Origin of the sequence: Aminobacter sp. Piv2-1, assembly GCF_037625995.1 — a bacterium.
Classification (GTDB): Bacteria; Pseudomonadota; Alphaproteobacteria; order Rhizobiales; family Rhizobiaceae; genus Aminobacter.
In genome coordinates, this window is the sequence record NZ_JARKMU010000007.1 from 1 (window position 1) to 57,671 (window position 57,671).

Below are 57,671 nucleotides of genomic sequence, written 5' to 3' on the forward strand. Positions count from 1 at the left end.
GACGTCGATCAGGCCGCTGTCGAGGATCAGGTCTGCATCGTTGGTGACGGCGACCTTGCCGGCCTCGATCGCCGCGTTCAGGTCGGAGCCGGTACCGACTTCCCGCGCATGGCCCTTTTCCTGGTAGGCGATGTCGACGGCGCGGTGCGCGTTGGGCAGGTTGAGCTCGGAGATCGCCCCGACCTCGATGCCGGGCATGTGCGCCACCCGCGCCACGATGTCGGTGCCCATCTCGCCCGAGCCGATCAGGCCGATGCGGATCGGCTTGCCCGACTTCTGCCGCTCGATCAGCTCGCGCGCCAGGCCCACCGGTGCAACGTTGATCGTCATTGCTCGATCCTTTCGAGGAAACGTCTGAAACCTGGGACGACGGGTATTGAATTATGGCGCACTGTCAACCCGAATGTCCGGTCTGGCGGCAGTTCCGCCGGCGGCCCGGCCGGCGATCCATATTGTCAGGAGACGACCGGCATCTGCTGTTCCGGCGCGGCCTTTGCCGCTAATCTACCTGCCTGCCCGCGCCCACCGAGGCGAGGACGCCGCCGGACGGAGCGACCGGACGTCCGAGACAGGCCGAAAAACGCGAGGCAATTGAAAAGGATAGCCGCCGATCCGGATTCGACGTCTGAGGATCGGACTCCTGGGGAGGAGAGACCAATGGCACGCAAGGTCCTTGTCCTGCTCGGCACCAAGAAAGGCGCCTTCATCGCCGAGAGCGACGCCGCGAGGCAGTCATGGAAGCTGCGCGGCCCGTTCTGCGAAACCTGGCCGATGAACCACGTCGTCGCCGACCAGCAGACGGGCACGATCTATGGCGCGGGCGGCAACGAGTGGTTCGGCCCGGCGGTGTGGAAGTCGACCGATCTCGGCGAGACCTGGACGCATTCGTCCGAGGGCCTCGCCTATGCCGAGGGCGAGGAGCCGATCAAGGCGGTGTGGAGCCTGGCCAAGGGCAATGGCAGCCTCTATGCCGGCGTGCAGCCGGCCGGCCTGTTCCGCAGCGACGACGCCGGCCAGAGCTGGAGCCACGTCGAGGGCCTGCAGAAGCACCCTTCCCGGCCGCACTGGAACCCCGGCGGCGCCGGCCTGATCCTGCATTCGCTGGTGGTCGATCCCAACGACCACGACCGCATCTGGGTCGGCATCTCGGCGGCGGGCGTGTTCCACACCGCCGACGGCGGCCGCACCTGGGAGCCGCGCAACCACGGCACCCGCGCCGACTTCCTGCCCGAAGGCGAGAACTATCCCGAATACGGCCAGTGCGTGCACAATCTGGTCATGGCGCCCGGCATGTCGAACCGGCTCTACCAGCAGAACCATTGCGGCATGTACCGCTCCGACGACGGCGGCAAACACTGGCAAAGCATCGAGAAGGGCCTGCCCTCCACCTTCGGCTTCCCGGCCGCAGCACACCCGCGCGATCCCGAAACGCTCTATCTCGTGCCGCTCAACGGCGACAGCGCCGGCCGCTTCGTGCCCGACGCCAAGGCCGCGGTGTGGCGCACGCGCAACGGCGGCCGCGAATGGCAGGCGCTGCGCAACGGCCTGCCGCAGGAAAACGCCTATATCGGCGTGCTGCGGCAGGCGATGTCGACCGACCGGCTGGAGCCTGCGGGCGTCTATTTCGGCACCAGCTCTGGCACGCTGTTCGCCAGCGCCGACGAGGGCGAAAGCTGGACCAGCGTGGCCCAGCACCTGCCCTCGATCCTGTCGGTAGAGACGCTAGTGGTCGACGGCTGAGCTTGGGATGGCGGACATGCTCGACCGGCAAGCCCCCGACCATCGACCGAAGGCAGGGACAGCGCCGGTCATGGTGCGCCTGCCGGGCGTCCTGGTCGACCTCTTCCCCGGCTCGTCGCGACGCGTTGAGATGCAGGCCGCGACCGTGCGCGAGATGGTCGACGAACTCGACCGGCGCTGGCCGGGCATGCGCGACCGCATTTGCGACAGCCGTCCCGCCATCCGCCGGCACATGAACGTCTTCGTCGACGGCGAACGCGCGACGCTGAAGACGAAGCTGCGGCCGGGCGTAGAGGTCTTCGTGCTGACGGCGATCAGCGGTGGCTGAGAGCCGATCCGAACCTGCGATTCCGCACCTCACAGGGCAAAAATCGTTTCCGAACAAGGCGCTGCCGGCATTTCAAGATTCCGGATGACAGCGGGCCGTCTCAGCGTCGTGCGATCGAACGAAGGCATCAAGGACGTCCTGGCCGCTGGCCCTGACGAGACCGACGGCAACTGGAGCCGCGCGGGCGAAAAACCGCCCGCACAGCGACGCCTCAATAGAAGGCGATGTCGTCGTCGCTGCCACGGCCGGCGACGAAGCTGTCGGTGTTCTCGTCGAACAGCAGCACGTCGAGGTCGAGATAGGGCGCGACTTCCTCTTCCTCGCCTACCCTGACCACGATGCTGCCGCTGCGGATGCCGGCGATGATATCGTTCGGCGACAGCGGCGAGAAGGCCAGCGCCTGGAGCGGCGAAAGCTCGGCAGGAACCGACAGGTTCGGGTTGTCCTGGTGAGCCAGCAGCTCGCTTCCGACGCTCGCCGCGAAGCGGCGATCGACCTGCGAATCCCAGACCTGAGCCTTCGTGACGAAGCCGACATTACGCGACGTGGTCGACATTCCGGCGCCCGGCGCTGCCGCACCGCCCACCCGGACGACGTTCATGCCGGCGGGATTGAGCGAGCCTACGGCATTGGCGACATGCGCGCCGATGCCGGCAGTCAGCGGGCTGATCCAGGACCGTCCGAGCACCAGGCTGCTCGACGAGGCGTCGAGCGTCTGGCGCACGATGTCCCGTCCCCCGCCGGCCACGGCCTTGTCGCGGCGCCGGTCGAAGCCGAGGATGTTGGTACCGACACCGCCATTGACCGTGTCGTAGCCCGCGCCGCCCGAAAGCTGGTCGTCGCCGGCCCCAGCGGCAAGGTTGTCGTCGCCGAGCAGGCCGTAGAGCACGTCGTTGCCGTCGCCGCCGACGATGGTGTCGGCATCGACCCTGTACAGCGAGACGCGGGTGACGTCGGTCAGCGGCGCCCCGTGCAGGTAGCCGTAGAGGCCGAAGTTGTAGATGTAGCGCAGCGTCGCCGTCAGCGTCGCGCCGGTCTCGCCGACCGGCAGCACCCGCATCTTCTCGATCATGCCCGGCTGGCCGGTCGTCTCGACGATCGGCAGGATGGCCGCCATGTCGCCGAACACGACGTCGTTGCCGGCGCCACCGTCGATCACATCGCTGTTGAGCACGATGAAATCGAAGCCGGGACGCCTGGACTGGCGCTTGTCGGCGGCCTCGAGCAGCCAGCTGTTGACCGAGCCGTTGATCGACCAATCCTTGGTCTTGCCCGCGGTGAGCTTGGATTGCACGCCCCAGGCTTCCGCCCTCGCCGTACCGCTGCTCATGTTGCCGAGATAGAGCCTGTCCAGCGTGCGGAAGAAGGCGTTCTGCAGCCCGCTTGCGATCACCCCCTGGGTGGTCCCGGTGTGGCCGATGCCCATCATCGGCTGCTCGATGAGCGCCACGTCGCCGATCAGCACGTCGCCGCCGTCATTGCCGTAGATGGTGTCGTTGCTGACATCGAGGCCGTAACCCAGGCCGTTGCCGAACAGCCAGTCGCCGGCCTTGTTGACCGTGGCGTCGATCGCGTGGTCTCGGCCGATGTGGGCAACGAGCGCTGCGGCGCGGCTCTGGTCCTGGGCCGCCAGCGCCGCATTGATCGCGGCAAGCTCCGTGGTCGTCAGGCTGGCCGGCCTGGCGGCCGTCGACGACGTCACCAGCGGGACGTTGACCAGACCATGATCGCCGACCACCAGGTCGGAACCGGCGCCGCCCGAAATCGTGTCCTTGCCGATGACGAGGCGATGGGTGGCCGCGCGCAGCGCCGTCTGGCCGGGCACGAAGACCGCTCCGCCCGGATTGGTCCTGGCACCGAAGTCCAGCACCACCTTCTCGCCGGCGGCGTGCGCGACATAGGAGGTGTCGGCCACGACCGTCTGGAAGTCCATCAGCCAGTTGTAGAGCTTGAGCGCGGCCGCCTTGGCGTCGGCGGCCTCGAGCACCAGCTGGCTCGCCGGCACGACAACGATGCCGCTGTCGCCGAAGATGGTGTCGTCGTCGCCGCCGCCGTTGATCGTGTCCGTTCCGATCACCACGTCGATCGCCGCGCCACCCGGCGTGGCGTCGAGGGCATTCTGGGCAAAGCCCAGCGACGAGAAGTCGGTCAAAAGGTCGCGCAAGGACACCGACAGGCCCGCGATCTCCTTGTCGATCACCGTCAGCGAGGTTTCGGCGATCGCCGTCACGCGGCCGTCATCGCCGAAGATGGTGTCCCTGCCAGCGCCGCCGTCGATGATGTCGTTGCCATAGGCCAGATCACCCACGCGGGTGACGTCGCCGATCAGCGAGGCAAACGCCTTGAAGCTCTGATTGCCCGCCACCGTGATGCTGTTCTTGCCGAAAAACTCGCCGAGGAAGCCTTCCGCCGTCGGGTAGAGCTCGATCTGCGGCATGGCGTTGGTCAGTTCAGCCGGCAGCAGATTGGCTGGCGGCACGACCAGCTCGCCGCCGAACGGCAGCGTGACGTTGATGCCCTGCGCCGCGCCGATGACGCGGAACGCGTTGACGATCTTGGGCAGGTCGGTGTTGAAACCACTGGTGTTGGAGGCGCGGTCGCCGAAGATGGTATCGTCGCCGCCGCCGCCGTTCAGCGTGTCGTTGCCGCGCTGGCCGAAGATTACGTCGTTGCCGTCGCCGCCGGTGATGACGTCGTCATAGGCCGCCTCGAGGTCGAGGCCAATCGCCTGGGTGTTCCAGGGGGTCGGCGCCGACGGGACGTTGGTGCCGATGCCGCCGAGCAGCAGGACATCGGGCGACAAAAGCTGCATCGACAGGCCGTTGCGCGAGATCGTCTTGTTCGAGCTCAGCGCGACCATGCCGGTGATGGTCGCCACCTCCTCGAGCACGACGTTGCGATGCCAGCTGCCGTCGCTGTTGAGCACGGCCGAACCGTCGGGATTGAACGCCCGCAGGATCTGGCCCGCATCACCGAGCACGATGTCGTTGCCGGCGCCGCCATCGATCGTATCGGCACCGAGGCCGCCGACGATCTCGTCGATGCCGTCATCGCCATAGAGCGTATCGTTGCCGCGCTGGCCGAAGATGCGGTCGTCGTCGGCCCCACCGCGGATGGTGTCGTTGCCGGCGACACCATCGGCGAGGTCGAACAGGACAACCTCGCGCAGAAGCGACGGCGCCTTGCCGGGAATGGCGGGATTGAGCCGCCAGACGGTGTTCTTCCAGCTCGTGCCGCCGACCACGCCGCGCGCGATGATGCCGTTGTCGCCGATCAGCACGTCTTCGCCGGCACCGCCGTCGATGGTGTCGTTGCCGTCGGCTCCGCCGACGACGTTGCTGCCGCCGGTGATGTCGTCGTCGCCGGCACCGCCATAGAGCATGTCGTCGCCCTGCTGGCCGATGACCATGTCGTTGCCGTCATCGCCATAGATGGTGTCGTTGCTGCCGCCGTCGCCGGCCCCGACATAGACCGAGATGACGCGCTGGCTATCGGCATAGTCGAGGCCGAACATCGCATGGTCGCCGAACAGGCGATCATTGCCTGCACCGCCATAGATCGTGTCACCACCGGTGCCGCCGATGACGATGTCGTTCGCGCCGCCCGCCCTGATGGTGTCGGCGCCGCCCAGCAGCGGATCGATGGTCAGGCCGCGCTGCAGGTCGGCCACATTCACGTCGTTGACCACCTCGATGGCGAATTCGAGACGGGCATTGTCGCCGAAGACGATGTCCGAGCCGCCGCCCGTGGTGATCGTGTCGCCCAGCGCGCCGCCGACCACGATCTGGTCGCCGTCGCCGGTCTCGATCGTGTCGGCGCCGCCCTTGTCGGTGTCGATCGAATAGGCGAGCTTCGGCAGCGTGCCTTGGAACTCGGCATAGCCGCTGTCGCCGAAGACGACGCTGCTGCCGGTGCCGATCTTGATGTCGTCGCCGGCCCCACCGCCGAAGACGACATGGCTGCCGTCGCCGGCCTCGATCTCGTCGGCGCCGTCATACTGGTCCCAGCCGCTGCGAACCGATGCCAGGCCGCCGGAGACATAGATCGCCTTGCCGTTGTCGCCGAGGATGACGTGGTCGCCGCCGCCAGCCTCGATCTTGTCGCCGCCCGATCCGCCCATCACCACGTGGTCGCCGGCCGCGACCGTGATCGTGTCCGCGCCGCCATAGGCGGTGTCCATCGTTTCGACGCGCACGCGCACGCCATTCTCGTCGAACAGCGCCATGCCGTTGTCGCCGAGGATGACGCTGTCGCCGTCGCGTGCGGTCAGCGCATCGTCGCCGGTGCCGCCGAAGATGATGTTCTTGCCGGAGCCGGCATCGATCCGGTCGTCGCCGCCGAGCGCCGGATTGCTGGTGCTGACCAGGATCACTGTGCGGTCGTTCATCATGTCGAGCGTACCGGGAACGACTTCCAGCGTCGAACCGGCGATCGTCGGCACCTGGGCGATGATGCCGTAGTCGCCGATTATCACGTCGTCGCTGTTCCCGCTGGTGATGATGTCGGCGCCTGCCGCCTCGGGTTGGCCCTGCGCGTCGACGCCGTCGTCGTCGATGATGACGGTTCGCGTCAGGTAGCCGACGTTGAAGGCGGCGTCGCCAATGATCCAGTTCCTGCCGGTGCCGCCTATGATCCGGTCGTCGCCGGTGCCGCCGGCGATGAAACTGGTGCCCTGGCCGCCGGTGAGCGTGTCGTTGCCGGCGCCGCCGTCGATGACCACCACCCCCTTGGCGCCCGAGGCGTCGATCGTGTCGGCGCCATAGTTGACGAACCTGTAGGCCGTGCCGTTGGGCGCCTCTGGCGTAGCGCTGTAGCGCTTGCCGTCAGCCGAAGTGTCGCCGAACAGGACCACCGGGCCGGTGCTGTCGACCACACTCAGCGTGTCGGCACCGCCGCCGCCATGGACCACCGTCAGCGTGTCTTCCGCGGTGCTTTTGATGACGAAGCTGTCGTTGGCGGTGCCGAGCAGCACTTCGACGACGCCTACACCGTTGTAGGTGATGCCGCGCGCCACCGGCACGGGCGGGTTGCCGTCATTGTAGTCGACCATCAGCGGCTCAGAGGGCATGCCGAGCCCGGTGATCGTGTTCTTTGTGAGCACGCCCGAGAGCGGCGCCTGCGCCGTGTCGCTGAACACCACGAGCTGGTCGACGTCGCCTTCGCCGTTCTCGCCGGAATCGACGGCGACCGGGTGGTTGGCTTCCGTCGGCAGCGCCACCGCCACCGTCAGCGAGCGGTCGGTGTCGCCGACGCCGCCGACGATGTTCAGCGGACCGTTGATGCGGCTGAGATCGTGCGGCTGCTGCGAGAAGGCGCGGATGCCGCTCGGCGGGGCCTGGACGGTGCCGTCGAACACCAGGTTGACGGTGACCGGGACACTCCAGTTTCCGGCATCGAACTCGACGTAGTAGCCGTCGGCGTCCTGCTGCACCAGGTTGCCGGGGGCGGCCATGTCGACCTTGGCCTGGCCGTCGATGTTTATGTAGACCTTGACCGGCGCGGTTGGCGCCGCCGTCAGCACGATCTGGTAGCTGTCGGTCTCGCCGGCCTGCGACACGCTGGTGCTGCCGTCGGTCTCGATGATCTCGACGCCCGCCGTGTCGGCATCCACCACGTCGACGCGCACTTCCTGGCTCTCGGCACCCGCATAGACGCCGCCCTGGGCGCTCGATTCCACCGAATGCCGGATGAGCTGGACCAGCCGGTTTTCGGCAACGCCGTCGTTGACCGAGGTTACGGTGACCGTCTGCGCCGCGTTCCAGGCGAAGATGCCGTTGGCCGGGTCGGCCAACAGGGCGAACTTGATCTCGGTGACCGAGAGGCCGAGCTGGCTGCCCGCGGTCAGCTTGACGGTGACGATCTCGCCCGCTGCCGGCGGCTTGGTGAGTTCCACCGTGTAGCTGTCGCCGGCTGCATCGCCCTCGCGCACGCCCGTCGAGCCGCTCGATTCGTTGATCAGCACGTCCGGCTTGTCGTCGTCGATGACCGTCACCAGCACGTTCGGTATCTGGTAGCCGTCGAACTGGCCTTGCGCGGGAGGCGTCAGCGCATTTCCGTTGCCGTCGACATGGATGACCGAATGGCTGATCGCCACGACCGCCTGCCCCTCGCGGGCGCCATCGTCCTCGGCCTTCACATAGATCGTGACGCCGCTGCTCCAGTTGCCGCTGTCGAACGCAACCGTCAGCGATTCCGAGAAATTGACGCCGTCGAGCGACACCAGCACGGTCTTGCCGTTCTTGTCGCGCAGCGCCGCGGACGCCTGCGCCGCCGAGACGGTGACATAGGCGATGGTTCCGGCGAGCGGCGCCGCCGGCAGGGTCAGCTCGTAGCTGTCGATCGAACTCTCGTCGCCCTCGCGGACCTTGAGCCCGTCTGCGGTGTCCACCGCAGCGCTGCTGTCGCCCTTGGCCTTGAAGTCGAGCCCGCGGACGAACAGGCCGTTGTAGCGCGGGTCGTCGCTCTTGACCGTGTGGCTGACCGTTCCGCTGCTGCCGTTGCCGTCATCCGACACGACGGTCTTAGTGACGTCGCCGGCGACGTTGAAGGTGTCGCTGCCGCGGCCGCCGATGAGGGTGGTGACGATGTCGCTCGCCGTCGACAGTACATAGAAGGTGTCGTCGCCCTCGAGACCGTCGACGTCGATCGCCTCGGCATTGGCGACGCGCACGGTGAGCCCGGCGCCATAGACGCCGTCCTTGGTGATGACGAACACGTCGTTCAGTTCGGTGCCGAGCACCACGACCTTGTCGAAGCCGGCGCCACCGTCGATGCTGACCGGCGCGTTGACGTTGTACTGGATGATGTCGTCGCCGGCGCCGCCGTTGAGCCTGACGTTGACGCCGTCGGCCAGCGCGAAGGCGCGAATGACGAATTCGTCGTTGCCGTCCTCGCCCTCCAGCCTGAGATCGGCGTAGTTCGAATAGACGCTGAACTTGTCGTTGCCGTCGCCGCCGTAGAGCACGGCCGGCAGCGTGATGCCCTTCGACAGGTAGCCGAGCGTGGTCTTGATCGTCGCGAAACGGTCTTCGACCGGGGTGATGGCGTAGTTGCCGTTCGGATCGAGACTGCCGTCGGGGCCGATCTTCTCGTTGCGAGAGCTGCCGAACACCTGGCCGACCTGGAAGAAGTCGTCGCCGAGCCCGCCATCGACGGTCAGGATCGACGCATTGTCGTCGAAGTAGAAGCTGTCGTTGCCGGCATTGCCGTTGACGACGACGCGGCCGTTGATGCTGGCGTTGTAGTTGATGCGCTCGAGCGCCGGCGCATAGCCGCCACCGGCCAGCGGCCGCATGTTGGCGATGAAGTTCTTGCGGAACAGGAAGCTGTCGGCCGCCGCCGTGCCTTCGATGGTCAGCGTGTCGACGCCGTCGTCGGAGGCGCCGCTGTCGTAGACGTTCATCACATAGTCGGAGGCGCCATCGATGTTGACGATCACGGCGTCCGTGCCGCCCTGCCCGTCGATGGTGAGTTCGTCGCGCAGGTCGCGGCCGTTGGCGTCCTTGGCGAAGGCGCCGGACACGGTGACGCCCTGATAGGTGTTCATCGTCGGCAACCCGTCGACGACGATCCTGTCCCCGCCCACGCCGCCGCGCACGAAGCTGTTGCCGCGCAGGGCTGCGACGTCGAGCAGGATGTCGTCGCCGTCGTCGCCGCCCGTCACCTCGATGGTCGGAGCCTGGAAGGTGCCGTAGAGCCGTATGGACGAGCCCGTGCCGGCATCCGGATCGCTGAGGCCGGCGTCCTGATAGTCACCGGCGATGACGATCCTGGTCTTGGCTTCGATCGTCGCCGTGGCGTCGACCAGCACGTCGTCGCCCGCGAGCAGGCGCACCTCGCCCACGGTCGCCACCAGCTTCACGTCGGCCTCAACGACGATGTCGTCGTCCCCGCCGGCCTTGTCGGTCGCCACGAACACGAGTTCGTCCTTCTGGACCGTGCTGTCCTCCGCGATCGTGATCGGGCTCGACGCCCTGATGAAGGCGCTGCCGCCGGCGCTGACGCCGGAAATGTCGCTGCGCACGCCGCCGACGATGAGCGCACCAAGGTTGTGGATCCAGGTGTTGTTGTCGCGCGACCAGGATTCGAGATTGCGGACCTGGGTCATCACGCTCTTGCTGCTCTGGCCGATGTCGCGGCTGGCGAACAGATAGGCCCGGCGGGAGACGACGTTTGCCTGCCCGTCGGTGCGGCCGTTGAGCATGCTGCCTTTGAGCACGGTGAGGAACGCCACCGCGTCCTCGAAGGCCGCGGCATTGAACAGCCCAGTCTTGACCTCGCCGAGGATCATGTCGCCAGCGGCCTCGACGAGATAGACGCTGCCCATCTGCGTATAGGCGTTCACCGTGCCGTCGGCGCCGACCGAACTGTCGATCTCCAGCTCGTCGCCGAACGCGCCGACGTCGAGCAGGGCGCGCAGCGTGACGCTGCGCCCGCTGACGTCGGCCCGGGTGCGGATGGGCGTGCCGTCGGGCTGGAAGCTCGCCGGAAGCTCGGCATCCAGGATGCGGCCCGCCGCAGCCGTGAGTTCGACATCACCGCCGGTCGAGGTGATGCCGCGCACGTTCATGTCGCCGCGGGTCTCGGTCAGGAAGATCGAGCCGGCCGCCGTGGCCATGATCGTGCCGTCGTTGACGCGCTCGGCGCCGGCATCGTTGTTGACCTCGCCGGTGACGTCGATTTCCAGCGCGTTGTCGGCGGTGCCGATCGTGCCTTTCGCCGTCAGCAGGATGAGGCGTGCCTCCACCTTGGTCGAGGTCGAGCCGTCGATGGCGTCGAGGATCGAGCCTTGCGTCGCCGTCAGGATGGCGTCGCCGCTGCGCGAATATACGGATTCCAGGCGCAGGTTCGAGGTCGGCGCGGTGATGCGCACGTCGTCCTTGGCGCGCGCGGTCAGCCCGCCCTCGCCGCGCATCGTCACCGTAACCGCATTGCCGGCGTCGCCGATGCGGCCCTGGCCGGCTTCGAGCAGGATGTCGCGGCCATCCAGGTTGACGCCGCCGCCGGCGCCGAGCCCGTTGGTGATGTTGCCGTCGACCTTGATGCGGATCGTATCGCCCGTCACCACGTCGGCGCCAGCCACGATGCTGCCGAGCCTGACGCTTTCCCTGGAGCCGAGATAGACCGCTTCGCCAGCCCGGACCGTCAACACGTCGGAGACGGTGACGTCGACATCCTCGCGGCGGTTGATCAGCACCTTGGTGAGGCGCGCCTGCGTATCCATCGGGTCGTCGAGCACCACGCCGATGTTGACGGTGCTGCCGAATTCGACCGTCAGCGTCTCTCCGTCCGCGAGCGTGATCGTGCCGCCGCTGACCGACTTGACGGTGAAGTAGGCGTTGTCCTGGGTCTCGTTCTTCGTCGTGCCACCGACGTAGATCAGGTCGCCGGGCTTGAACATGCCAGCCGGCCAGGCGCCGGTCGCGAGCTTGATCGTGCCGTTGCTGCCGGCATTGCCGAAGCTGACCTTGGCCTGGTCGATGAAGGCGCTGGCGAATTGCGCCACGCCGACCTTGAGCCCCGTCGCGCTTTCGGCAGTGACAGTCTGGCCCTCGACCAGGATGATCTTGTCGCCGACGATCTTGTCGATCTTGAAATAGGTGTTCCCGGTCGACGGGCCGTTCTGCAACGAGCCTTCGACATAGATGAGGTCGCCCGCCTTGAACATGCCGGACGGCCAGTTGCCGCCAGCAAGCGTCAGCGTGCCGCGTCCGCCTTCGTTGGCGAAGGTCACGCCGGCCCCCGACAGGAAGGTGGCGGCGTTGCTGCGGCCGGTCTCGTAGCCCTTGATGAAGATGACGTCCTGGCGTTCGGCCGCGGCCAGCGCCACGCGCTCCTCTTCGGTCAGCGGCTTCTGCTGGCTGCCGTCGCCGAGATCGATGACCGTTTCGCCCTGCACGTTGCCGACCGACTTGGCGGTTTCGATGGTGACGTTCTTGCCGATGACGTTGGGCTGCTCTTCCACCACTTCCGTATCGCTGACGGACTTGGTGAGGCCGGCGCCGAAAGCACGCAGGAGCTCGTCCTCTGTCCAGACCTTAATGGTCGAGGACAGGTCGCTCGCTTTGCTGCCGACCGCGAACAGGAACTTCTGGCCGTTGATGCGAACCGTGTCCTCGGCGGTTTCACCCAGGCGCCCGAACATCTCGTCGAGATCGCGGTAGTCGGCGGTCTTGGCTGCCGACAGGGCCGTCTCCTCGGCGCCTTGCCTTGCGTCGATATAGGCCTGCAGGTTGTCGAGGACATAGTCGCCGATGCGCGAGGAGACATACTCCTCGAGGCGCATCGCCACATAGTTGGAAAGATAGGCTTCGAGCTCGTCTCCGGTCAGCCCCGCGGCGCCCGCGGACGCCTCCCCATCGGTGCGCAGGCTTGCCGTGCCCTCGGTGGTGTACAGCGCCCTCGCCTCGACCTGCAGCGCCTCGATGCCGGCCACGCGCAGCCGTTCGGCGATCACCGCGCTTTCGGCCGCCGTTACCGGAACCGCATGCCCGGCATCATAGGCGGCCGGATTCGCCTGCGTCCGGCGATAGGTCCAATAGAGCGCGTAGGCGGCATCGATGTCGGTCCGCCAGACGTCGCCGTAGCTGTCGTATTTGTCCTTGAGGACGAGATATTGCGCGGTGCGGGTTGCCTCGAGCGTGGCGATGGCCGCCTCGGCGCCGGCGCCGTACTGCGCCTCCAGGACCGCCCGTTCGCTGGCCGTGAGCTTCACCGTCGATCCGTCGAACTGGCCGCGCAGGCGCCAATACGTGTCGTACTCCTGGCGCATGCCGGACTCGTAGCCCGACAGCAGGGCGTTGATCTTGTCCTGGACGCCGGTGCCCGTGGTGAGCTGCAGGTCGCTCCACACGCCGTTCTTCAGCTCGTCATAGGCGCGCTGGTCCTTGACCGTCACGTAGTCGGCGTCGATCAGCGATCCGGCATCCACCTTGATGTAGACATTGTTGGCCGTCTCGATCCGCTCGACGCGCATGTCGCCGGCGATTTCCGAAACGAAAACATTGCCTTGCGCCTTGATGTTGACTCGACCCTCGGCGCTCAGGCCGGAATCGAGCCGGAGCGTGCGGGCAGTGCTGTTGCCGATACCGCCGAGCGCGCCCGACGGCAGCGTGCCGGCCGCGCCGACATAATGGTCGGCGACCAGCGTGATGTTGTTGCCCTTGACCACGCCGTCCCAATAGGTGCCGTCGGCACGGTCCGCAACGACGATGCCGGCATGCGCGGAAAGGAACACGTCTCCCTTCGCCGCCTCCACCGAGTAGATCGACATGTCGCCCGACTTTTCGTTGATGCGGATGTCGCCGCCGGACGAATAGGCCTTGAGATAGGCATAGGCCGTGGTCGGCTGGTTCACGCCCTTGAAGCCGACGGGATACTGGTCGACGAGGTCGATCTGCATGGCGAAGACGCCGGTGCCGATGCCCTGGTCCGCATCGAGGTCGATGCGCACGCCCTGCACCACGGAGTTCTCGTTCGTGGCCTCGATGACTGTCTGCGACACGATCTGGGTCAGGCCGGTGTCGTTGAGGATGCCGCCTTCGATCAACACCTTGCCGGCGCCGGTCGAGTTGATCTTCACGGTCGCTTCCTCATAGCCGAGGAACTCGATGGCGACCGGCCGGTCGGCCTCGATCGAATGGGTGGCGACGGTGCGCGTGCTCGTTTCAGTGACGTATTGCTGCCAATAGGTCTTCTTGCCGTACCAGGTGCTGGTCGTCCACTTGTTGCCGGGCACCGGCCCGGTCGAATTCAGGACATAGGTCGCGCTGTCGAACTTGTACGGGTCGCTGATGTTGCTTTCGAAGAAGTAGTCGCTGCCGGGCACCAGCGTCGGCTGCTCAAGCACCTCGCGCACGGTGGTGTGCACCGCGTCCGGGTCCCTGGCCAGGGCATCGATGCCGATCCACGACGAAGTGCCGTAGGTGTCGGTGAAGCGATCCTTCTGGACGCTCGCCACCGACCAGCCGTAACGCCAGCCCTGCTTGATCTGGTAGTCCGCCTTGTACTTGAAGGCGCCGTCGGTATTGACGGCCGCGCCCAGCACGCCGCTTCCGAGCGCGGAGACCATCTTCTTGTTGGGCTGCGCCGAACCGCTGGTAGGCACGCCCGGCGTCGGCGCAACCGTCTGCGGCACGAACGGCGTGACCCGCACGTCGACGCTGCCGTCGGCGTTGGTCTGGTACCAGGTCTGGGTGTAGCTGCCTTCCACAGCCTGGCCGTTGCTGAGATACGGCTTGGCCTTGTCGTTGAAGATGATGGTGCCTGCGCCGCGCTGGGTGACGTCGATGCGTTGGATGACCACGTCATAGTCGGTCAAATTGTTGACCGTGACGTTGACGTAGCCGCCGAGCGCCTTGATCGCGCCCTTGCCGGTATTCATCAGCTTGCCGGTGATGGTGATCGATCCGCCCGGCGTGCGGAATTCCTGCAGGAACACGCGACCGTTGACCGAATCCCAGAACGCCTTGAATTCATTGAAGGTCACTGTCTTCAGCGCGATCAGGCCCGGCTGCAGCTTGCCCGAGGCGATGTCCTTCTTGATCTGCTCGATCTCAGCCTGGGTGTCCGCGTCGATGTCGAGGATATAGTCCTCGTAGCCGCTCTGGATGAGCCCGTTAAGATTGATGTACTCGGCATTGATCGAGATGCGACTGGCGTAGATGCCCTTTTCGGGCGCCCTGGCCAGTTCGGCATCGACCGCGCCGTCGGTCGCCTTCCCCATCCCGTCGGTGCCGGTGATCTGCTTCCATGCGGCATAGGGGTCGCCGCCGGTGTTCAGCACGCTGCCCGGCGGCAGGTCGATCACCACCATGCCGAAGGTGATCACGTCGAGCGACGCGCTGCGGATGTTGCCGTTGATGGTGATGTCGCCGGAACCGACCGAATTGTCGATCTTGACGTCGGCGGTAATGGCATTGATGTCGCCGGAAACGGTGATGCCCGGCCAGGGGCTCGGATCGTTGCCGCGCACCCAGCTGTTGGTGATGGTGACCTTGGCATCGACCTCGGTGCCCTCGGTCTTGGTGATCTGCAAATTCGTCCCCGAGGGCGAATAGACGAACCACGGATCGTTGCCGCGGTTGGCCTCGTTGTCCCCCGCGACATTGGCGAGGTTGAACTCGATCACCTTCTTGTTCGGACCGTCGGCGACGGCGTAGTCGGAAATCTTGTTCTGGAAGCCGTTGAGGAAGACGCCGCCATTGTTTTCGGGAATGTAGACGCCGGCGATGTTCAGGAACGCCTTGGTCTTGTTCTCGATGATGACCTTGACGTCGCCCGGCGCATCCAGCTTGCCGCTGCCGGTCAGCACGTCGGCGCGGATGTCGATGTAGCCGGCCGCCGCGTAGATCGGCGCCACCGTGATGGTCAGTACCTGCTTCTGGACCGGCACCAGCACCTGCGGCGGCGTACCCGAGCCCGTGTAGTTCGGGTCGTCCTTCCACTCGGCCAGGCCGAGGAACAGAAGCTCCCGCTCCAGCCGCTTGATCTCGCTCTCGTAGAACGCCACGAGGTCCGCGTTGCTTCGATATTCGGCCATCTTGGCGCGGGCGTTGACGATCTCGCCGAAGTAGTTCGACTGCAACGGTTGCTGGCCGATGCCGAGCGTCACGTTTTCTGCACCCGACCCGTCGGCCTCGCCGCCGCGATACTCGATCACTGGGTTTGCCGCGTCGCCCACGATCCTGTCGATGACGACATTGACGGTGCGGTTGATGCCGGTCTGCACCGTCCCGTCGACGGTAACCACCGCATGCGCTTCCGTGTTGGCGGTGCCGTCGAACTGCTCATGCGCCTTGCCGCCGAGCGCGCTGTCGATGGCACCCATCAGCGACGACGCCCAGTTGGTCGCCTTGCCCTGCGCGGTCATCTGCGCCAGGCCGAAGCGGTCGGCGAACAGGCGCACGTTGCCACCCGAACGCACGAGCGCCTGGGAGGCGATGGTGATGTTGTTCGACTGGAACAGGAAGACGTCGGCCGTGACCTTGTCGATCGGGATCACGCTGCCGGCGAAGGTATCGGCATAGACTCCGAGCTTGTAGTCGTCATGGTTGAAGTTGGCATCCATGCCGGCCAGCATGTTGACGTCGCGCAGCGCCTCGATCCTGGCGCCGCGGCCAACGAAGATATTGTTGTCGGGGCTGAGCAGGATCGTCGCGTTGGCCACCGAGACGGTGACGCCGCCATAGTTGTCGACGCTGGTGTCCACCCGCGCGTCGGCACTGGTGTTGGCCGCCAGTTCGATCTGCCCTGCGGTCTTGAGCACGACGCCGTTCGAAGTCGTCGCCGCCGGATTGCTGCCGAGCTGCACGGTGGCCGAGAGATTCTCGGCGTCGAGCTTGCTTTCGGCGCCGATGCCGGAGCCGAGGCCGCCGCCCTTGTAGGCGACGTTCTCGCGGTAGAAGATCTTGTTCAGCGCCTTGAGCGAGAACTCGCCCGCGTCGAGAGAACTGCCGGTGACCGTGAGCTTGGCGTTGTCGCTGACGGTGACCTTGGTGTTCAGCACAAGGTCCGTCTTGCTGCTGACGCCGGCTCCGGTGAACAGGCCGCCGGTGCTGCCGTCGACATTGCCGCCGCTGAGGCTCGGCTTGTCGAACCGGTTGATCGCGCTCACCGCGATGGCACCGGCGTTGACGATCGCGCCGGCGCCGACGATGGCGTCGACATTCGACGTGATCTTGTTGTAGGCTTCGGCGCCCGAACCGGCCAGCAGCCCATAGGCGCTGGTCTTGATGCCGATATTGGCTTCGGCCCGGTGATCGGCGCTTATCGAGAGGCGGCCGGCCTTGCTCTTGTAAAGCTCGAATTCGAGGTCGCTTTCGCCAAAACGCTGCGTCGCCGCCTTGCTGAGGTTGACCTTGGCGCCATCGCCGAGCACCGCCTGCGTATAGGCGCGCGTTTCGGTTTTGGCCACCGCCGCCGCTGCCGCGACGAGGCCCCCGGAGCCGGGGTTGGCGCTGGCATAGTTGTTGTCCGAGCCGAGCGCCGTGATGTTCAGGCTGCCGGCATTGATGACGGTCGAGGCACCCACCTGGGCCAGGGTGTTGGCGACATCCAAGCCGTTTTCCTGGCGCGGCAGCGACTTGGCCGACGCAATCGTGGCGCCGGCTGCGATCAGGCCGTAGGCGGCACTGTCCGATTCCGCTTTCTGGCGGCTGTCGTTCTGGGCGGCGATGCTGACCGCGCGCGCGGCCGTGATCGCGACGCCTGCACCGATGAGCGCCCGCACCGTGCTGGTGTTCAGCGCCTCGGTGATGGTGGAATCGACGCCGATCAGGGCACCGGCCAGGCCTTGCGCCCGCGCGGCGGCCGTATCGCCGGCCGCCGGCAAGGTCTGGGCCGCGGCGATACGCAGATTATCGACGATGTAGGTCGTGTTCGAGGTCGTCGCATTGACCCGGGTGCCGACCTTCGACCTGGCCTCGGATACGCCGACCGCCAGTGTGCCTGCGTTCACGCCCTGGGCGTCCGAGAAGGCCTTGGGCGTCGCCTTGGCTTCCACCACCACGTCGCGCGCCCTGACCGTAGAGCCGTCGATCTGCGCAGACACCTGGCTGTCGACCTGCGACACGGCGGAAGCACCGGAAGCGGCGACGCTGATCAGGCCCACCGCGAGCGCGGCGGCAGCGACGACGGATTCGACGGTGGTGACGTCCTCGGCCGAGACGGCGATGTCGCCGTTCACCTGCAGGGTGCTCGAAGCGATCCAGGCCGAAGTCTGCGACGTCACCGTGTTTTTGGTGACCGCCCCGCCCCCGGCGATCGCGCCGCCGATGCCGGCAGCGGCAGCGACCGAGGCCATGAAGGCCTGCGACTTCAGCGTGGCGTTCTCGCGCGCCGAAATGTTGAGCGAACCGCTGGCCGTGTCATAGGCCGGCAGGACACGGTCGTATATCGCCGGTACCATGACGCCGCCGACCTTGACGCCGGTGCCGGGGCGCAAGACGGTGTTGCGATAGATATAGCCGTTGGACTGAACCGGGATCTGGCCGGTGACGACCACATTGCCGGCATTCCGCAGATAGGCCGAAACCCTGTTGTCGATGAGGTTGACCGCTTCGGCAACGCCGATCGCCACCGAACCGGCACCGAGGCCGATGGCCAGCGAGACCGAGGCCGCGCCGGCAAATGCCGTGATCGACGACGTGTCAGCGGCGTCGATGTCGAGCGTCGCGACCTTGATCGCGTTGTTGGTGCCGTCGCCGTCGACATAGGCGTCGACCTGGGCGGCGATCCTGTTCTTCGTCGAGGCGCCCGCCCCGGACAGGCCGAAGGCGAACTTGCCGGCGGACACGGCCACCGCACCCGCCGCAACCGTCGCATCGACGATCTGGTTCGACCGTGCCTTGACGTCGACGTCGCCCCAGCTGTCGACGCTGGTCTCCGAAAGATAGGCTTGGACTTCGACCGGCATGCGGGTGCCGGCATGGTTGAAGCCGATATTGTTTAAGGCGATGCCGGCACCGATGGCGGCGGCAACGGCCACGCCGCCACCCGCCGCGCTGCCGGCCACGGCCGCCACCAGCGCTTTGATCGACGAGGTGTTCGTGGCGTCGAAGACGATGTCGCCGCCCGACTTCAGGAGGCTGTTCTCGGCAAAGGCCCGCGTGCCGCCGAGAATGACGTTGGAGGCTCCGGCGCCGCCGCCGGAGACCGCAACGCCGATGCCGCCGCCCGCGACCGCAATCGAGGCCGCGAATGTCTCGGCCTTGATCGTGGCTTCCTGCACCGCTTTCACGGTGATCGTGCCGGGCGTCGGTGCGTTGGCAGGCGACGGCGGATTCTGCAGCACAAGCTGGTTGTAGACCGGGTCGTGGACCGGGATGTCCGTCACCGCGACATCGGCATATCTCAGATAGGCATTGACGTCGTTGGCGATGGTGTTCTTGGCGATCGAGATGCCGACCGAAACGCCCACGCCGGTGGCACCCACCGCTCCCGCGACGGACGCGGCACCGGCCAGCGCCTCGATACTGGACTTGTTCCTGGCGTCGACGACGACATTTGCCGCCCGGATCGTGGCAAGATCGCCCGACTTGCCGGTGATCAGCGCGTCGGTCGCCACCGCGATCATGTTCTCGGTGTAGACGCCCGAACCGCCGACCCCCACGCCGACGCTGCCGGCTGCGAGCGCCACCGCGCCCGCGAGCACCGTCGCCTTGATCGACTGGTCCGAATTGGCCATGACCGAGAGCGTGCCCTGAGCCGTGACGTCGCTTTCGCCGATGGAGGCGCGCACGGCGCTGGCGCCGTTGGCGCGCAGCGACGGCGAGACGAACACGTCGGCCTCGTTGCTGTTGGGGATGACCGGCACGTCCCAGTCGCCGATCGTGTTGATCGCAACCGAAATGCCTATGGCCGCACCCACGCCCGTCGCCCCTGCGCCGACCGCGCCCGCGAGCGCGGCGATGATCGCCTCGATCCTGGCGGTGGACAGGGCCTCGACCGTGACCGCGCCCTGGCTGGTGACCCTGGAGCCGAAGATGACGGCGTTGGTGTCGGTGTTGATGGTGTTCTTGGCGACGGCGCCGGCGCCCGAAAGCGCGACGCCGGTCGAGCCGAAGGCGGCCGCGAAGGACGCGGCCACGGACTTCGCCTCGATCTTCGAGGCGTCCTTGGCCCGGATGGTGATGCCGGTGGCCGAGGTTGCCGTCACCCCGTCGGTGGCGCTCCGCACGCCCGCGTAGATGTCGTTGCTGATGGTGTTTTCGGCATAGGACAGCCCGATCGAAAGGCTGACACCGGTGCTGCCCACGGCAAAGCCGATCGACGCTGCGCCGACGAAGGCGGAAATGTCGGACTTGTCTTCGGCCGTGATCAGCATCGCCGCGGCGCTAACGCCGGCGGTCACGCCCTGGGCGGCGTCGGTGGTGCCATCGCCCTCGACATAGGCCTGGGTGGCGACGGCGATTTCGTTCTTGGCCCCGGCACCTGCACCGGTGGCCGCGACCCCTGTCGAGCCGCCGGCGATGGCGACCGAACCCGCCGCCACCAGGGCGTCGATGTCCTGGTCGGAAAGGGCCGCGACGGTGAGCGTGCCTGCTGACTTGACGGCGCTGTCCTTCATAAAGGCAAGGACCTTCGACCGATCGCCGGCTCCATTGCCGATTCTGTTGATCGCGACAGCGACACCGATCGACGCCCCGATGCCGGTCGAGCCGATGCCGACGGCGGCCGAGGCGGCGAGCACCTGGGCGGTGATTTCCTGCTCGGCCGACGCCTCGACCGTGACGCTGCCGCTCTGCGAGATCACGCTGTCGGTGATCGACGCCTCGGTGTCGATGTCGATCTCGTTCTTTGCGGTGGCGCCCGCGCCGCTGAAGGCGATCGATCGTCCGCCCGAAATGCTGAGCGACGCCGAGGCCGCGACGGCGGTGGCCGACACCTTGGCCTTGTTTTCGGCGTCGACGGTGATCGCGCCGGTCGCGCTCAGCGTCGCGTCGCTGACCTTGGCGCCAACGCTGCCCTTGATGTCGTTGAAGGCGATGTCGAGGCCGATCGAGACGGCCGTGGCGTTGCTTGCCGCAAACGACGCGGCGATCGTGGCCGCGGCCGACAGCGAGGTGATCTGGCTGGTGTTCTCGGCGTCGACAACGATTGCGCCACCGGTGGCCGTGACCTTGGAGCTACCGCTGTCGCCGCCGTCGATCGCAGCGATCGTGTCGGCCGCGATGCTGTTCTGGACGAACACGCCGCCGGCGCTGAAGGCGGTGCCGTTGGCCGAGCCGGACAGGCCGATGGCGACGGAGGCGGCGACGGTCTTGGCGTCGATGGTCTGGCTGGACTTGGCCAGCACCGAGACGTTCCTGCCCGAAACCGTCGAATTGCTGATGCGCGCGTCGGTCTTGAGCGGCTTGGCGACGCCTACCTGGGTGATGCTGCCGGTGTAGCCGACATAGTTGAAGGCGAGCACGATGCCGACGGCAACCGCGGTACCCGAGCCCGAAAAGCCGCCCGCCACCGAGGCGGCGGCAGCCGCGATCCTGGCATCGATGTCGGCGCTGTTGGTCGCCGACACGACGACGTCACCCGCCGTGCCGACATCGCTGCCGGCGATGAAGGCTTCCACTGCCCCCACGATGGTGTTGAAGGCGATGGTTCCAGCCACACCAACGGCAAGCCCGGCGCCGGTGCCGGCAGCGACCGACACCGCGGCGGCCGCCGCGGTGGCATCGATCTTGCCGGCCTGGCTCGCCTCGACCTTGACGCTGCCCGCATCGAGATCGGCAACGCCGTCGATCGACGCCTTGACCTTCGCGTCGACCGCATTGCGCGACACCACCGGGGCGATCGAAACCGACTTGCCGTCGGGATTTTGGCCGTAGGTGTAGTTGATGGCGATCACCGGGGCCACGACGCTCGAGGTGATCTCGCTCGTGTTGGTGGCGGAGACGGTGAAGCTGCCATCGGCCTCGATGTCGGCCGAATTCGTCACCGACGCATCGACCACCGCATAGACGCGGTTCAGCGCAAATACGCCGCCGACGCTGACCGCGGTCGGCGCGCCGCCGCGCAAGGTCCTGACATAGTTGGAGATTTCCGACGAGATCGCCTGGCTCGCCTTGGCCGAAACCAGGACGTCGCCGGTCATGTCGATCTTCGATGACGTGATCAGCGCCTGGATCTGCGCAGCCTCGTCGGCACCGTAGATCTCGTCCACCAGATTGGTTCCGAGCAGCGCGTCGACGGTGTTGAACAGGAAGTTCTGGCCTTCGAGCCCGACCGTGTTGAAGGCAAGGATGACCCCGGCCGCCGCCTGCTTGGCGATGGTGTCGGCATCGATCTTGGCCTTGATCGTGGCGCCGCCCTCGGCGAGCACGTCGAGCGTCGCGCCCGTCACGTCGCTGTCCGTGACCGTCGCCTTGGCGTAGTTCAGCACGTTGTTGGTGGCGATCACGCCGTTGATGGCGATGGAATTGCCCTTGGCACTGCCGGTGACCTCGACGCGCGCGGTGGTGTCGGCGACGATCGAGCTGGTCTGCTTCGCCTCGACGCGGACGTTCTGGGTCGCGTTGAGATCGACGCTGGTGAGTTTCGCGGTGGCGCCACTGTCAATGTCGTTGCGGATCGCAATGGCGCCGACGCCGACGGCACTGCCGCCGGCAAGGCTCGGAACGATGTTGTCGTTCACCCAGTCGATGATGTCGCCGACGATATATTTCTGCCAGCCGCTGGAGAAGTCCTCGGTGCCGAAGTCGACCGTCTTGTCCGAGCCCTTGTAAACCCAGATCTCGCCCGCCTTCGGGCCGTTGGCGCCGACATCGGTGTCGATATAGACCAGGTCGCCGGAGGTGACCGCCTGCGAGCCTGACTTGGTGGTGAACTTGTAGTTCTCGGCCGCCGTCTTGGCGAGGTTGGCCAGGATGCTGATTCCGTAGTCGTTCTTGATCTCGGCCAGCGCCTTCATGGTGCCGGTCGACTTGATCGATGCGTCGTCGGTGCCCCTGACGGTCACCCCGGCGGCGCTGACGCTCGCCGTGGCGTCGCCGTTGCCGTCGACGGCAGCACTGTTGTCGACATAGGCCCTGGCCTCGCTCGCCACCTTGTTGGAGGCGATGACGAAGCCGATTGCCTTGCCGTCGGTGCCGCTGATCGAAGTGGCCTGCGAGGTCACCTCGTTGCCGACCTCGGCGTCGATGGCCGCGCGATTGTCGGCCGTGACCGACAGGTCGCCGCCCGCGGAAATGTTCGAATTGACGATGCCCGCCTCGGTAAAGGACGGATTCCGCCCGCCGAAGGCATCGGCGATCGTGTCGGCGCCCAGAAGCGCATCGACGCCGTTGAACAGCACGTTGGTGGCTTTCCAGCCGATCGTGTTGAAGGCCAGGGTCACGCCGACGGAATCGCCGCCGGTCGTGTAGGCTGAACTCTTGGTGTCGGCGTCGATCCTGGAGACGTTCTCGGCGGCGACGGTGACGGTGCCGCCGTTTACGCCGCTGCCGCTGGCGGTGATGCTGCTGCCCGAAATCTTGGCGACCGCGCTGCTCTGAACCAGGTTGGTGGCAATCGTGCCGTTGATCGACAGCACCTTGTCGGAGTTGTTCTCCTGCCCGGCCGGCGTGGTGTCGGCCGCCGGGTCGGCGGGCGCACCCGGTGTCTTCTTGGTGCCGGGATTGGTGTCGGCCGCCCCGGTCTTGCCGTCGCCGTCCCAGTCGACGGAACTGCCGCCGGAAGACGAGATGGCGCTGTCGACCTTGGCAGTCATGACGGCACTCTCGAGTGCCACGACGTCGACGTCCCCGGTTGTTGCGGTCACGCTGGCATTGGTGATCGTCGCCGACGAACCGCCGCGCACGTCGTTCATCACGACCAGGCCGCCGACCGACTTGGCCGGCGCCGCCGACAGGTTCAGCTCCTGCAGCAGCAGCGTCGCTTCGGGCGCTTCCTTCCACAGGCCGAGGTCGGTGAAATCCGTCTGGGCGAGATCGATGCCCTGCCCGAGTGCGTTCGAGCCCATGAAGATGTAGATGCTGCCGGCATTGCCGCCGACCTTGGTCCACTTCGCCGGATCGAGATTTTGCAGCCCGGCATCGACCAGCGCCTCGAGGTCGATGACGTCGTCGTCGCCGATGTACTTGTAGATCGCGCCGGCCTCGTCGCCCACACCCTCGAAGCGGACTGCGTCGCCGTTGCTGATCGGGAATTTCGACGGCGGCAGCACGTTGTTGAGGTCGATGGCGATGTTGCCGATATAGTCGTCGGCGATGCGCACGCGGTCGCCGAACTTGATGTTTCGGACCTTGGTGCCGAGCCCGTCATCCTCCCGGTTGTCGTAGTCCGCCGGGAACAGATCGTTCAGCGTTTCCTGGATGATGCCTGCGCCGCCGTCGCTGGTCACCGTCGTCGAGGCGACCAGCTTGGCGTTGGAATAAATGCCAACCGCATCGTCGGCGGTCACCGACACGCCGCGGCCGGCCTTGATGGTCCGCCCCGCGGCGCCGGAATTGTCGATCGTGGCCTTCGCCGCACCCGACACCTTGTTCGAGGCGATGATGGCGCCGTAGGAGGAACCGGCCGCGCCGTACAGCGCCGAGCTCTCGGTCACCGCGGCATTGCTGACGGTGGCGTTGATCTGCGCATCCGACTCGGCCGAGACCTGTATCTTGCCGGTGGCGTCGATGGTGCTCTTGAAGATCGAGGCGGTGGCGTCGGCGCCGATGTTGCCGTCGAAGGCGTTGTCGGCGAGATAGGGGGCGCCGACCAGCGTGTCGAGCGTGTTGAACAGAAGGTTCTGCGCTTCCCAGCCCACCGAATTGTAGGCGAGCGTGATGCCGACCGCGGTTCCGGCCGAATTGCCCGACGAATAGAGCCGGGCGTCGATGCGGGCCTCGTTCTCCGCCGTCACCACGACGTTGCCGCCAGCCTTGACGTTGCTGTCCTCGATCGTGGCCTGCGTCTTGCCAAGCACCACGTTGGTGGCGATCTGGCCGGTGAAGCCGATGACCTTGCCCTGGCCGTTGATGCTGCTGCCGCCCGACGCCGAGACCGTGCTGGTGGTGTAGGCGGTGATGGTCGCCGCACCCTTGGCCGCGACCTTCACGCCACCACCGGCGTCGACCTTGGTGCCCTTGATGTAGGCCTGGGCGTCGCCGCGCACATCGTTGTAAGCGATGGCGAGGCCGATCGCCTTGGCATTGGTGGCGACGATGTTGCCGAGTTCGGGGAAGAAGATGTCCTTGAAGTCGGACGTCCGCAGCTGCTTCCACTGGTTGGTGTCGCCATAGTAGACCGTGGTCAGGTCGACGGAGGCGAGCGGCGTCTCGCCGATATATTCGTAGACCTCGCCCGAATTGACGTCCATCTCCTGCCACAGCGCGCTGTTTGCGACATTGATGCCGCCGCGCGTCGTGATCGGTGAATTGCCGAGATAGCGGTAGACCTTGCCGCCGGTCTCGACCCGGTCGCTCCTGATGATGTTGACGGCCGCACCACCGTCGGTCACAACGTCGAGGTCTACCTCCGCATCGAGATAGTCCAGCGCGACGCGCACCTTGTCGCCCTCCTCGACGGTCCTGGTGCCCGACTTGGTGGTGTAGTTGTAGTCGCCCGCGCCCATGCGGTCGGCGATGTTGCCGATCATGTCGGTCAGGGCGTTCAGCGTGCTGGCCGGCAGGGCCGTCGCCACCACCTTGATGTCGGCGGAGATCCTGGCCTCGTTCTCGACCTCCGCCGAGACCGAACCACCCGCCTTGACGGTCTTGGTCGGGCTGCCTGTGCCGTCGACCGCGGCGCTGTTGTCGAAATAGGCCGAGGCGCCCGCGCTCACCTTGTTGCTGGCGAGGATGGCGCTGGCCGCCGTGCCACTGACGCCGTACTTGGCGCCGGCGGCGAAATCGTTCTCCCACTCCATGCGCGATTCGGCGCCGAGCACCGAGGTGATGCCGGCTGCATTCACCGCGACGAGGGTGATGTCGCCGCCGACGTCGACATTGGAATTCTTGACGTAGGCGGTGGTCAGCACCGGAGTCTCGGCCTTGAGCGCCTTGCCGATCTCGGGCGAGCCGATCAGCGTGTCGACCGCGTCGAACAGAAGGTTGCCGGGCTCGTAGCCGACGGCGTTGAAGGCGATGACGAAGCCGATCGTCTTGCCCGAGCTGGTGAGCTTGCTGAGCGCGGTGGCGTCGATCTTGGCTTCCGTGGCGGCCGAAACCTTGAGGTCGCCGCTGGCCCCCGTCTTGACGGAGCTGTCCTCGACGGCCGCCTTGGCGCCGCCCTGCACGGTGTTGGATACCGAAATGCCGGCGGTGCTGTCCCAGCCGTCGATGACGCTGGTGTCGGCGGCCTTGATGGTGGCCGATTCCTTCGCCTCGACGCTCACGTCGCCCACGGTCGTGACCGAGGTGCCCGCAAGCGCTGCCTCGACATTCGACTTGACCTGGTTGCGGGCGAAGATGCCGCCCTTGCCGGCGGCGCCGCCGACGACCTGCTTCTCGTCCATGCCGAGCGCGAGAAGGCCCGTCTTGACCATGGAGGCGGGAATGAGGTCCTCGGTGTTGAGCTTCTTCCACAGGCCGAAATCGTTGAAATTGGCCGTGGCGAGGTTCACCGGACTGTTGTCCGGCCCCATGTATTTGTAGATCGCGCCCTTTTCGCCCTGGCCCGGATAGGTGTCGCTGACGCGCACCGTGTCGCCGAGGTTGAGCCGCGGGGTGCCCGACTTGGTCGTGTAGTCGTAATCGTCGAGGATGTTGCCCGCGATCTTGTTGACGATGTCGGTGCCGTTGCTGTTGTTGAGTTCGGCGGCGACGCCCAGCCCGGTGGTCGCGTCGATGGCCGCTCTGTCCTCGGCCTTCACCGAGACGGTGGTGGCCGTGACCGTGCCGCCGCTGATCTTGGCCGTGGCCGCGCTGCTCACCTTGTTGCCGGCGATGACGGCGCCTGTGCTGCTCACCTTGCCGTCGAACAGCGCCTCGTAGGCGGCCGAGGCCTCGTTGTCGATCGTGGCGGTGATGACCGCTTCCGACAGCGCCTCCACCGACACCGCGCCGTCCGAAGCGACGTCGGTGTTGCTGATGATAGCCTCGACCTCGAACGGGTTTTCGGTGCGCAGCTGGATGTTGGGCTGGCCGGCGAGTTCGGCTGAATCGTCGACGATGTCGCCGAGCAGGGTCTCGACCGTGTTGAACAGCAGGTTGCCGCGTTCCCAGCCGATGGTGTTGTTGGCGATCTGGAAGGCAGACGCCTTGTTGAGGTTCTTGCCGGTGGCGACCGTCGAGTTCTCCGAGACGATCTGGGAGCTGTTCTCCGCCCGGACGGTGACGTCGCCGATCTTGTCGTTCGTCGTGCCGAGCTTGCTGTCCTCGATCTTGGCCGAGGTCTGCCCCTGGATCAGGTTGGTCGCGACGACGGCGGCCTGGGCCTTGGTCGAGTTGCCGCCGCCGACCATCTTCTTGAACAGGAAACCCTTGGCGCCCTTGGGCGCCACCTTTTCGATGAGCTTGTCCTGGTTGAACGGGGCGCCGCCCGAGACATCGTTGAGGATGTCGGCATTGGCCTCGATCTTGCCGATCGACTCGGCAGTGACGGCGACGCTGCCGGCCTGCAGGTCGACTTTGCGAATGAGCGCGACCGCACCGCCGCGGACGTCGTTGAACACCAGCGCAGCGCCCGTGGCCGCGCCGCCCGACGACCTGATGTTGTACTTGGCGGTGACGATCGAATAGTCGGTCTGGGGTTTCCAGAGGTCACGGTCGGTGAAGTCGACCGTTTGCAGGTTGAGCGTCGGATTGTCGGCGCCGAGATAGGTGTAGACCTGTCCCGGCTCGCCCGAGATCGGCTGCCAGTAGTTGGTGTCGGCGAAGTTGCGGGCCGGATCGTTGAGCTTGAAATTGATGGTCTTCGACGGCCCGACATATTTGTAGAGCTTGCCCGGCTCGCCGAGCTTGGCGACCGCGACGATGTCGCCGGTCTTGACCGTGATCGGCTGCTTGAATCCGTCGGTGATGGCGTCGTAGTCGAGCCCGACCGTGGTGCCGTAGGCGACCGGAACCACAAGCCCGTCGCCGAGCTTGCGGTCGCCGCCCACGGCGATGCCGAAGAGTTCGTCGATGGTGCGTTCCGCCGAATGCAGCCCGCCGTCGCTCGATGCCGTCGCCGACGCCACGATCTTGACGTTGGAATTGACGGTGGTGTCGTCGACCGCCGTGACTTCGACGGCGCCGCCGGCCGTGACCGTTTTGTTGGCAGCGCCCCCGTCGATCACCGCGGAAGCCTGGCGGCTCACCTGGTTCGTGGCAAGCGCCAGGCCCATCGCCTTAGCGCTGATCTTGAGCAGCCCCGTGGCCTCGGCGCGCGAGGTGTTCGACACCGTCGCGTTGACCACGCCCCTGGAGGCCGCCGCCACCAGCAGGGCACCGGCCGCGGAGACGATGGAATCCGTGATCGACGCCTTGACCTGCACCTGCTGCTGGTCGGTCCAGAACGAGGTGCCGAGGATGGCGTCGAGCGTCGCCTGCGCCAGGCCCGGCACTTTGAAGCCGACGATATTCATCGCCTCGAGGCCGGTCACCGCCTTGGCGCCGCCCTTGAGCAGGCGGCCGACACCGCCGCGCCCGTCGATGTTCACGTAGATCGTGGCGTCGAGGAACGTGTCGTCCACCGCCTCGACCTTGACGTCGCCGGCGGTGGTGGTCACCTCGCTCGCCGACATCGTCGCCAGCGTCGAGCCGTTGACGATGTTGGCGACCAGCACGCCTGCATTGACCTTCTTGGCCTGGACGGAACTGGTGGGATCGAAGGCCGGGTCGCCCTCCTCCGGGATCTCTTCCAGCGGCACCGAAACGGCGAAGGCCGAAACCTTGGTCTCGTTGATCGCCGAGACCACAACTCGGCCGCCGCTGGTGACCGTGGATTCGGAGATCATGGCGGCGGTGGTCTTCTCCACCTCGTTGATCGAGCTGACGCGGGCGATTTGCTTCTTGGCCTTGGCGTCCGTCTCTGTCATCCGCGGCTGGAAGGGCAGCGCGGTGGATTCAAACTCGGAGCGGTCTGCAGCAACGACCGCCACACCGCCGCCGTCGGCGGTGATCGAGCTCTCGTCGATACCCGCGGTCGTGCCGCCGGTGACCCGGTTTTCCGAATCCAGGCTGGTCGCGCGGTAGATCGTGTCGCTCTCGGCCGAGACGTCGAGCCCGCCGGCTTCGATCGTCACGCCGCGCACCAGCGTAGTGGTGGTCTCGCCCGCCTCGTTGGTGACCGAGCCGATGCTGTTGGAGGCGATCTCGTTGCGCACCTCGCCGCCATTGCCGGCCGCGATGGCGACGTCCCCATCGGCGTCGACGACCGTTGGTTTGGTCGACACCGCGCCCGTCGCCGGACCGACCACAACCTCCGTGGTGCGGGTCACGTCGACGTCGGAATCGATCGCCGAGAAGACCACGATCGTTGCCAGTGCCGGCAGGAAGGCGTCCTTCTCGGTCTGGATCTTGACCCGCACGGCGCTGTCGTCAGCAGCCGCGACGGTCACCTCGGTGGCGCCGCCGACGATCCCGCCGGTCTGGGTGATCCTGGCGCCGGCAGCCACCGTCACCGACGTGTCGTTGGTGACCGTGACGTCGGAATTGACCTGGGCGTTGGAAAAATCGACTGAGTTCTTGAGGGCCTCGCCCAGCGTCTGCATCGACAGCATGCCGGTCGAAACGAGGTCGGTGAAGGCCTCGGACAAGGGATCGATCTGGCCGTTGACCGTAAGCCCCTGCAGGATACCCGAAGGCAGCAGGTTGGCGAACAGCCCGCTCGGCACCGTCAGCTCGCCGAGACCGAGGAAATTCGGGATCGGCACCTCGGTCAGCATGATGTCGACGTCGACATCGGTGTCGGCGGTGATCGACACGCCAGCACCGTTGATGGCGGCGCCCGTCGCGAGCGTCACCGTCGCGGTGTTGTCGAGGGTCGCGGCGATGTTGCGCACGGCCGGGTCGACCTTGCCGAACATCTTCACGACGTTGGCGGCACGTGCCGCAACCTTCACGGTGCCGTTCGTCGCCGTCAGCTTGCCTGCGACGCTGATCGTCGCCGACGTGGTCGCGCCGGCGCTCAGCGTCGCGCCGGAGACGCCCGCGGCGTTCACCGACGCGCGCGCATGGTCGATGGCCCGCAGGTCGATGGACAGCGCGCTGATGTCCGCGTTCGAACCGATGTTGATGTCCTCGGCGCTGAGGCCGAGCGTGCCGGCCAAGGTAAGCGTGCCGTTGACCGCGATCTCCTCGCCGGCATCGACCATCAGCGAGAAATTTGCCGGATTCGGAAGCGATACGATCGTCGTGGTGGCGGCCGCGTCGCCGAGATAGAGCCAGACCTTGGAGGAGGTCAGCGCTTCGTCGCTGTTGATGCCGTCGATGGTGAGACGCAGGCTGCCGGCCTGGTTCGAAACCGTCACGTTCTTGCTGGCCGCGGCGGCCACGGCCGCCGAACGATCGATCACCTGGACGCCGCCGCCGATGGCGAAAGGCTCCATGTTCTCGAAGGCGAGCGTCGAGCCGTTCGGGTTCGAGAAGGTGATGCTGCCCGAGCCGTTTGCGCCGAGCGTCGCGCTGTTGGCGCTCACGCCGGAATATACGATCGTGTCCTTGCCGCCGTAGCCTCCGTCGATGGCGCCGGACAGCTTTCCTGCCGCAAGTATCGTGAAGGTGTCGTCGTTGTCCGCCGCGCCGGCGAGGTTTTCCGTATTGGTGAATGCGGCCTTGACCTTGTCGCCGACGACGTTGCCGGCGTTGTTGCCGCTCAGCGTCCAGGCGGCGTCGTCCGAAGAATCGAAGGCGATGCGGTCGTCGCCGTCGCCGCCGTCGAAGACGATCTGCGGCGCGAGCGCCAGCCCGCCGAACGAATCCTCGTCGATGGTCAGCGTGTCGTTGCCCGAGCCGCCGCTGATGGTGATGCCGGAAATCGTGCTCAGGTCGCCGAAGGCGAGCACCTTGCCACCGCGGGCCTGGTCGACGATCTCGACGCGCTGGATGGTTGTGGCGACGTTGTTGACCGTCTCGACCTGCTCGATCAGCCGCACCAGGATCTGCTGGTCGACGTCGTTGCCGTCGGTGGCGAGGTTGACGTTCAGGTCGGCATTGAGCAGCAGGCGGGGCTCGAGTGGGTCGAAGATCAGGCGGACGCGGTCGGCCAGTTCGCGCTGCACGCGCGAGCCGCGGGCGAGCCTTGCGAGCTTCGCCGAAAGAATCTCCGACAACCTGGCGCGGCGGTGCGATATCGGACGCCCCGATATACCTTCCGATTTGAACGGAAATGCCATGCCCTTCCCCCTTCGCCCTACGCGCGTCACGGGCCAGGGCCTTGCGGCCCCAGCCTTTCGTCCCACGAAACCGAACGGAAGCGCCCCCGCGCTCCCGCGGCAGCCTAGGCTGCGGTCGGTTCCTGAGTGGCCTGTTCGTCCGAGCTTGACTGTTCGCCCCCCGCGGCCCCCGCGCCGATGCGTTCCGCCGTGGAGGTCAGATGCCGCATCGAGAAGAGGTGCAGGTAAATCAATTCCAGATCGTCGTATGCCTGCAATTCCGCCAACTGTTCGCCGGTCAGCGCCTTGAGACGCTCCCGGTTGACCGCAAGAAAGCCCGACAGCGTCAGCACCTGCCGGTTGCGCAAGGTAAAGCGTGCCTGCATCGCCTCGAGCAAACCGAGATCGCTGAGACGCTTGGTCAGGCCGCGGGTGCGGTGGAACTGCACCTGGTAGGCCTGCAGGAAGCCGAGCACGCTTTCGAGATACTGCGTGCGCTCCCCGTCATTGTCGAACAGCCGCTCGCCGCGCCCGACGCGGTTGCAGCCTTCGAAGCCCTCGTCGACGCAGAGCGTGAAGTTGGCGCCGTTGTCGTCGCTCGAGAAGACGAACGGATAACGGCGCAGGAACGCCGGCACGTACTTGCCGGTCCATGCGCCCTTTTCGTCCACGATGAGGTTTTCGTTGTCGCGCACGCCCAGAAGCACGACCGGGATGATGTCCTCGCCCTGGCCGGCGAACACCACCGCATATTCGTCGGCCGCGTGCGCGAACTCCGCCGCCATCAGCGGCACCGAGTTCACATGGCGGGCATAGGAGAAGTCGCCGCCGATTTTCACCGACAGGTCGCCATGCGCCTGCCGCGAAACCGGGACTGCGCGTTCATATATTAGGAGTTGCTTTACCATGCCGCCCGCATACAATTTTAATGAGATTCTGCCCTAGGCGACGCAAGGTAACATTGCGTATCAGTAGTTGAAAAGAGCCGACGCGGCCTGCGACAATTTTTTTCTGCTGACTATTGTGTGATGGGCACGAGCACGTCTTCGTGATCGCCGAACCGCTCAATATAAGCGGCGTTCAACCCAAGGCATTGCTTGGAAACGCATATCTGGCGATGCGGGCACTGATAGAAGCCGTTTCGGCTGAATTCGTCCCAAAAAGCGGGGTCGATGAACAACTGCGGCTGATCATTAACCAATAGTATAGAATCAGAGCCCAGCAAGCATTGCGGAAAGTTCTTGATTTCGACTTCGCGCCCGAGCGCATGCGCCTTGCGCACCGCCTCCTTCAGGTAGGGCAAGGCATCGAGATGGTTGGCGATCAGCCCCTTCTCGTCCGTCTCCTTCATCGGGAAGTAGAACCAGAACTCCATCTGGGTGAGCCGCCCGAGATGGGCCAGCGCATCGACCAGATCGGGCAGCAGACGGTAGCTCTCTTCGGTCACGACCGTGTTGGTGATGGTGGCCACGCTCTCGTAGCGGTCGAGGATCTCAAGCCCGCGCAGGGTCTTGTCGAATGAGCCGGGCACCGTGGTGATCGCGTCGTGCGTGGCTGCGTCCGAACCCGCCACGCTGACGAAGAACTCGTCGACGCCGGCGTCGACCAGGAGCCGACTGTAGGCCTCGCGACCGAGATGCATGCCATGGGTCTGGATGCGCACGTGCTCGAAGCCCGAGGCCCGCGCCCGCCTGGCCAGGTCCGGCAGGTCGCGCCGCAGCGTGATCTCCGAGCCGGTGAGGATCAGGCCGGTCCAGTCGCCGGTGCGGGCGTTGTGTTCGAGCAGCCGCTCGAACATCTCGTCGCTCTGCGGCGCGAGCCTGTCCATCGTGCCCTCGATCATGCAGTGCCTGCAGGCGAGATTGCAGCGGAATTCCATCGTTAGCGAGATATATTTGGAGTGGTCGTAGATGGCCATCAGTCGTCCCGCCGCTTAGACGATGCCGTAATAGGCGCTCTTCAGGATCTCGATGCGCCCGTCGATCATACGGTAGTCGATGCCGACGTCATAGAGCATGTGGTCGAGACGGCTAGCATTTTCATTGATGAACTCACGTATCTCCGGCGGATAGGCAAGCTTTTCGACGAACCAAGCCAGTTGATCCACGCGGATGCGGGAGAAATACACCCCGTCATTGTGCTTCTTGTTGGCGACGACGACGATGCCGCAGTCGCAGAGTTCGGGCCAGAGGATGGCGCTTGGGTCCAGGCCGGCGAGATCGAGATGCGCCGAAGTGACCACCTTGCCGACGATGTCTTCCCAGTTCTGCTCGCGGTCGAAGAAATAATAGAGGTTGTCGAAGCGCAGGCCGGACCTGCTCAGTTGGTAGCAGAGGCCGGAGGACACCATGCCGCTGGGATTGCCCATGTAGACGCTGAGTTCGTTGATGCCGCGCCGACCCTCGCCCAACTCGCGGTCGAGGTCGATCGAGAACATGAAGTACGGCCTTTTCCACGACAAGCCGAGATCGGATCGCGCAAAGGGCGCCAGAGCACCGAGCACCCGTTCGATCGAGACCGCGCGCTCCAGCCGCCCGTAGTCGTAGAAATAGAGTTCCCAGCTGTAGCGGTCGCCGAGCTGCTTGACCCCCCAGACGGTGCGGAACGGCCCGATCTCCCGCTGGATGGCGCGCACCATCTCGGCAAGCCGCGGCGGCGCACCGAGCGCCTCGAAGGACTGCCAAAGCAGCGTCGCCGAACGCAGCTTGCCCGCCGTCGGCGCGAGTGGCTGATAGTCCCACAGGCAATAGTCGAAATAGGGGTCGGACGGCGCCGCCCACTCAAGCTTGCTCACGGCCAGTCCCCTTTCGTCCCGTCACGCCGAAATAGAGCGTGGCGAAATCCTGCCCGCTGCGTCCGAGCCCGCCGGAGATGTGGCCCAGGCTGGCCGGGCCGAGCCGCATCAGAAGCTCATCTATCGCCGGCCGCGCAATACCATAGGCGTCTGCCAGCTGCCGAACCGGCGGCTCGACCTCCCGCACGTAGAGCTCCGCGGCATAGAGGTTGACGTCGAAGGAACGGCGCGGCGACCCTTCCTCCGCCACTTCGAGGAAGAACACCTGGTCGGGCTCGCAGCGCCGGCGGGCGCGTTCGATCAGGGCGCGGGCAGCCGCGGCCGAAGGCAGACCGCCAAAGCCCGGCGGCGGGGCGGCAAGCCGGGCGTCGAGCGCGGCCGCTCCCTGCACGTCGGAAGGCCAGACGTAGCGTGAGACGGCGGCGTCCCCGGGCCTGTCGGGACGCCATTTCACCGCAAGGTGCACGAGCACGGGCTCGGCCCGCGGCGTCTCGGAGAGGCGGGCAGCGCGGACATCGGCGGGATATTCGAGATAGACCTTGAAGACCCCGGCCGCCCCACCCTCATAGCCGAACTGGACGATGTCGGCCCGGCCGATGCCGGCGGCGAGCACGTCGAGCATCGCGTCCGGCATGTTCAGACGCGATGCGAACCATGCGAGCCTGGCGGCGGGGTCGGCACCCAGCGAGGTCTTGTGCAGGATGGCGAGGAAGCGGTCCTCGTTGACCTCACCGCTGCCGAGCTTGACCGACCGTTCGAGCCCGAAGGGCACGTCCATCGTCTCGATCATCGACAGCAGGCGGCGGCCGGGCGCGCCGATCGTCAAGCCAACCAGATCGCCGGCGCCTTGCAAAACCACCGCCCTGCCCCTCACATCCGGGCCACTATCGCGGACATGGCCTGTTCTGCCAATGCTTCGGCGGCGAGACGTCCGTCGAGGATCACGTCGGCGCCGGGCCGCACGCGCTCGCGCTGCAGCTCGTATGTAGCCGCGATGAAGCCCTGGTAGTGGTCGAGATAGGAGCGCAACCAGCCGACGAACTGTGACGCTTCCGCAGGCGCGGCCCGTCCCGCCGCCTCGTCGATCTTCCTGGCAAGTGCGATGTCGGCCGGCGTGTCGATCCAGATCAGCAGGTCGATGAGCCGCCCGCTGTCGCGGTGTGCCCGGCCTAGCAGGGTGTCCAGCAGCACCAGCCGCGGGCGCGGCGCGGCCTGGGCGAGGCCCCGGAGCCTCTCGATCATTGGCTCGAGCCCGATCTCGTCATAGTCGGAGCCGCGCGCGATCCAGTCGCGCACCTCGCCGGGCGGACGGCTCGTCATCGTCTCGAAGTCGTCATAGTGCAGCGCCAGCACGCCGAGCCTCCGTGCGAGCGCCTTGGTCAGCGTCGTCTTGCCCCCGCCGGGGTGGCCGGAGATGGCGACGATCGGCGCGCTCATCGGGCCACCTTGCGGGCAGTGACAAGGAAGAACGGCATTTCGAGCTCGATCCAGTCGACCGCGATGTCGGCCATGCCGAGCCCTGCCAGCACCTCCACGTAGAACTCCGGCGACCGGAAGAACGGCAGGAAGACGAGGTTCGCCACCATCGCATAGGAGAGCGGCGCACCATCCAGTCTGAGCGGCCCGCGCTCGAAGACGACCAGCCGGCCACCGGGCTCCAGCACTTCGACCGCCTTGCCCAGGAAGGCAGCGGCGTGATCCTCCGGCCAGTCGTGGAGCACCGACTTGAAGCTGACAAGGTCGTGGCCGCGAGGAAGGTCCTGGCCGCGCAGGTCGCCCGCCAGGAACCGGACGCGCGCGCCCTCGGCAAATTGGGCCACGTGCTCGCGCCCGAGCGCACAGACCACAGGCAGGTCGAACACGCTCGCCTGCAGATGTGGCACCAGTGTGCAGGCCTGGCGCGCGAACTCGCCGCTGTTTCCGCCGACGTCGAGCATGCTGCTGTGTCCGGCGAGGTCGAGCCGCGCCAGCGCGGCCGGTGCCTCGTATTTGGTCAGCGTGGTCGTGTAGCCGACCCAGCGCCGCGTCGCCGCCAGGTTCTCCGGCGTGACCTCGAGGCACCTGTCGTAGCGGAAGAGCTCGAACACCCGGGCCTTGGCCATGAAGCGGGGCACGTCCGTGAGCAGAGCCTCGAAGTGCTCGTGGACATCCGGCGCGACGACATTGGCAAACCACAGCTTTGCCTCGAGCAGGTCTCGGGCCGCGAGCGCCTGCCTGAAACCGGTCGTCAGGCGATAGCCGCCGTCCAGTTCCACGACGCCGGCGGCCGTCAGCAGATCCAGCACGGCCCTGGCGGCCTCGGCAGCCATGCGCCCCTGCCCGGCCAGTTCGGCCGCGTCGAGCCGCTCCCGCTCGAGCAGACTGTCGACCCAGCCTCGAGATAGGGCGAGTGCCAGCGCCCGCGCCGACAATTCGGACGCCAGATACCGGTCGACGATCGCGAAATTACTGGATGTCATGCCGCCCATGCTCGACCACAACGCCTGCCGCCTCGATCATCACGACCGAATCCGAGGTCGATTCTATGACCATACTTCTAGACCGTTGCCGAAATCACACGCTCATCAGCGCTGCGCCGCGATGACAAGCATACCCGCATATCTTTACTTTGACATATTCAGAAATCGCATGTTAGTCGATCCTCCCAGGCGCGAGGGGATACATTCTATGCTGAAGAGCTTGTCGACGACACTGGCAGTCGGAACCGCACTGCTTTTGGCGGCAGTTCCCTCCCTCGCCGCCGACGTGGTGGCCGCCCCGCCGCCGGAAGCCGCCAATGAAGCGCCGACCTGGACCGGCTTCTACATCGGCGTGCACGGCGGCATGGCGTCGGGCAGCATGGGATACATCTTTCCGAGCTTCCCGTCCGACCTCGACTATAATTTCTCCAACGAGGACTTCGACTACGGCGTCCAGGGCGGCTTCGACTACCAGTTCTCCAACCGCTGGGTTGCCGGCCTCGAACTCGACTACACGCAACTCAATGCTGCCTATTCACCTTTCAACGGCGGCCTGAACAACACCCTGGTCGAGGCAAAGTCGACCTATTCGGTCACGGGTCGCCTCGGCTATCTGGTCACCCCCGACTCGCTCTTCTACGGCCGTCTTGGCTACGCTTCCATGCAGCTCAAGGCGGAGGAAGGCGTGTCTGAATACGCCAACGGCTCGGTCGGTGCCGTCAAGGCCGGGATCGGCGCCGAGACCTTCCTCTTCGACAACGTGACCGCCCGCATCGAGGCCAACTACATCGACGCGACAAAGGAATTCACCACCGCCGACGATCAGTCTTTCGATCCCAAGTTCTTCGTCGTCAGCGCCGGTCTGTCCTATCGTTTCGGGGCGCATGGCGGCTCCTCCCGGACTGTCGAACCGGCGCCGGCCATGCAGTTCTCCGGCTTCTACGCCGGCGGTTTCGGTGCCTTCAGCTTCGGCTCGTCGACGCTCGAGGTCATCGACAATCCGGTTGCCACCAACGGCCCCTTCTCCAGCGACGCATTCGGCTTCGGCGGCTTCGCCGGCTACGACTTCTTGCTCGATGACCGGTTCGTCATCGGCGCCGAGGCCGAAGCCGCCTATGTCGGTGCGAAATTCGACGATCCTTCGATGAACTCGTTCGGAACCGGAGCCACCACCCTCTTCGGCACGCTCGAAGCCACCTATGCGCTCTCGGCGCGCATCGGCTACGTGGCGACGCCCTCGACCCTGGTCTATTTGAAGGGCGGCTTCGCCGGCATGGTCATGAACGCCAACGAGGACTTCTTTGCCCTCGACAACGGCGGCACCAAGACGCTTGCGGCCTACCAGGTCGGCGCCGGCATCGAGTCCGCGCTCACCGAAACGCTGACCTTGCGCGTCGAGGGAATCTACACGGAGGCGACCGAAGAGATCGTTCTCGGCAATTCGCAGGAAGTGCAGGTCGCGATCAAACCGTCGCTGCTGACCGGCCGCATCGGCCTTGCCTATCGTTTCTGAGCCGCCGCCCGTGCCGCGGCACGGATCGGTTGGCAACATGTCGCTAACGCAATCGGTGGATGCGGCTATTCGCTGAAGGCGGCTTCGACTATCTTTGCGCCGGGCGGTGCGCCGAACGGCGAAGACGGGGAAACACATGACCAACAAGAGCAAGCAGGCGGCCTCCGGCGACGAGGCCAAGACACGCGGCGTGCAGTGGATCGAAGACGGCATGGGCACGCATTTCGCCAATGTCGTCAACGTCCAGGGCACGCGCGAGCAGGTCGACATGTTCTTCGGCACCAACCGCACCTGGAACGTCGAGGACGGCGGCGCGGTCACGGTTGAACTGTCGAACCGCATCATCCTGACGCCGCTGGCCGCCAAGCGGCTCTGGACCGTGCTCGGCGGCGTGCTGCGCGAGCATGAAGGCCGCTACGGCCCCCTCAACGTGGAGTGACGGGCGGAGCGGATGAGCAGCCCCAGGCACAGCGAGGAGCCGGCGGACGCGCAAGCATTCGCACGCCCCCTTGCCCTGCTCGAACCGGCGCTGTGGCAACGCCTGAACGACGCAGGGACTTCGGCCGAACTCGCCAATGCCTGGCTGGCGCTCCAGTGCGGGATGATCCCCGGGGCGGCCGCGGGCATCGTGCGCGAGGCGGCCGGAAGCGGCTTCCGCCTGCTCGCTGCCTGGCCGGATGCCAACGGCGAGCCTGAGCATCTCAGGGCCACCGCCGACCTCGCCGTCGGCGAAGGCCGCGCGGTGGCACGCGGCGCCAACCCGGGTTCCGAGGCGGAGCCCGCGGTCGCCTATCCGGTGAGCCTCGGCGGCAAGACCGTCGCCGTGGTCGCGGTGGCGCTGTCCTTGTCGCAGCCGGCGCAGGCCAAGGAAGAGTTGCGCGGCGCGATCCGCCAGCTGCAATGGGGGACGGCCTGGCTGCGCGACCACATGCGCCGCCTGGGCGCCGAGGCGAGCGGCAACAGCCGCGACCAGTCGGCCGCGGCCCTCGACTTCATCGCCACCGTGCTCGAGCACGAGCGCTTTTCGGCGGCGGCCATGGCGGCCGCGACCGAGCTTGCCATCCGCTTCGACTGCGCCCGCGTCTCGATCGGCTTCCGCCGCCGCGGCACCGCGCGGCTGGCGGCCATCTCGCACACCGCGCAGTTCGGCCGCCATATGAGCCTGGTGCGGGCGGTGGGCTCCGCTATGGACGAGGCGATCGACCAGCGCACCTCGATCCTCCATCCGATTGGACCGGACGACGCGCTCGCCACCACCGCGCATCGCGAACTCGCCCGCATGCAGCATGACGGCCAGATCTTCACCGTGCCGCTGTTCGTGGTCGACGGCTTCGTCGGCGCCATCACCTTCGAGCGCGGCAAGGACCATCCGTTCGAAGCCGAGACGGTGCGCCTGCTCGACGTCATCGCCACCGCGATCGGCCCCATTCTCGAGGAGAAGCGGCGCAACGACCGCTGGCTGGTCGTCAAGGCGGCGGAGGCGCTCGGCCTCCAGGCCAAGCGGCTGCTCGGTCCCGGCTATGTCGGCCGCAAGCTGGCGGCCGCCGCCCTCGTTGCCGCTTCCGCATTCTTCGCCTTCGCCACCGACACCTACCGCGTCAACGCCGACGCCGAGATCGAGGGCTCCGAGCGCCGCGCCGTGGTTTCGGCCTATGACGGCTACATCCAGCAGTCGAACGTGCGGGCGGGCGAATTCGTCAAGGCCGGCGATACCCTGGCGACGCTCGAGGACCGCGAGCTTTCCCTCGAACGGCTGCGCTGGGTGACCGAGCGCCAGCAGCGCGTCTTCGAATACGACCGCGCCCTTGCGGGCCGGCAGCCGGCGACGATCAACGTCGTCAAGAGCCAGATCGACCAGGCCGACGCGCAGCTCAGGCTGATCGACGAGCAGATCGCCCGCACCAAGCTGACCGCCCCGTTCGACGGCCTGGTGGTGTCAGGCGACCTCAGCCAGCGCGTCGGCGGCGCGGTCAGCCGCGGCGAGACGCTGTTCGAGATCGCCCCGCTGACCGGCTACCGCGTCGTCATGCAGGTCGACGAACGCCAGATCGCCGCGATCGAGGCCGGCCAGGCGGGCGAGGTCGTCTTCACCTCCCTCCCCGACCAGGCCTTTCCGGTGACAGTCGCCAAGGTCACGCCGGTGTCGCAGTCGCGCGAGGGCAAGAACCTGTTCCAGGTCGAGGGTACGCTGACCGGCAGTTCCGAGCGCCTGCGCCCCGGCATGATCGGCGTCGCCAAGATCGCCATCGGCACCGAGCCGCTGATCGCTATCTGGACGCGCCCGATGGTCGACTGGCTGCGGCTCGCCGCCTGGCGCTGGATGCCCTGAGGCAGCGGCATGGCGAAGTCGCTGTTCAGCCCCTCCTGGTACCGCGTCGCCGACCTGAGGCTGCGGCTGCGCAGCCACGCCCAGATCCACCGCCAGCGCTTTCGCGGCGAGGTCTGGTACGTACTGCAGGACCACCAGACCGGGCGCTTCCACCGCCTCTCCCCTTCGTCCAACCTGTTCATTGCGCTGATGGACGGCAAGCGCACGCTGGGCGACATCTGGGACATGGTCGGCCGCCGCGCCGGCGACGATCCGCCGACGCAGGACGAGGCCATCCAGCTCCTCGCCCAGTTGCACGGCTCCGACCTGCTGCAGGGTGCCATGCCACCCGACTTCCAGGAACTCGGCGAGCGCTCGGCCAAGCAGGCGCGCAGCGAGGTGATCAGCAAGCTGCGCAACCCGATGTCGCTCAGGCTGCCGCTGTTCGATCCCAACGGCTTCCTCGATGCGACCATGCCACTGGTGCGGCCGTTGTTCACCGTCTACGGCTTCCTCGCCTGGCTGGCCCTCGTCGCCACTGCCATCGTGCTCGCCGTCATGCATTGGCCCGAACTGACCGCGGACGGCACCGACCGGCTGCTGAGCGCCTCCAACATCGCCATGATCGTGCTCATCTACCCGCTGGTGAAGACAATCCACGAGGCCGGGCACGCCTATGCCACCAAGGCCTTCGGCGGGGTGGTGCATGAGGTCGGCGTCATGCTGCTCGTGCTGATGCCCGCCCCCTACGTCGACGCCACCGCCTCGACCGCCTTCCGCGAGAAATGGCGGCGCATGCTGGTCAGCGGCGCCGGCATCATGGTCGAGTTCGCGCTTGCCGCGATCGCCATGATCTTCTGGGTCAGTGCCGAGCCCGGCCTTGCGCGCGCCATCGCCTTCAACGTCATGCTGATCGGCGGCGTCTCCACCATCTTCTTCAACGGCAACCCGCTGCTGCGCTTCGACGCCTACTACATCCTCGCCGACCTGGTCGAGATTCCCAATCTCGGCAACCGTTCCAACAAGTATTTCTGGTACCTGGTCCAGCGCTACCTGCTCGGCGTCGAGCACGTCGAAAACCCGGCGTCGGCGCGCGGCGAGCGCAAGTGGCTGTTCGGCTATGCCGTGCTCGCCTTCCTCTACCGGGTGGTGCTCAGCCTGACGATCGCGCTGCTGGTCGCGTCCAAGCTGTTCTTCATCGGCGTGCTTCTGGCGCTGCTGACCCTGTTCAACACCTTCGTCCAGCCGCTGTTCAAGGGCGCCAAGTTCCTGCTCACCTCGCCGCGGCTCGACAGCCGGCGCGGCCGCGCGGTGGCACTTACCGGTGGGTTCACGGTCGCAGCACTCGCGCTGTTGCTGCTGGTGCCCCTGCCCTACGGCACCATCGCCCAGGGCGTGGTCTGGATCCCCGACCGCGCCCAGGTCCGCGCCGAGACCGGCGGCATCGTCGCCGAGATCCTTGCAAGGCCCGACGCGACCGTTGCGCCGGGCGATCCGCTGATCCGGCTCGACGACCCGTCGATCGACGGCCGGGTAAAGCTGCTGGAGGCACAGGCAGCCGAGCTCAGGCTGCGCTACGACGCCGTGCAGTTCACCGATCGGACGGCCGGCGACATGCTGCTCCAGCAGCTGCGCAACATCGAGGGCATCATCGCCTCCGGCGTCCGCCGCCGCGATGCGCTTGTCATCCGTGCCCGCGACGGTGGTCGCTTCGTCCTGCCCAACGCCGCCAACCTGCCCGGCCGCTACATCAACCAGGGCGACCTGGTCGGCTACGTCGTCTCCTCCGCCACGCCCGCGCTCCGCGTCATCGTCCCGCAGAGCGAGGTCGACCTGGTGCGCGGCAGGACCACCAGGGTCGACGTCCGCTATGCCAGCGATCCCGCCCATGTCGTGCCGGCGCGCATCAGCCGCGAGGTGCCGGCGGCCCAGCTCGACCTGCCGAGCCTGGCGCTGTCCACCGAAGGCGGCGGCACGGTCGCCGTCCGCAGCGGCGGCGGCCCCGACAACCGCCCCAAGGCGCTGGAGGCGCTGTTCGTCTTCGACCTTGCACCGGACGAGCCGCAGCGGCAGCTCCTGCTCGGCAGCCGCGTGCACGTGCGCTTCGACCATGGCAGCGAACCCGTCGCCTGGCGCTGGCTGCGCGGCGTGCGCCAGACCTTCCTGAGCCAGTTCAATGTATGACGCAGCGACCTTGAGGCCGCCGCGGCCGATCCTCTATGCCGAGCGCCCGGACAAGAAGAAGTCGCCGCTCGACGATCATGCGGCAAAGGCCATAGCCTACGTCAAGGTCGCCGGCAGCAAGCGCCGCGCGCGGCAGCTGGCCGGCATCGTCGCCAAGGTCGAGGCCCGCGACGCGGAGATGCGCGCCCTCTCCGACGAGGAGTTGCGCGTCCGCGGCCGCCAGGCCTCCGTGGCGCTCAAGCGCCAGCCGGGCTTTCCCGAGGACGTCGTCGCGGAAAGCTTCGCCGTCATCCGCGAGATCTCGGGCCGGCTCAGCGGCCGCCGGCACTACGGCGTTCAGATGATCGGCGCCTATGCGCTTCTGCGCGGCTATCTGGCCGAGATGGCGACCGGAGAAGGCAAGACGCTGACGGCCGCGCTGGGTGCCGCGACCGCGGCGCTGGCCGGCCTGCCGGTGCACGTGGTCACCGTCAACGACTATCTGGCCGGCCGCGACGCCGAGCTCACCGGGCCGATCTACGACTGGCTCGGCCTGAGCGTCGGCGTCGTCGTCGCCGGCCAGTCGGTCGAGCAGCGCCGCGCGGCCTATGCCTGCGACATCACCTATTGCACCAACAAGGAGCTGGCCTTCGACTATTTGCGCGACCGCATCGTGCTCGGCCAGAACGGCGGCAACCTCAGGCTCAAGATGGAGGCGCTGCAGGGCAAGCGGCCGCGCACCGATCAGCTGCGCCTGCGCGGCCTGCATTTCGCCATCGTCGACGAGGCCGACAGCGTGCTGGTCGACGAGGCGCGCACGCCGCTAGTCATCTCCGGCGAGGCGAAAGGCGAAATCTCCGCCGCGACGGCCGAGGAAGCGCTCGGCCTCGCCCGTTCGCTCGAGCCCGGCCGGGATTACCTGCTGATTGCGGCGCAGAAGCGCATCGTCCTCACGCCCGAGGGGCGCGAGCGCATCGCCGCCTTCGCCGACGAGCGCGGCAAGGAGTGGCGCGGCGTGGTCGTACGCGAGGAACTGGCCCGCCAGGCCTTGTCGGCGCTGCACCTGTTCCATCGCGGCGAGCAATATCTGGTGCGCGACGGCAAGGTGCAGATCATCGACGAACACACCGGCCGCGTCATGCCCGACCGCGCCTGGAGCGACGGCCAGCACCAGATCATCGAGGTCAAGGAGGGCTGCGCGCCCTCGGCGCGGCGCACCACAATCGCGCGTATGACCTACCAGCGCTTCTTCCGCCGCTATGCCCATCTCTCTGGCATGACCGGCACCGGCCGCCAGGTGGCGCGCGAATTCTGGCAGGTCTACCGCCTGCCGGTGGTCGCGGTCCCGACCCACCGGCCGCGCCAGCGCGTCAACCTGACGGACCGGGTGCTGGCTACCGACGGGCAGAAATGGCGCGCCGTCATCGAGCGGGTGAAGGAACTCAACGCGCGCGGCGTCCCGCTCCTGCTGGGCTGCCGGTCCGTCGCCTCGTCGGTGGCTGCCAGCGAGCGCCTGGCGGAAGCCGGCCTGCCGCACCAGGTGCTGAACGCCGCCCAGGACAGCGCCGAGGCGGCGATCGTGGCCCTTGCCGGCGAGCGCGGCCGCATCACCGTCGTCACCAACATGGCCGGCCGCGGCACCGACATCCACATCGCCGACGACATCGAGGCGCTTGGCGGCCTGCACGTCATCATGGTCGAGCGCCACGAGGCACGCCGCATCGACGACCAACTGGCCGGACGCAGCGGCCGCCAGGGCCAGAAGGGCTGCTTCCAGGCGATCCTGTCGCTCGACGACCCGCTGATGGAGTTCGCCGCCGCGGGACTGTTCAAGACTTGCTGTCGGCTGACCGGACCCCTGCTCGGCGAAACGGCGGCCCGCCTGCTGCTGCGCCACGCCCAGCGCCGCGCCGAGCGCGTCCATGCCGGCATGCGCCGGGACCTGCTCAAATCGGACGAAAACCAGACCCGTACCCTGGCCTTCACGGGCCGACCGGAGTGACCATGAAGCCCGCCCTCCTCGCCCTCTTCTCCGCCACGCTCGCCGCCGTTCCGGCGCGGGCTGAGATGCAGACCTTCGACTGCGTCGCCGAGCCGGCCCAGCGCGTGCAGGTCGGAAGCCCGGTGACCGGGCTCCTGGCCCAGGTCAAGGTCGGGCGCGGCGACGAGGTCAAGCGCGGCGACGAGCTGGCCCGGCTCGAATCCACCGTCGAGGAGGCCAACGTCGCGCTCGCCACGGCCCAGGCCAACGCCCGCGCATCACTGGAGTCGCAGCGCACCCGCCTCGAACTGGCCCAGGCCAATCTCGACCGCTCGCTGAAGCTGGTGAATTCCGGCGCCGTCACCCAGTCCAAGCTGGAGGAGCTGGAAGCGATCGTGGCGATCGCCAGGCGCGACCTCGACACCGAGGAACTGCGCCTGAGGTTCGCCGCGATCGAGCTCGAACGTCAGCAGGCGCTGCTCGCCCGCCAGAGCATCAGGAGCCCGCTCGACGGCGTGGTCGTCGAACAAAACCTGCGCGCCGGCGAGTTCGTCCGCCAGGACAGCGCCGTACTGACCATCGCCCAGACCGATCCGCTGCATGTCGAGGCTTATGTTCCGACCGCGCTGTGGGGGAAGGTTGCCAAAGGCTCACGCGGCACGGTATCGCTCGAGCAGCCCGCCGAGACGCGCATCGATGCGGAGGTGACCGTGGTCGACCGCATCTTCGATGCCGCCAGCGGCACCTTCGGCATCCGCCTGGCGCTGCCCAATCCCGGCGGCGCGATACCCGCCGGACAGCGCTGCAAGGTGAGCTTCGAACCCATGGCCGCGGGTCAATGATCCATCTGCCGGCAAGGGCAGCGACTACGCGACATTGGGAGCATCACTGGACGCGGCCCTCGGCAACGACTGGACTGCGCGTTTCGACTACCGCACCGCCGTCGGCGGTGTCGGCCAGAGCCACGCCCTCGGCCTCAAGGTCGGAAAGAATTTCTGACGGAGACGCCTGTCGCGGCCGAGCGGACCGCTGCGTGTTTCCCTGGAGCCCCCACGATTGAACTGGCTGCGGCTCCACCCTCTTGTTGGAGCATGAGTTTTCCAGAAGCAGGCTCCCGGCTTTCGGCAAGTTACTCTAGCGCGCTTTGAGCGGCTGCCAGACCGAGATTGTCGTGATTTTGCAAATGCCCCAAGCTATTGCGCGAGGCACAATTTTCGATATCATTGATAAAATGTAGATGATGTTAATATTAACTTCTCTGAATATGCGAGCCAGGATAGCGCGCCTTTGCGCGAGATAGTTCTGCACTGACGGTGCTATAAGGTTCTCTAAGCTATCGCAAGGATCAAAAAATGGTTTGGCGGATTGCAATCTTAACTGTTGCGTTCGCCCTCATTTCTTTAAAACCGCTCGCAAACTACAATGGATATTGCACCGATGGCCTTGAGTTCTGGAAGTGGACAAGAGCAACAGACCAGGAAGTCATCAATTACCTGACCGCCAATGCAATCCACACCGATGGTGGCCAGCCAACTGTGTATAGTATACCTGCAGCCAATGAAATCACTGGCGACAATCATTTACCTCCCACCATAGCACAGCGTCTTCTCGGCAAGAAAAATATTCTTATCCTTGGAGTTAGGCCGCATCAATTTGCAACGCTCACCAAAGGACGAGAGCTCTTTTACACCCCAAATTGTTTAGATGGATACGTTCCAGCTCAATGATGTGAGTAACAATAATTTCTAAATAAGACAGATATATCAAAATACCCAAACCATCCATTCAAGAAATAAGAGTGTTATATCTCAAAGACTCTACCGGCATACCAGCTATATCATTCAGAAAGATAATAAGATCGACGAATGATCCAAACGAAATCTATGAATCTTACAGACTAGAGCGCGTCCCTTTGATCGATGAATCGATTGTGATGTGACATCGGCGTTCGGGGATGATTCAACAGTATCAGCCCAAACTATTGTTCGAGGGGACCAAGATGATACGACGTACAGGTCTTTTTCTGGCACTCATGCTGGCTTTTGCACCGGCCCTGCCGCAGGTCGCGGCAACCCAGGAGCGCATCGAGACGCTGCGCATGCGCCCCGGCGCGACGCAGACGACGGTGCGCGGCATCGTCTTCGGCCGCATCAGCGCATCCTACCGGCTCGAGGCGCGGGCCGGCCAGCGCATGAGCCTCGACCTCAGGTCGCGCAACCGCTTCCTCTACTTCAACGTCGTCGACCCGCGCGGCCGCGCCATCGCCCGCGAACAGACGCAATGGGACGGGCGCCTGTCGGCCTCGGGCCTCTACACGATCCAGATCTACCTGCTGCGCGCCGAAGCCCGCCGCAACGGTGCCGCTCCCTTCGCGCTCGGTGTCAGTGTCTTCGGCCGCGGCGAGCCCGGCCCCGGTCCTGAGCCGCTGCCCGGACCGCGCTCCTGGCGCGTTGTCGGCGTCAGCCCCGACGACGTGCTCAACATGCGCGAGACGCCGTCGCCGCGCGGCTTCGTCGTCGGCGAGATCCCCTTCGACGCGGACGGCCTGCGCAACCTCGGCTGCCTCGACGGCCAGAACTGGTGCAAGGTGCGCTATCGCGGCCAGGAAGGCTGGGTCAACGGCCGCTTCCTGCGCCCAGAGTGACCGGCAGGCGATCCTAGGCAAGGCTCGTAGTCGGGGGCCACGTCGGTCCGTGGCCCCGGCGCGGGGACCAACTCGCCCTGGGCCGCGCTGGAGCGGCATGAGGAAGCCGTGCGTGAGATTGATGCGCGTGCCCGGCGGGGCGGCCACGGTCGCCCGGACACGACACCAGGACGTCGATCGGACGACGATCTTTCCCGAGGCTACCTACAATGTCGTGTGCATCCTTCGAATTGAGACGACCCTGAAATGTCGAATGATCCGGGCCACACTTACTCGTTGCTTACAAATTTAGCCGCAACCTGCTAAGGTTGCTTCTTCAGGGGCGTCATGCCTGGCGGAGGCCGACTTGCTCCTGCGAAGAGGAGGGTTCCATGTGCGACCTGGTCGATCATGACGTCCTAGGGCCTAGGCAACGCGCCATACTCATCGAGGTCTACGAGTCCGCGCGCAGGGTGGAGGCCAGCCTTCCACACACGCATATCGCCAGCATCGCGGCGCGCAGGCTGATCGCTGCGTTCAACGGCAATGTCGACAGCCATGCGTCGGACCTGCGTCATATGCGGACGATTGGGACGGCCTGACGGCCGCGCCGCTTTCTCGTTGCCGCAGTGGACGCGCCTGCAACGTTTCGGAATGTTTCCTGCGGCAGTGAGGCTGCGCGTTCGACGCGAGCGATAGGAGAGCCGCTGGGCGGTGGGGGTCGGGGGTCCGCGGCTCCCCTATCCTGTCGCGCTCGGTGACACGGACAGGCCGCGTGATGTGCTGGCGCTTGTCACGCAGGCACCCCGAGTTTCCGGCCTGCATGGCCCGTAGGTCAAATTGTGCAATGGGCGTAGATGCCTACGGGCAATAACCCCCATGGACATCCTCGGGCACATGATATCAGATGAGGCCTCGACGTTCCGTCTTTCCGAGACGGCTCGCCGTGGCAGATGTCGATCGAACACCGAGCGTATTGTGATCTATGGGGACGTAGTCGCGATGAAGGTCGGCGGCTGAGACGAGCGCCCTTCACTGCGGATAGATCCAGTAGAAGTGATGGCCGAGCAAACGCTGCTTCAATTCTTCCAGTCCCTGCCGACAGGTATTGCCCTCGGCCATGCCGGTGCCGACGTCGATTTCCTCGACTCCACCGCAAGGACCTATGCAACAAACACAGTTGTCGGGCGCCAGGGCGACACCAACAGCCGGATATTCATCGTCCAGTCGGGGTGGACCTCCGTCTGCCGCCACCTGCCCAATGGCAACCGCCAGATTATCGACACTCCCCTCAAGGGGGATGTGCTCGACTTGCCCTCCGCCGATGGAGGCAGCGTCAATTCCCTCTTAGCGGTCACCGCGGCGACGATCTTCGAAATCCCCGGACATACGTTCGCCAAGGCGCTCGACCGCAACGCGACGCTGGGCGCCCTGTTTTCGCGCATGGTCGCCCGCCAGCATCAGATCGCGGCCGAGCGGCTGACCAGCGTCTGCCGCCGCAGCGCCCTCGAACGCACGGCCCATTTCCTGCTGGAGCTGGGAGAGCGGCTGGCCGCGGGCGGAGCCTACGGCACCCAGTCGGGCTATGACTGCCCGCTGACGCAGCACGATCTCGCCGATGTCCTCGGGCTCACGCAGATTCACGTCAACAGAACGCTCCGGGAGCTGCGCGAGCGGGACATGGTTTCGTTTCGATCCGGCTCTGTAGAGTTCCTCAACCGGCAGAAACTCGTAAAGCTTGCAGGCTTCGACAAAGGCTACCTGCAGTATAGCTGGCCGCAGGCTCCACAAAAGTTGCTCGCCTCCGGGCATGTTCCTAGCAGCGTTCGCAGCGTTATACCTTAGGCTAATCCCACCTTAGGCCGGACGCTGTACGTCGCCGGAAAGAACGATCACCATAAAGCCACCGCCCGATAAGATGATACGATGTATCGTATCGTCTATATTGGTTAACATATGTTAATGAAAAAAGAATAAACTGAGTTATCGTGGCTCGTTGTTCTCTTGATTGGGACCAGGAGACATCGTGGAGAGGAAGCAAGGCGGCGCCTCTGCGGGAATGCGGATGTATGTGCGCCGTATCAGGGGGATGAAAGCCGGCACTTAGTAGTTGTTCATGGGGTGTGCTGATCGCTGAAGGGGCGATCTGTGTGCGGAAAGGGCGTATGACCAATGGAGACCAACACAGGACATAGCGGCAATTCATCCACGGCGCTTACGAGGAGCGGCGTAGAACTGGTGGTATCGGGCAGCGGGATCGACCGCCGCCCCCACGAACGTCTTCTCATAATCGACAGTAGAGCATTGGATCGCGAATGCCTGGCGAAGGCCTTGATCTATCACGACCTTGGCATGGAGGTTACGGCTCTTGGGTCAATCGACGAATGGCGTAGGCAGAAGGATCTGCACCCGTCACTGTCGGCGATATTGCTCAACCTAGGCGGCCGCAAGGCCGCGGATCCCAACGTGGCCAACGAGATCTCGCGGCTTGCCGCCGAGTTCAAGACGGTCCCGGTCGTCATCCTTGCCGACACCGACGAGCTGAAGCAGATCATGAAGGCGCTGGAGTGCGGCGCGCGCGGCTACATTCCGACGACCGTCGGGGTGGACGTCTGCGTCGAGGCGATCAACCTTGCGATTGCCGGCGGTATTTTCGTTCCCGCCAGCAGCCTGCTTGCCATGCGCCATCTCATCGACTCGAGCAGCCATGAGATTCGCCCGCTGGCTGGCATGTTCACGTCGCGCCAGGTCGAGGTCGTCCAGGCGCTGCGCCGGGGCAAGGCCAACAAGATCATCGCCTATGAACTGAAGCTGCGCGAGAGCACGGTGAAGGTCCATATCCGCAACATCATGAAGAAGCTCAAGGCCACCAACCGGACCGAGGTCGCCTACAAGCTGAACGATCTCTTCCCCGGCGACGTCTGACGCGTTGCCCGGACAAGACCGCAATCCAAGGCCGCCCGCAGCGCTGCGGGCGGCCTTTTGCACGTCGACAACCGTGCAGCGATGGCCGGCAGCAGCCCTACCCCCATTTGACGATGAGTGGCCGTCTTATTGCCGACGCTTCGCCGGCGGCTGAAAATGTACACTTTCCCCCGGGTTGTCGTGGCACCGGGCCGCAGGCACCCGAACATGACGGCCGCTCCGGCGTCGCACTGGCAGATGGGGGACACGATGAAAGTTCTCGTCACGGGACACATGGGCTACATCGGCTCGGTCATGACGCCGATGCTGCTCGCGGCCGGCCACCAGGTCAGCGGCTACGACAGCGACCTCTACCAGCGCTGCACCTTCGATGCCGGCGGCAGCCCGCCTTTGGTGCCTTGGATCCGCAAGGACATCCGCGACGCCGAGCCTCAGGATCTCGAAGGCTTCGAAGCGGTGATCCATCTCGCCGCCCTTTCCAACGACCCGCTGGGCAATCTCGATTCCGACCTGACCTACGAGATCAACCACCGGGCCAGCGTCCGGCTGGCGCGCGCCGCCAAGGCCGCCGGCGTCCGGCGCTTCCTCTACGCCTCGTCCTGCAGCAATTACGGCCAGGCGGGAGCCGACATCATCGACGAGACCGGCGAATTGAAGCCGGTCACGCCCTATGGCTGGTCGAAGGTGATGTCGGAGCGCGACATCGCCCCGCTCGCCGACGCCGGCTTCGAGCCGGTCTACTTCCGTCCGGCCACCGCCTACGGGCTGTCGCCGCGGCTGCGCTTCGACATCGTGCTCAACAACCTCGTCGCCTGGGCGGTCACCCAGGGCGTCATCCTGCTCAAGTCGGACGGCAGCCCGTGGCGGCCGATCGTCCACATCGAGGACATTTCCCGCGCATTCATCGCCGGCCTGGAGGCGCCCCGCGAGGCCGTCCACAACCAGGCCTTCAACGTTGGCCAGACCGCCCACAACTACCGCATCCGCGACATCGCCGAGATCGTCGCCCAAGTGGTTCCCGGCTGCCGGCTGGACTTCGCCGCCGACGCCGGCCCGGACAGCCGCTCCTATCGCGTCAGCTTCGACAAGATCGCCAACCGAATGCCCGCCTTCCAGCCGAAATGGGACGCCCGCGCCGGCGCCGAGCAGCTTTTTGCCGCCTACACCGGCTCGGGGCTGACGCTTGAACAGTTCGAGGGGCCGCGCTTCCAGCGCATCGGCCACATCAGGCACCTGATGGCGAGCGGCATCGTCGACGCCAGGATGCGGCTCCTGCCCGAGGCCGAGCCGCTGAGGTCCATGGCCGGCTGACACGGGCCATGGAGCACCACGGATCCATCGCCCCAGAAGCGTCCGAGGAGATCGGCGCGCAGATCTACGCGCTCGCCGCAAGGCTCTATCCGATCTGCCGCAGCATCACCGGAAACGGGGTGCGCGAAACGCTGGGCATCCTGTCCGAGACCATCCCCCTCGAACGCCACGAGGTCGCCACCGGCACCGCCGCCTTCGACTGGACCATCCCCAAGGAATGGAACATCCGCGGCGCCACGATCAGGGACAGCGCCGGCCGCACGGTGCTCGACTTCGCCGACAACAACCTGCACGTGCTGAACTATTCCATCCCCTTCAGCGGCGTGGTGACGCTGGACGAACTGAAGCGCCACGTCCACACCTTGCCGGACCAGCCCGGCCTCATCCCCTACCGGACGTCCTACTACGTCGAGAACTGGGGTTTCTGCATGGCCCACGACAGCCTGGCCGCACTGCCCGAGGGCGACTACCGGGTGGAGATCGACGCCGAGCTGAAGCCGGGCCACCTGAGCTATGGCGAATACCTCCACCGCGGCGCGACCGACCGCGAATTCCTGCTATCCGCCCATATCTGCCATCCCTCGCTCGCCAACGACAACTGCTCGGGCCTGGCGCTGCTGGCCATGATCGCAGCCGGCCTGCGCGGGCGCCGGACGCGCTACGGCTACCGCTTCCTGTTCGCCCCCGGCACGATCGGCGCGCTAGCCTGGCTGTCGCGCAACGAGGACAAGGTTGGGCGCATCGACCACGGGCTCGTCGTGTCCTGCATCGGCGATGGCGGTGGGCCGACCTACAAGCGCAGCCGCCGCGGCAACGCCTTCATCGACCGGGCGATGGCCCACGTGCTTGGCCGAGGTCATGGCGGCGCGAAGCTCATCGACTTCTCGCCCTATGGCTACGACGAGCGGCAGTTCTGCTCGCCGGGCTTCAACCTGCCGGTCGGACTGTTCCAGCGCAGCGCCTTCGGCACCTTCCCGCAATACCACACCTCCGCCGACGACCTCGATTTCATCCGGCCGGAGCACCTGGCGGCATCGCACCGCATCGTCATGGAGGCGATCGAAATCGTCGAGAGCGACTGGACGCCGCTCAGCCTGTGCCCCAAGGGCGAGCCGCAGCTCGGCCGCCGCGGCCTCTATGCGGCGCTCGGCGGCGACAAGGCGACGGGCCTGAGCGCGATGGGGCTTTTGTGGGTGCTGAACCTTGCCGACGGCGAAAACTCGCTGCTCGCCATGGCCGAGCGCTCGGGCCTCGCTTTCGGCGAACTCGCCGCGGCGGCCGAGCTGCTGCGCGCCCATGGCCTGGTGACGGACGCCGCCGATCCAGGAAGGCCTTAGCTGCCCCCATCCAGCAGCGGCCAGGCGCGGTCCCGGTCCGACATCGCCGTCGGCTGCAGCGGCCAGTAGATGGCGAGCACCGGATCGTCGTAGCGCACCCCGACCGAGGCCATGGGCGCATAGAACCGCGAGATCATGTACGACACCACCGCATCGTCGGTGAGCGTCTGGAAGCCGTGGGCGAACCCTTCCGGCACGTAGATCTGGCGCCGGTTCTCGGGCGTCAGTTCCACTCCCACCCACTGGTACAGCGTGGGCGACGCCGGGCGCAGATCGACCACGACGTCGTAGATGGCGCCGCTGATGCAGGAGACCAGCTTCACCTCGCCATGCGGCGGAAGCTGGAAATGCATGCCGCGCAGCGTGCCCCGAAGGATCGAATGCGACTGGCTGTGCTGGACGAAGCGGGTCTCGAGGCCGCGGTCGGCGAACTCGTTCTCGCAGAAGGTGCGCATGAAGCTGCCGCGCGCATCGGCGACGGGTTCCGGCTCGACGAGCCATGCACCGCTCAATTCGGTCTCGACGAAGCGCACGGTTCCACCCGCTCCCTGAACGTCCCGAACCAGGATTCTTGGCACGCGCGGGCCGACGCGGAAGCGTGTTCTAAGCGGTAGCCCGCCTCAGCCGATGGAGGCAGGCCGGAACGGCCCGCATACCCGTTTGGGATGAGCCGCGGCCGCGCCTACCACCGACACCGCCTTTTGGCTCCGCAGGCTAAGGCTCGACCGCCCTATCGGATGACGCCGCAGATCGTAAGGGCAGATCGAACCCGCGGGGCGTCACCTCTATCCTCGCATCCGGCATAATCGAAAGCCCAGGAATTGTCGGCCAGGCGTGACCCCGACCACGCACCGACCTCGGGGGACTGGAGCAGAGCATGAACGTACACAAGCTCGAGGCCGGCAGGGAAACCGTCGTCGCCAGCCCCTATCTCGCGCCCGCCTGCCGCCTCTGCGGCGCACGCCTCAACCACCTCTTTGTCGATCTCGGCATGTCGCCGCCCTGCGAGAGCTTCCTGCGCGCCGAAGAGGTCGACCAGATGGAGCAGTATTTCCCTCTGAAAGTGCTGGTCTGCGACACCTGCTATCTCGTCCAGCTCAAGGAATATGTGAGCCGCGAGGCGATCTTCAGCGAATACGCCTATTTCTCGTCCTTCTCGACCACCTGGGTGGCGCATGCGAAGCTCTATTGCGAGGCGATCACCCAGCGGCTCGGCCTAGGCCAGGACAGCCTCGCGGTCGAGCTCGCCAGCAACGACGGCTACCTGCTCCAGCACTTCCGGCCGCTCGGCGTTCCCGTGCTCGGCATCGAGCCGGCGGCCAATGTCGCCCGCGCGGCGATCGACAAGGGCATCCCGACGCGCGTCGACTTCTTCGGCGAGCGGCTGGCGCTGCAGCTCGTCGAGGAAGGCGTCGCCGCCGACCTCATCATCGGCAACAACGTGCTCGCGCAGGTGCCCGACCTCAACGACTTCGTCGCCGGCATGAAGCTATTGTTGAAGCCGGAAGGCACGGTCACGCTCGAGTTCCCGCATGTCGAGCGGCTGATCGCCGAGAACCAGTTCGACACCATCTATCACGAGCATTTCTCGTATTTCTCGCTGGTGACGATCGACATGATGGCGCAGCGCCACGGCCTGCGGCTCGTCGACGTCGAGGAGCTTCCGACGCATGGCGGATCGCTGCGCGTCTATCTCACGCACGAAGAGGCCAGGCGCCCCGTCTCGGTGCGCGTCGGCGAGATCGTCGCCCGCGAGCGCCGCCACGGGCTGACCAACATGTCCACCTACGCCTCCTTCGACCACAAGGCCTGCATGGCCAAGCGCGACCTGCTGGCCTTCCTGATCTCGGCCAAGAACGAGGGCAGGAGGATCTGCGGCTACGGCGCCCCCGGCAAGGGCAACACCCTGCTCAACTATTGCGGCATCGGCACCGACTTCCTCGACTTCACCGTCGACCGCAACCCCTACAAGCACGGCCGCTACACCCCCGGCATGCACATCCCGATCCGGCCCGTCTCCGCCATCGACGACGCCAAGCCCGACTACATCCTCGTCCTGCCGTGGAACCTCAAGGACGAGATCATCCGGCAGATGTCCCACGTCGCGGCGTGGGGCGCGAAGTTCGTCGTGCCCATTCCCTATGTCACCATCATCGATCCGGCGGAGCGTTCAACATGAAGGTCGTGCTTTTCTGCGGCGGGCGCGGTACCCGCATTCGCGAATATTCCGAGAGCATCCCAAAGCCGATGATCCCGCTCGGACCGCAGCCGATCATGCGGCACGTGATGCAGTGGTACAGCGACTACGGCCACGACGACTTCGTGCTCTGCCTCGGCTACAAGGCCAACGTCATCAAGGACTTCTTCCTCAGCACGCGGCCCCAGACCTTCGCCGACTGCGTCGTCTCGGGCGGCGGCAAGGACATCCAGCTGCTCAACGAGGGCGTCAAGGACTGGCGCGTCACGCTGCTCGACACCGGCATCTGGCGCAACATCGGCGAGCGCCTGTGGGCGGCGAGAAACCAGGTCAAGGACGAGAAGATGTTCCTGGCCAACTATGCCGACGGACTCACCGACGTCGACCTCAACGACATGCTCGCCAGGTTCGAGGCCAGCGGCATGTATGGCTGCTTCCTGGCCGTGCGCGCGCCCCTCACCTACCACCTCGCCGACATCGACGAGACGGGGCGGGTCCGTGCCCTGCGCGGCACCGACGCGTCCGACATCTGGATCAACGGCGGCTACTTCATCTTCCGGCCGGAGATCTTCGACTACATGAACGATGGCGAGGAACTGGTGCTCGAGCCCTTCGCGCGGCTGATCGCCGACAACAAGCTGATGGCCTACAAGCACGAGGGCTTCTGGCGCTCGATGGACACCCTGCGCGACTGGCAGTCGCTCGAGGACATGGTCGAGAACGGCGAGATGCCGTGGAATGCAGCCGTGCGGGCCGAACGCGCCAGGCGCAACGTCATCAAGGCCGCTTCATGAGGAGCCTGGGCCTGGCGCGGGAGGGCGAGCGTCTTTCGCTGCTGTGCCTGGGCGCGCATTCCGACGACATCGAGATCGGCGCCGGCGGCACCATCCTCAGCCTCATCGCCCAGGGCGTCCGCCTCAGCGTCGACTGGTGCGTGCTGAGTGCTGCCGGCCCGCGCGCCGCCGAGGCAAGGGCCTCCGCGCAGGCCTTCCTCGCCGGCGCCGAGCAGGCGCGCATCGAGGTCGCCGACTTCGAGGACAGCTACTTTCCGGAGCAGCTTCGGGCCATCAAGCAATGGCTGATCGAGCTGCGCGGCCGGGCGGCGCCCGATCTCGTGCTGACCCACGCCCGGGCCGACGCCCACCAGGACCACCGGGTCGTCAACCAGCTGACCTGGAACCTGTTCCGCGATCACCTGGTGCTGGAATACGAGATTCCCAAATGGGACGGCGATCTGGGCCGGCCAAACGTGTTTGTACCGTTGACAAGCGAGACGATGGAAAGGAAGCTGGCCTTGCTGCGCGAGCATTTCGGCACGCAGCGCTCGAAGGACTGGTTCGACAGGGGGACTTTTCAGGGACTGGCGCGGTTGCGGGGCATGGAGTGCCGTGCGCCCGAACAGCATGCCGAAGCATTCTTTGCCCGAAAGCTGCGCCTGATTTGAAGACGAAGAGGCGTTCGGCATCACGGAAATTTGCGAATTGCCGGCTGGCCGTTTTCAACGGGACAATAGCCGGGATTTCCACAGGAACTCGTGCCGGAAACATGGCGCACCACTTGAAGTAGTGGCCACTTTCGGCTAACAAATGCAGAGCAAGTTGTGAGATGTATATACCTGTCTGCATTGCGGGACGGGCGTGAAGTGATTGCAGTAGCTGTTTTGCGGATTGAGGGCTGCTCTGATGGACACTTCGATGCTGCCACGCGGCAGCGACTTGCGTGATTTTTCCTTATTGGACGTTCGCTTGGGCACAGTCGACGGCGGGGAACAAGGCCTGCTGGTGATGCGGTCGAACCAGTTGGTGGCCGTGCTGACACAGGTCGACGAGGAACTTTATTCGGTCAAGGGGGGATGGTTCCTCGAGACGGGCTACGGCCGCCTCACCGGCTGTCACCAGCTGTTCGAAACGCTCGACGACGCGACATGCTGGATTGCCGGGCATTTCGAAACGGAGACGCACGAGACGCCGCGCTATTCGATGGCGTGAGGGCAACGGCCGCCTGGAGCGGCCACGGCATCCCTCGCAGCATCCAGCCTGGCGTCACGGACATCCGGCCCGGCTGCTGGCGTCAGCGGCAGCTCGCGAGACCGCTGACGCCCCTTTTGCAATCCTGGTGGTTGCGGCCCCGCGCCTGGCGGGCGCCGCTGCTTCAGCGGAGCATGCCCCCGCGGGGCTCAAAGGTCGATTGCGGGGACCGGACGGGCGCGCGCTGGCGGTCGGCTGAACCTGAAGCGTCCAGCTTCAAGCAGCAGTGCCTGAAACGCAAACGATTCCCCAGAAAAGAGCTGGACGTCCTCCTTGCGTTCGTTCGAACGCACGACGCTCTGCTCAGCCCGGTGGTACCGCGCCGGTCACGCTCGTGTCTCTGCCGAGCTGGACGGCAAATTTGAACGTGAACTCGCTCGACGTCATCATGCCGATGGCCACGTCCTCCCGCGCCATGGATCCCGCCCGCAACTGCCTGGCGTAGCTCTCGACACCGTAGGCGTCGCCGTCGCGCATCATCAGCAGGCGATAGAGAAAGCCCACATAGGCACGGTCGGACATACTGAACGGCGTGTAGCGCGCGCTGAACTCGTCCGAGCGCAGCAGCGCGATTGCCATGTCGAAGTAGCTCGCCTCGCCGCTCTCCAGCGCGCTCGCCCAGCGCGCCATGTCCTCGCCGCCGTCGCTGCGGCCCAGCACCAGGCAATAGCCGAAGCTCGCCTGCCGGCGCGCGATCGACTCGACCGTCCGGATCGCCTTCAGGTCGCAATCGCGCGAGGGCATCGCCGGCGGCCGCGGCCCCCTGATCAGGTCCCTGACCGTGGCATAGGCCGGCTTGGGCTCGCCGGGCCACCAGCCCTTTTCGGCGCTGCCGGTCACCCGCACCAGCCCCATGACGGCCTCGAAGCTCGGGGCCCAGTAGGGCTCGTCCATCAGCTCGTAGATGTGGGCCGCCTCGATCCGGTACTTTCGCTGCATCTGGCGCAGCCGCGACATCGCCCATTTCAGCCCCTCGGCCTGCTGCTGTTCGCTGCGCTGGCTGCCATAGGGATTGTTGAATTCGGTGACCCATATCGGCCGGTCATAGCGCGCGAGCTTCTCGAAGGCCCATTCGGGATCCTCGCCATACATGTGCCAGACGGTGATGTCCCAGGCGATGCCGTCTTTTTGCATGCGCTCGAACGCCCCGGTATGCCCCCAGCCGGCGGTCCCCATCGCCTTGCGGATGGTCGGGTCGGCCTCGGTCATGCCGTCCGAAAGCCCTTTCAGCACGGCGCTCACCTT

The 57,671-nt window shown here is 66.0% G+C and carries 29 protein-coding genes and 1 pseudogene (1 of these 30 running past the window's edge); 20 read left to right on the forward strand and 10 right to left on the reverse strand.

Annotated elements, in window-relative coordinates:
- Window positions 1-330 (reverse strand): annotated as a pseudogene (locus AmiPiv_RS14125) (homoserine dehydrogenase); the annotation flags it as partial.
- A 327-nt stretch (window positions 331-657) separates the two neighbouring features.
- On the opposite strand from AmiPiv_RS14125, the gene AmiPiv_RS14130 reads away from it, so the two are divergent.
- Together AmiPiv_RS14130 and AmiPiv_RS14135 are read left to right on the forward strand one after the other, a co-directional pair.
- Window positions 658-1,740 carry a WD40/YVTN/BNR-like repeat-containing protein gene (locus tag AmiPiv_RS14130; protein ID WP_340038115.1) on the forward strand — a complete coding sequence of 361 codons (1,083 nt, stop codon included), beginning with the start codon at window positions 658-660 and terminating at the stop codon, window positions 1,738-1,740.
- Window positions 1,741-1,756: 16 nt separating this feature from the next.
- The gene (locus AmiPiv_RS14135) at window positions 1,757-2,068 is read left to right on the forward strand and encodes a MoaD/ThiS family protein (protein WP_340038116.1); all 312 of its coding nucleotides are present in this window, start codon (window positions 1,757-1,759) and stop codon (window positions 2,066-2,068) included.
- Between the two features lie 211 nt (window positions 2,069-2,279).
- On the opposite strand, the gene AmiPiv_RS14140 is transcribed toward AmiPiv_RS14135, so the two are convergent.
- The 7 genes from AmiPiv_RS14140 to AmiPiv_RS14170 all read right to left on the reverse strand — a co-directional run bounded on the left by AmiPiv_RS14140 (window position 2,280) and on the right by AmiPiv_RS14170 (window position 36,041).
- Window positions 2,280-30,809, reverse strand: a complete 28,530-nt coding sequence (locus tag AmiPiv_RS14140; RefSeq protein WP_340038117.1) for an LEPR-XLL domain-containing protein — start codon at window positions 30,807-30,809, stop codon at window positions 2,280-2,282.
- Between the two features lie 104 nt (window positions 30,810-30,913).
- Window positions 30,914-31,711, reverse strand: a complete 798-nt coding sequence (locus tag AmiPiv_RS14145; RefSeq protein ID WP_340038118.1) for a SapC family protein — start codon at window positions 31,709-31,711, stop codon at window positions 30,914-30,916.
- Between the two features lie 95 nt (window positions 31,712-31,806).
- Window positions 31,807-32,706 (reverse strand): radical SAM protein, encoded by a 900-nt coding sequence (locus AmiPiv_RS14150; RefSeq protein WP_340038119.1) that lies wholly within the window; start codon window positions 32,704-32,706, stop codon window positions 31,807-31,809.
- Between the two features lie 15 nt (window positions 32,707-32,721).
- Window positions 32,722-33,582, reverse strand: a complete 861-nt coding sequence (locus tag AmiPiv_RS14155) for a hypothetical protein (protein WP_340038120.1) — start codon at window positions 33,580-33,582, stop codon at window positions 32,722-32,724.
- Window positions 33,569-34,441 (reverse strand): hypothetical protein, encoded by an 873-nt coding sequence (locus tag AmiPiv_RS14160; protein ID WP_340038121.1) that lies wholly within the window; start codon window positions 34,439-34,441, stop codon window positions 33,569-33,571. Before AmiPiv_RS14160 ends, AmiPiv_RS14155 begins: the two co-directional genes overlap by 14 nt.
- A gap of 11 nt (window positions 34,442-34,452) precedes the next feature.
- Window positions 34,453-35,019 carry a uridine kinase gene (locus AmiPiv_RS14165; RefSeq protein ID WP_340038122.1) on the reverse strand — a complete coding sequence of 189 codons (567 nt, stop codon included), beginning with the start codon at window positions 35,017-35,019 and terminating at the stop codon, window positions 34,453-34,455.
- The gene (locus tag AmiPiv_RS14170; protein WP_340038123.1) at window positions 35,016-36,041 is read right to left on the reverse strand and encodes a methyltransferase; all 1,026 of its coding nucleotides are present in this window, start codon (window positions 36,039-36,041) and stop codon (window positions 35,016-35,018) included. The genes AmiPiv_RS14165 and AmiPiv_RS14170 overlap by 4 nt, the downstream gene beginning before the upstream one ends.
- 208 nt (window positions 36,042-36,249) lie before the next feature.
- Between AmiPiv_RS14170 and AmiPiv_RS14175 the strand changes: the two genes are divergently transcribed.
- The 14 genes from AmiPiv_RS14175 to AmiPiv_RS14240 all read left to right on the forward strand — a co-directional run bounded on the left by AmiPiv_RS14175 (window position 36,250) and on the right by AmiPiv_RS14240 (window position 52,202).
- Complete coding sequence (locus AmiPiv_RS14175; protein WP_340038124.1) at window positions 36,250-37,554, forward strand: outer membrane protein; 1,305 nt, start codon at window positions 36,250-36,252, stop codon at window positions 37,552-37,554.
- A gap of 136 nt (window positions 37,555-37,690) precedes the next feature.
- Window positions 37,691-37,993, forward strand: a complete 303-nt coding sequence (locus tag AmiPiv_RS14180) for a DUF3467 domain-containing protein (RefSeq protein ID WP_340038125.1) — start codon at window positions 37,691-37,693, stop codon at window positions 37,991-37,993.
- 12 nt (window positions 37,994-38,005) lie between these two features.
- The gene (locus AmiPiv_RS14185; protein WP_340038126.1) at window positions 38,006-39,883 is read left to right on the forward strand and encodes an efflux RND transporter periplasmic adaptor subunit; all 1,878 of its coding nucleotides are present in this window, start codon (window positions 38,006-38,008) and stop codon (window positions 39,881-39,883) included.
- Between the two features lie 9 nt (window positions 39,884-39,892).
- Window positions 39,893-42,046, forward strand: a complete 2,154-nt coding sequence (locus AmiPiv_RS14190) for a peptidase M50 (RefSeq protein WP_340038127.1) — start codon at window positions 39,893-39,895, stop codon at window positions 42,044-42,046.
- Window positions 42,039-44,027: a preprotein translocase subunit SecA gene (locus AmiPiv_RS14195; protein WP_340038128.1), complete on the forward strand. Its 1,989-nt coding sequence runs from the start codon at window positions 42,039-42,041 to the stop codon at window positions 44,025-44,027. Before AmiPiv_RS14190 ends, AmiPiv_RS14195 begins: the two co-directional genes overlap by 8 nt.
- A 2-nt stretch (window positions 44,028-44,029) precedes the next feature.
- Window positions 44,030-44,848: an efflux RND transporter periplasmic adaptor subunit gene (locus AmiPiv_RS14200; RefSeq protein WP_340038129.1), complete on the forward strand. Its 819-nt coding sequence runs from the start codon at window positions 44,030-44,032 to the stop codon at window positions 44,846-44,848.
- 34 nt (window positions 44,849-44,882) lie between these two features.
- Window positions 44,883-45,005: a hypothetical protein gene (locus AmiPiv_RS14205; protein ID WP_340038130.1), complete on the forward strand. Its 123-nt coding sequence runs from the start codon at window positions 44,883-44,885 to the stop codon at window positions 45,003-45,005.
- Window positions 45,006-45,358: 353 nt separating this feature from the next.
- Window positions 45,359-45,733: a hypothetical protein gene (locus AmiPiv_RS14210; protein WP_340038131.1), complete on the forward strand. Its 375-nt coding sequence runs from the start codon at window positions 45,359-45,361 to the stop codon at window positions 45,731-45,733.
- Window positions 45,734-46,005: 272 nt separating this feature from the next.
- Window positions 46,006-46,650, forward strand: a complete 645-nt coding sequence (locus tag AmiPiv_RS14215) for an SH3 domain-containing protein (protein WP_340038132.1) — start codon at window positions 46,006-46,008, stop codon at window positions 46,648-46,650.
- Between the two features lie 371 nt (window positions 46,651-47,021).
- Entirely contained in the window at window positions 47,022-47,231 is a 210-nt protein-coding gene (locus AmiPiv_RS14220; RefSeq protein ID WP_340038133.1) for a hypothetical protein, read from the forward strand.
- 457 nt (window positions 47,232-47,688) lie between these two features.
- A complete protein-coding gene (locus AmiPiv_RS14225) occupies window positions 47,689-48,474 on the forward strand; it encodes a Crp/Fnr family transcriptional regulator (RefSeq protein WP_340038134.1) in 786 nt (261 codons plus the stop codon).
- Between the two features lie 327 nt (window positions 48,475-48,801).
- On the forward strand, window positions 48,802-49,554 hold the full coding sequence (locus AmiPiv_RS14230) for a LuxR C-terminal-related transcriptional regulator (RefSeq protein ID WP_445206958.1): 753 nt from the start codon (window positions 48,802-48,804) through the stop codon (window positions 49,552-49,554).
- Between the two features lie 249 nt (window positions 49,555-49,803).
- A complete protein-coding gene (locus tag AmiPiv_RS14235; RefSeq protein ID WP_340038135.1) occupies window positions 49,804-50,865 on the forward strand; it encodes an NAD-dependent epimerase/dehydratase family protein in 1,062 nt (353 codons plus the stop codon).
- Between the two features lie 8 nt (window positions 50,866-50,873).
- Window positions 50,874-52,202, forward strand: a complete 1,329-nt coding sequence (locus AmiPiv_RS14240; RefSeq protein ID WP_340038136.1) for a DUF4910 domain-containing protein — start codon at window positions 50,874-50,876, stop codon at window positions 52,200-52,202.
- Here AmiPiv_RS14240 and rfbC read toward each other — a convergent pair.
- Window positions 52,199-52,735 carry a dTDP-4-dehydrorhamnose 3,5-epimerase gene (gene rfbC, locus AmiPiv_RS14245; RefSeq protein ID WP_340038137.1) on the reverse strand — a complete coding sequence of 179 codons (537 nt, stop codon included), beginning with the start codon at window positions 52,733-52,735 and terminating at the stop codon, window positions 52,199-52,201. The two genes, AmiPiv_RS14240 and rfbC, sit on opposite strands and share 4 nt — an antisense overlap.
- Before the next feature lie 344 nt (window positions 52,736-53,079).
- On the opposite strand from rfbC, the gene AmiPiv_RS14250 reads away from it, so the two are divergent.
- The 4 genes from AmiPiv_RS14250 to AmiPiv_RS14265 all read left to right on the forward strand — a co-directional run bounded on the left by AmiPiv_RS14250 (window position 53,080) and on the right by AmiPiv_RS14265 (window position 56,387).
- A complete protein-coding gene (locus AmiPiv_RS14250) occupies window positions 53,080-54,381 on the forward strand; it encodes a class I SAM-dependent methyltransferase (RefSeq protein WP_340038138.1) in 1,302 nt (433 codons plus the stop codon).
- Window positions 54,378-55,193 carry a sugar phosphate nucleotidyltransferase gene (locus AmiPiv_RS14255; protein ID WP_340038139.1) on the forward strand — a complete coding sequence of 272 codons (816 nt, stop codon included), beginning with the start codon at window positions 54,378-54,380 and terminating at the stop codon, window positions 55,191-55,193. Before AmiPiv_RS14250 ends, AmiPiv_RS14255 begins: the two co-directional genes overlap by 4 nt.
- Complete coding sequence (locus tag AmiPiv_RS14260) at window positions 55,190-55,843, forward strand: PIG-L deacetylase family protein (protein ID WP_340038140.1); 654 nt, start codon at window positions 55,190-55,192, stop codon at window positions 55,841-55,843. Before AmiPiv_RS14255 ends, AmiPiv_RS14260 begins: the two co-directional genes overlap by 4 nt.
- Before the next feature lie 238 nt (window positions 55,844-56,081).
- Window positions 56,082-56,387 carry a hypothetical protein gene (locus tag AmiPiv_RS14265; RefSeq protein ID WP_340038141.1) on the forward strand — a complete coding sequence of 102 codons (306 nt, stop codon included), beginning with the start codon at window positions 56,082-56,084 and terminating at the stop codon, window positions 56,385-56,387.
- Between the two features lie 342 nt (window positions 56,388-56,729).
- Here AmiPiv_RS14265 and AmiPiv_RS14270 read toward each other — a convergent pair whose 3' ends face one another.
- Window positions 56,730-57,671, reverse strand: partial view of a DUF4214 domain-containing protein gene (locus AmiPiv_RS14270; protein ID WP_340038142.1) — the 3' portion only. It continues 528 nt past the right edge of the window; 942 of the gene's 1,470 nt are visible here — the last part of the coding sequence; its start codon lies beyond the right edge, outside the window; its stop codon occupies window positions 56,730-56,732.

Bases quoted from the DNA above. Each gene is read 5' to 3' on its own strand.
- AmiPiv_RS14240 (WP_340038136.1), top strand. From the start codon at position 50,874: ATGGAGCACCACGGATCCATCGCCCCAGAAGCGTCCGAGGAGATCGGC.
- AmiPiv_RS14215 (WP_340038132.1), top strand. From the start codon at position 46,006: ATGATACGACGTACAGGTCTTTTTCTGGCACTCATGCTGGCTTTTGCA.
- AmiPiv_RS14195 (WP_340038128.1), top strand. From the start codon at position 42,039: ATGTATGACGCAGCGACCTTGAGGCCGCCGCGGCCGATCCTCTATGCC.
- AmiPiv_RS14220 (WP_340038133.1), top strand. From the start codon at position 47,022: ATGTGCGACCTGGTCGATCATGACGTCCTAGGGCCTAGGCAACGCGCC.
- AmiPiv_RS14135 (WP_340038116.1), top strand. From the start codon at position 1,757: ATGCTCGACCGGCAAGCCCCCGACCATCGACCGAAGGCAGGGACAGCG.
- AmiPiv_RS14170 (WP_340038123.1), bottom strand. From the start codon at position 36,041: ATGACATCCAGTAATTTCGCGATCGTCGACCGGTATCTGGCGTCCGAA.
- AmiPiv_RS14150 (WP_340038119.1), bottom strand. From the start codon at position 32,706: ATGGCCATCTACGACCACTCCAAATATATCTCGCTAACGATGGAATTC.
- AmiPiv_RS14140 (WP_340038117.1), bottom strand. From the start codon at position 30,809: ATGGCATTTCCGTTCAAATCGGAAGGTATATCGGGGCGTCCGATATCG.
- AmiPiv_RS14165 (WP_340038122.1), bottom strand. From the start codon at position 35,019: ATGAGCGCGCCGATCGTCGCCATCTCCGGCCACCCCGGCGGGGGCAAG.
- AmiPiv_RS14235 (WP_340038135.1), top strand. From the start codon at position 49,804: ATGAAAGTTCTCGTCACGGGACACATGGGCTACATCGGCTCGGTCATG.
- AmiPiv_RS14260 (WP_340038140.1), top strand. From the start codon at position 55,190: ATGAGGAGCCTGGGCCTGGCGCGGGAGGGCGAGCGTCTTTCGCTGCTG.
- AmiPiv_RS14190 (WP_340038127.1), top strand. From the start codon at position 39,893: ATGGCGAAGTCGCTGTTCAGCCCCTCCTGGTACCGCGTCGCCGACCTG.
- AmiPiv_RS14200 (WP_340038129.1), top strand. From the start codon at position 44,030: ATGAAGCCCGCCCTCCTCGCCCTCTTCTCCGCCACGCTCGCCGCCGTT.
- AmiPiv_RS14130 (WP_340038115.1), top strand. From the start codon at position 658: ATGGCACGCAAGGTCCTTGTCCTGCTCGGCACCAAGAAAGGCGCCTTC.
- AmiPiv_RS14255 (WP_340038139.1), top strand. From the start codon at position 54,378: ATGAAGGTCGTGCTTTTCTGCGGCGGGCGCGGTACCCGCATTCGCGAA.
- AmiPiv_RS14185 (WP_340038126.1), top strand. From the start codon at position 38,006: ATGAGCAGCCCCAGGCACAGCGAGGAGCCGGCGGACGCGCAAGCATTC.
- AmiPiv_RS14210 (WP_340038131.1), top strand. From the start codon at position 45,359: ATGGTTTGGCGGATTGCAATCTTAACTGTTGCGTTCGCCCTCATTTCT.
- AmiPiv_RS14265 (WP_340038141.1), top strand. From the start codon at position 56,082: ATGGACACTTCGATGCTGCCACGCGGCAGCGACTTGCGTGATTTTTCC.
- AmiPiv_RS14230 (WP_445206958.1), top strand. From the start codon at position 48,802: ATGGAGACCAACACAGGACATAGCGGCAATTCATCCACGGCGCTTACG.
- AmiPiv_RS14175 (WP_340038124.1), top strand. From the start codon at position 36,250: ATGCTGAAGAGCTTGTCGACGACACTGGCAGTCGGAACCGCACTGCTT.
- AmiPiv_RS14180 (WP_340038125.1), top strand. From the start codon at position 37,691: ATGACCAACAAGAGCAAGCAGGCGGCCTCCGGCGACGAGGCCAAGACA.
- AmiPiv_RS14225 (WP_340038134.1), top strand. From the start codon at position 47,689: ATGGCCGAGCAAACGCTGCTTCAATTCTTCCAGTCCCTGCCGACAGGT.
- AmiPiv_RS14250 (WP_340038138.1), top strand. From the start codon at position 53,080: ATGAACGTACACAAGCTCGAGGCCGGCAGGGAAACCGTCGTCGCCAGC.